Genomic DNA, 57,490 nt, shown 5'->3' with positions numbered 1-57,490 from the left:
CGGGCCGTCAGCTCATCCCGTACGAGCGCTTCGCCGGAGTGAGCGGTGTGCCCGGCGGAGTAGAGCAGGTGGATGACGCTCAGCACGGCGTCGACCCGCTGAGGCAGGTCCTCGGAGGACGGTGCGACGTACGGGATACGTGCGGTGGCGATCTTCTTCTTCGCTCTGGTGAGTCGTGCGGCCATCGTCGGCTCGGCGACCAGAAACGCGCGCGCGATGTCTGGCGTGGAGAGGCCGCACACGAGGCGCAGCGTCAACGCGATCCGGGCCTCTTCGGAAAGGGCCGGATGGCAGCAGATGAAGATGAGCCGCAGGCGGTCGTCTGGGATGGGGTCAGAAGGTGTGCTCTCAGGAGCTGCCTCCAGCAGCAACGGCAGCTTCGTCCGCAGCGTCTGGCCGCGGCGTAGCACGTTGAGCGCCTTGCGCCGGGCGACGGTGGTCAGCCAACCGCCCGGCTGGGCGGGAACGCCATCGCGCGCCCAGGTCCGCAGGGCCTCGACGTACGCGTCCTGAACCGCTTCTTCGGCGGTGTCCAGGTCGCGCGTGACGCGTACCGTCGCGGCGAGCACGTAGGCCCACTCGCGGCGGTATGCGTCCGCGACCGCGTCCTGCGCGACGCTCAGCTCGACCCCGAGAGGTCGAGTCCGACCAGCGGCCGGATCTCGACCCCGCCGTTGACGATCGGCGTCAGCTTCGCGAGCGCGATGGCGTGGTCGAGGTCGCGTGCCTCGAGCACGAAGACCCCAGCCAGCGCCTCCTTGGTCTCGATGAACGCCCCGTCGGTGACCAGGTCGCCGCGGACCGAGGTCGCCGTCGTGGTCGGTTCCAGCGCGAGCCCGCCGACGATGCGACCGCCATGCTCGGCGATCCGTGCTGGCAGCTTGCCGTGTGCCTCCATCACCTCTGGCGGGATGTCGGCCGCCCCACCGGGCAGTTCCTGCTCGAAGATGAGCACTGCGTACTGAGTCATGACGTCACCGTTTCTGTCGGGAAGGCGCACTCCAACCAGGCACTCCACATGCGTTCTCTGGTCGGCGGCTCGCTCTCCCACCACACCTCGAACTTCTTGCCCATATCCTCCGCCTCCGGTGGTCCGGCGCCGCTCTCGTACGGCCCCTATGCACTACCGACACACGGCTTCGGCGGAAATCGACACCATCCAGCGGGAAAGTTGCTCCATTGTCCGCAGCGTTCACGCGCCGGACGTGGCTGGGATGTGGGGCGACGGGCAGGTCCGAGCCACCGCCAGCCGAACACGGCCGAGCAACACCTACCTGGCCACCGACCTCAGACCGACCCCTGACCAGGGTTTACACCCGACCGCGATCGCTTTGCGGCTTGTTCGGTTCGCATCGTGGAAAACGGCCTCAGGTGAGAGCGAGGACGGCGTCGAGGCCGTGGACTTCGCCGACCGGAGAAGCCGGTAGCAGGAGGGCGCGGCAGCCGACGCTGACCGCGCCGCCGTCAGCGGGGTGGTCGCCGACCATCAGCGCGCGCTCCGGCTCGACGCCGAGACGGTCGCAGGCCAGCCGGAAGATCTTCGGGTTCGGCTTGTCCGCACCCACTTCGTACGACAGCACGACCTCGTCGAAGAGCTCCGCCAGGTCGGCGGCAGCGAGCATCGGCCGCAGGTCGAAACCGATGTTGCTGACCAGGGCGGTACGGATGACCCGGCGGCGAAGCTCGGTTAGTACGGGCGCCGCGTCCGGATACGGGGTCCAGGTGGCCGGGTCGAGCAGCCGCTCGTAGAGGGCCGTCGCCAGCTCTGCCGGCACACCGTCCACAGTGGACAACAGAGACGTGTACGCGGTGCGATGTTGTTCCATCGTCAGGTCGCGTTCGGCGAACGCGCGGGCCAGTTCGGCCGGGATCCGCACCGGTGCCGGTCCGCCGGCCCGGCCGGCCGCTATCAGCGTCGGCAGCAACCGGTCGAAATCGGCCTCGGGGAGGTCGATGCCGGCCGTACGCAGGCCGCCACGCAACCAGTCCTCGCCGGTTTCGACCTGCATGACAGTGCCGTGGTAGTCGAACAGGACGGCTTCGATGGCTGGTCGCACGCCCACACGGTAACCCGCTTGCGGCCGGCTCAGCTGGCCGGTGTGACGCGGCTAATCAGGATCGGCCGCAGACCTGGTCGATGACCTTTTCGATGACATTGGCCGGATCGGCCGCAGCACCTGCGCAACGCCAAGCGACCACGCCGTCCGGTCGTACGAGCATCGCACCGCTGTCTCCGATGCCAGCGGCGGCAACGAACGCCGGCGTTTGCACGTACGAGCGGAGTCCCAGATCGAGGTTCTCGGCCACTTTTTCGGCGGCAAGCCGCCACGACGGTCCGCCGAACAACACGAACTCGGGCCCTGCCAGCTCCACTGTGGACACTCGACGGCCGTCGATTTCCAGCCAGACATGCGGAACGCGGGTGCCCGGCGCGCCGTCCAGGTTCAGAAGCGGGTCGACGCCGTCCACGAGGCCAGTACAGGGTGGGTCGACGACCGCGCTGGAGACCTGCGGGAATCCCAGCTGGGCAACCGGGAACTCGGCGATTCCGACCGCGGCCCGCTCCGCCGCTTTGGTGCCGTCCCAATGGATTTCCATGTGCTGCGCCCGCAACAGCACCTGATCCTGGGTGAATTCGGCGAGCACTCGCCGCTCGGCCTCGTACGTGTCCAGCAGGCTTTCCCCAGCCACCCCGCGACCCACCAGTGCGAGCTTCCAGGCCAGGTTGTCGGCGTCCGGGATCCCAGTGTTCAGGCCGAAACCACCGGTCGGCGGCATCACGTGGGCGGCGTCGCCGACCAGGAAGACGCGGCCTTCGCGATACCGGTCGGCGAGCCACCTGCTTGATCGCCACGGCAGCGTGCTGAGGATTTCCACCGGCAGGTCGGGTACGCCGATCGCGGCCCGTACGAGCGTGGCACAACGCTCGGCCGGGTAGTCATCGACAGTCTCGATGCCGGCGTTCATGATGTGGAACGCCCAGCGATGCGGGTAATCGATCGGGATCAGGATTCCACCGACGTCGTCGTTGCGGATCCCGCACATGCCAAAGGCGTTGGCCGGGATCAGCTCGCTCAGGTCGGCGTCGAAGAGGGTGTTGATGACATAGCCGGCGGCCAGCTTGCCGGCGCCGGAGCGGGGGATGCCGGCCAAGTCGCGGGCCGCGCTGTTGGCTCCGTCCGCGGCCACCAGATAGTCGGCTTCGATCAGCCGCGGTCCGTCGCTCGTACGGACAGTCGCTCGTACGCCCCGCGCATCCTGGTCGAGACCTTCCAACTCGGCGTTGAAACGTACGGTCACACCCTCGGCGACGGCGGCTGTCAGCAGCACCAGATCGAGCCGGTCCTGGCTGAGACTGCCGGTGGTGGCCGGCGTGAACGTGTCGAAGGCTGTCTGCTCGCCCATGCTCAAGGGGCTGCGTCGGTTGGCGCCGCTGGCGAAGTCAGTACCGACCACCCGCTGCACGTCGATCCGGCCGATGGCGGCCCCGGTCGGCCGCTGGACCGCCGCGAGTTGTTCGGTCAGGCCGGCTGCCTGCAGCACCTCGGCGGCGCGCAACCCGAGCCCAAGCGCCCGGGGATGGATCGACACGCCGTCGCGCCGCTCGATTACTGTCGTTCGGATGCCCTGGCGGGCCAGGAGCAGGGCGGCCGTCAGGCCGACGCTGCTGCCGCCCACGACCAGGACCGAGGTGGTTTCGCCGTGCACACATCCTCCACTGGGTACGCCGTACTCTGTTGCGTACACCGTACCCAGTGGTGGCGGTGGCGGCTAGGCGATTTCCGAACTTCGCCGCGCACTGACCAGCGTCGCGAACACACCCAGTACGGCGGCTGTCAGCGCGCCGGTCCGGCGGTGCCGGCCGCGGTAGCCGCGGTGGGTAGTGACGTCGTCGAGAAGATCTGTGGCCATGGCGAACTCCAGGAACTTGGCCGAGAAAAGGCGCACTCTTGTACGCCGACGAACGAATGATGGCGTGCGTACGGCCCACTGAACCGGAAAACCGCTCTGACAATAGGTGAGGATTCAATAACCGAACGCTCGTACGGCCGGGACCTTCGGCCCTGCGGACAGCTTTCTGTAAAGCTAGTTACCGACCGGATAGTCTTTCGGGGTGAGTTCCGGGAACGCTTCGCCAGACATGATCGACGGCATCGTCGCGGCGTGGCGCACGGAGCTGCCCGAGGTGGCGAACCTGTCCCTGGAGCTGAGCAAGCGGATCGGCCGGCTGGCCGGGCTGGTGGACGCGGTTACCCTCGCTGAGCTGGACAAACTGGGTCTGACCAAGGCCGAGTACGAGGTGCTCGCGCGGCTGCGCAGCAGCGGCGCGCCATTCCGGGGCAAGCCCAACGAGCTGACCAAGTCGCTGTCGCTGTCGTCCGGCGGCACCACCAACGTGCTGCACCGGCTGACCGCGGCTGGGCTGGTGACCAGGGGAGCCGACCCGGACGACCGGCGCAGCTCGTGGGTGGAGTTGACAGCGCAAGGCGTACGAACCGCTGAGGCGGCGGTGTTGGCCGCGAACGCGGCGCAGTCCGCGCTTTTCGGTCGACTGCCGGCGCCGACCGGCCGGGCGCTGGCCGACCTGCTCCGCGAAGTGCAGGGCCAGCTCGACGTGCTGACCGTCGCGTACCGACGGTGATCCAGGCGGCGCGACCGGGGTCACCCGGCCGGTTGCCGTGGCGGCCGCGGTCACGCCGTAGCCTGGTGATATGAGCAGCCCAGCCGAGCGGTTCAGCCGCTCCCAGGAACGGGCCGCCTACCGGCAGGTCGCCGAGTTCGCCGCCGGTCTCGAGTTCGAGTTGGACGACTTCCAGCTGCGGGCCTGCAAAGCCGTCGAGGACGGATCTGGTGTGCTGGTCGCGGCACCCACCGGCGCCGGCAAGACGGTGGTCGGTGAGTTCGCTGTCCATTTGGCCCTCAATCAGGGTCGCAAGTGCTTTTACACGACTCCGATCAAGGCGCTGTCCAACCAGAAGTACGCCGATATGGTGGCCCGTCACGGTGCCGCCAACGTCGGCCTACTGACCGGCGACAACGCCATCAACTCGGGCGCACCGGTGCTGGTGATGACTACCGAGGTGCTGCGCAACATGCTGTATGTCGGATCGTCCACTTTGGACGGTCTGGGCTATGTCGTGATGGACGAGGTGCACTACCTGGCGGACCGTTTTCGGGGCGCTGTCTGGGAAGAAGTCATCATCCATCTGCCCGCGTCGGTGTCTCTGATTTCGCTGTCGGCGACGGTGAGCAACACCGAGGAGTTCGCCGACTGGCTGGTGACCGTGCGCGGGCAGACCGCCGTTGTCGTGGACGAGCACCGGCCGGTGCCGCTCTGGCAGCACATGCTGGTCGGCAACCGGATGTTCGACCTGTTCACCACCAAGTCCGGCGCGGTCACCAAGGACGTGGACGAGAACCTGCTGCGGCACACCCGTGACCTGCTCCGGCGCAGCTCGGAGGGCTCGTTCGCGCCGGGCCGGGGCCGCCGGCAGGGTGGACCGGCCTCCCGTCGTACGCACCGGGGTCTGGTGCCGTCGCGCTCGGACGTGGTCGAGCGGCTCGACCGCGAAGGGCTGTTGCCGGCGATCACGTTCATCTTCAGCCGGGCCGGCTGCGACGCCGCCGTCCAGCAGTGCCTGCGGGCCGGGCTGCGGCTGACCACCACCGACGAGCGGATGGAAATCCGCCGGATCGCGGACAAACACACGACCGATCTCGGCGCCGAGGACCTGCAGCTGCTCGGTTACTGGGAGTTCATGGAGGGCCTGGAGCGCGGCCTCGCCGCCCACCACGCCGGCATGCTGCCAACCTTCAAGGAGATCGTCGAGGACCTTTTCGTCCGCGGCCTGGTAAAAGCGGTGTTCGCGACCGAGACTTTGGCGCTGGGCATCAACATGCCGGCCCGTACGGTCGTGCTCGAGCGGCTGGTGAAGTACAACGGTGAGGCACATGTCGACATCACGCCAGGGGAGTACACGCAGCTCACCGGCCGGGCCGGCCGGCGCGGCATCGACATCGAGGGGCACGCCGTCGTGGTCTGGGCGCCCGGCACCGACCCACGGCATGTCGCCGGGCTGGCCTCCACTCGTACCTATCCGCTGAAGTCCTCGTTCCGGCCGTCGTACAACATGGCCGTCAACCTGGTCGGCTCGGTCGGCCGGGCCCGGGCCCGGGAGCTGCTGGAGTCCAGCTTCGCCCAGTTCCAAGCGGACCGGTCGGTGGTCGGGCTGGTCCGGCAGGTCCAGCACAACGTCGAGGCGCTGGCCGGCTACCAGAAGGCGTTGACGTGCCACCTCGGTGACTTCGAGGACTATTTCCGGCTGCGTACGACCATTGGCGACCGGGAGAAGGCGCTGTCTCGCAACCGCGGCGCGCAACGCCGCGCTGCCACCCTGAAAACGTTGGAGGCGCTCAAAAGTGGGGACGTGATCTACGTGCCCACCGGCCGCCGGTCTGGGCTGGCGGTGGTCCTGGACCCGGGCGTGTCCGGGCTGAACGAGCCGCGCCCGCTGGTGCTCACGGACCAGCGCTGGGCCGGCCGGCTGTCCCCGGCCGACTTCACTGGTGACGTGCGGCCGCTGGGTCGGGTGAAAGTGCCCAAGAGCTTCGACCACCGCTCGCCGCAGGCTCGCAAAGACCTGTCCTCGACGCTGCGCAACGCCGGGGTCGAGGTGCCGGTGTCCCGGCGCCGCCGGGCCGCTGGCGGCGACGACGACGAGCTGCTGGAACTACGCGAGTCGATGCGCCGGCATCCCTGCCATGGCTGCTCCGACCGTGAGGACCATGCCCGCTGGGCTGAGCGCTATCACCGGCTGAGCCGGGAAACCGAGACCCTCCGGCGGCGGGTGTCGAACCGTACGAACACGCTGGCCCGGACCTTCGACCGGGTCTGCGAACTGCTGGAGTCGCGAGGCTATCTGTTGCCGCACGAGAGCGAGACTGCGATCGACTCACCATCGACCGAGCTCGCCGGCACCGCGGACGAAGTCACCGCGATCGGTCGCCGACTGTCCCGGATCTGGTCGGAGTCGGACCTGCTGGTCGCCGAATGCCTGCGACAGGGCACCTGGGACAGCCTCAACCCGGCCGAGCTGGCCGCCGCGGTTGCCGCGATCGTGTACGAGGCACGCGGCCCAGGCGAAGAGCCCGGCGCCGTGCCACGAGGACCGCTCGCCGACGCCCTCGCCGCCACCGCTCGCGTCTGGGCCGAGGTGGAAGCGGACGAATCCGAACGCGGCCTGTCCCTCACCCGCCAACCTGAGCACGGCTTCGTCTGGCCGGTCTACAGATGGGCCCGCGGCGAGTCGTTGGAGCGCGTCCTGCGTTCCACCTCCGGCTCCGGCCCAGACGGCGAACTACCAGCCGGCGACTTCGTCCGCTGGTGCCGCCAAGTAGTCGACCTCCTGGACCAACTCACCGGAGCCGCCGCCGCCGGCTCACCACTCGCGGCCACCGCCAGGGAGGCCGTAGGCGCCGTCCGCCGCGGCGTCGTCGCCTGGTCCTCTCTGGGCTAACCCAAACCCCCGCGGGACCGTCACCTCCAAACCAAAGTTCGTCAACTTAGACGGGACCCAACCCCACTGACCTCACCCCGCGCAGCACCGTCACCTGTAAACCAAAGTTGGTCAACTTCGTACGGGACCCAGCCCCGCTGACCTCACCCCGCGCGGCACCGTCACCTCTAAACCAAGGTTGGTCAACTTTGTACGGGACCCAACCCCACTGACCTCACCCCGCGCGGCACCGTCACCTCTAAACCAAAGTTGGTCAACTTCGTACGGCACCCAACCCCACTGACCTCACCCCGCGCGGCACCGTCACCTCTAAACCAAAGTTGGTCAACTTCGTACGGCACCCAACCCCACGGTCCCCACCCCGAGCAGAACCGTCACCATTTCCATCAAGTTCGTCAACTTAGACGGCACCCAACCCCGTTCGGCGCCATCGGCCGCCAGGCCGATGTTGTCGCCCCTCCGGCAGGAGCGTCCGCCTTTGCAGGCCCGCGGTCTTTGCGGGCCTACAAAGGCGGACTCTCGTAGCCGTAGTCGACGGCGCCCCGCGCCGAAGGCGCCAGAAACACAGGGCGCATCGGCAGTAAGCACGAGAAAACCCCACCCCGACACCGCCCTTTGGTGTCGGGGTGGGGTTTTCTCGTGCCTGGTAGACGAGACGCCGCACCCTCACAGACACCGCCCTTAACCCAGGCGCCCATCCCCGCAGCGGACACCACTCCTAACCAGGCCACTCATCCCCCCAGCCCGCACCACTCCCAACCCGGGCACTCACCCCCGCAGCCCGCACCACTCCTAACCAGGCCACTCATCCCCCCAGCCCGCACCACTCCCAACCAGGCCACTCACCCCGCAGCAGACACCGCCCTCAACCCAGGCCACCTATGTCGAGACGCTGCCGAGGGCCACCCCGAGCCGGCCGATGGAGTTCGCTACGCCCCAGCGTTCGCCCAACGAGGCCAGGGCGGCTGGGTCGACTGGCGTGGCGGGAATGGCGTCGTCCAGTACGGGGAGGTCGATGTCGCGGACGACTCGCACTACTTTTTGGGCGGCGATCAGGTAGTCCCGGGCGGTGGTGAGTTTGGCTCGGTGCGTACGCCCCAAGGCTGTGTCGGTTTCGTCGTCGAGGGCGGCGATCAGATTGTCCAGCGACCCGTACTTCGCGATCAGGCCCGACGCGGTTTTGTCACCAACTCCCGGCACTCCGGGCAGGCCGTCGCTGGGATCTCCTCGCAGAGCGGCGAAATCCGCGTAGCCGGACGGCGGGACGCCGTACTTCGCCTGCACGGTCGCGTCGTCCATCACGACCATTTTCCTGATGCCGGCGCCGATGTAGAGCACCGCGATGCCGTCGGCATCGGAGGCGAGCTGGATCAGGTCGCGGTCGCCGGTGATGACCTCGACCGGCGACGGGCCGCGGGTGGCCAGAGTCCCAATGATGTCGTCGGCTTCGTAGTCCAGCGCACCGGCGGTGGCAATACCGAAGGCGGCCAGGATCTCCAGGATGACCGGGATCTGTGCCGCCAGTGGGTCCGGGGTGTCCTCGGCGCCGGGCGGGCCGCCGAGGTCCAGGCGGTGGGTCTTGTACGTGGGTAGTAGTTCGACTCGCCACGCCGGCCGCCAGGACAGGTCGAGGCACGCCACCAGTCGGGACGGCTGGCGCTGTTGGACGAGGGTCGAGAGCATGTCGCAGAAGCCCCGGACGGCGTTGACGGGGGTGCCGTCGGGCGCGGTGATCTTGTCGGGAATAGCGTAGAACGCCCGGAACCACAGCCCGGCCGAGTCCAGCAGCATCAAAGGTCCAGTCACGGCCCCATGATGCCCGATGCCGGCTGATAAACTACACAAGCTCCCCGCGCGCTTGCCGCACACGGAGGAGTCGGCGGTCGACAACGAGGACCGCAAGAGATCCGCAGACGGCGGATCGTCGTACCAACCGGTGCGACAGAGGGGCGGCTGTCCGTTTCGCTGCTCTTCTGAGAGGTTTGTCCCATGAAAATCGGACTTGGGCTACCGCCCGTCGCCGACCGCGCCACCCTGCTGGAGTGGGCCCGCCGCGCCGACGCCGGCCCGTTCTCCACCCTCGGGCTTCTCGACCGGCTCGTTTACGACAACCCCGAACCGCTGGTCACGCTCGCGATGTTGGCTGGTGCGACCGAGCGGATCCGGCTGCAGACCGAGGTGCTGCTGGCGCCGATCCGGGAAACACCGTTGCTCGCCAAGCAGGTGGCGACCCTCGATCGGCTGTCCGGCGGCCGGTTCACCCTCGGGCTCGGCATCGGTGGCCGCGACGACGATTACACGGTTTCCGGAGTGGACCTGAAGACCCGTGGCCAGCGGCTGGACGCTCAGATGGTCGAGCTGCGCGAGCTCTGGAAGGGCGACTCGGTTGGACCCGCTCCGCTGACGCCCGGCGGTCCGGAGATCCTCTTCGGGGCCTTCGCTCCGGCCGCTCTCGCGCGTGTCGCGAAATGGGGCCACGGCTTGCTCGCGGCCGGCCCGCCGCAGGGCTGGCCAAGATCCATCGACGCGGTGCGTGAGTCGTGGCGGCAGGCCGGCCGGGACGGCGAGCCGCGGATCGTCGTCCAGGTAAACGCCGCGCTCGGTACGCCGGCGGCGACCGAGGCGAGGGCCAACGCGCTCGCCTACTACGGCGAACCGTACGGCCATCATGTCGCGGCCAGCATGCTCGACCAGCCCGAGCAGATCCACGCGATCGTCGCGGACGCCGAGAAGCTGGACGCCGACGAGTTGATCCTCTACGTGTGGGCCTCTGATCCCGAGCAGGTCACCGCAATCGCGTCGGTAATCACGGCCTGACGCAACGTTTTGTGCGGTACCCGACGCCATCGGCGGCGATTATTTATGGCGTGCTTAAGCATTCCCGCTGCTGGCGTCGGGTACCGTCCCGGCCGTGGAAGACATCGACCGTACGATCGTCGCCGCGCTCGCCCAGGACGGCCGGTGCAGCTACACCGACCTCGCCGAGCGTGTCGGCCTGTCCGTGTCCGCCGTGCACCAGCGTGTCCGGCGGCTCGAGCAGCGGGGCGTGATCACCGGCTACTCGGCGAACGTCAACCTGGAGTCCGTGGGGCTGCCGCTGACGGCGTTCATCGCGATCAAACCGATCGACCCGGGAGCCCCGGACGACGCTCCGGAGCGGGTGAAGCACCTGCCCGAGATCGAGTCCTGCTACAGCGTCGCGGGCGACGAGTTCTACCTGCTGAAAGTGCGGGTGAAGTCGCCGAGCGACCTGGAGCGGCTGCTGCAGGACATCCGGATGTCGGCAGCCGTCTCGACCCGGACGACCGTCGTGCTGTCGACCCCGTTCGAGCGGCGCCCGCCGGCCCTGTGAGCCGATGACCACTCTCTACCGGAACGGCCGGGTGTACGGCCATCCGGCCACCGCGTTGCTGGTCAGCGACGGCCGGATCGGTTGGATCGGCGACGAAACCGGCGCCGCCGGGCTCGCCGCCGACCGTACGGTCGAGCTGGCCGGTGCGCTGGTGCTGCCGGCTTTCGTGGACGGGCACGTGCACGCGACCGCTACCGGGCTGGCACTGACCGGTTTGGATCTCACCGGCTTGCCGTCACATTCGGCCGTGTTGCTGGCCATTCGGGCGTACGCGGACACCCTGCCGGTGAGTGCGGTCCTGCTTGGCCACGGCTGGGACGAGAGTCGCTGGCCGGAGCGCCGAGCGCTGACCGCTGCGGATCTGGATGCGGCAGCCGGTGGACGGCAGGTCTATCTCTCCCGTACGGACGTGCACTCCGCGGCCGTGTCGACCGCGCTGCTCCGCGAGATCGACGCCGACTCCGCGGGTTTCTCGTCGACCGGCCATCTGAGCGTCGACGCGCATCACCAGGCTCGCGCGATCGCGTACGCATCTGTCACCGCGGCTCAACGTGCCGGTGCGCAGCGGGCCACCCGCCGGCACGCGGCCTCGCTGGGCATCGCAGCTCTGCACGAATGCGGCGGCCCGGCGATCGCCGGCGAGGACGACTTCACCGGGCTGCTCCGGCTCGCGGCCACCGAACCCGGCCCGCTGGTCACCGGCTACTGGGGTGAGTTGCGGGCCGCCCGGAAGGCTGTCGAACTCGGTGCTCACGGAGCCGGCGGTGACCTGTTCGCCGACGGCGCGCTCGGCTCGCACACCGCCGCGCTCGCGTCGCCGTATGTCGACAGCGCAACAAAAGGACACGCCTATCTGTCCGCTGTGGAGATCCGCGACCACGTACTCGGCTGCGTGGCGGCCGGCGTACCGGCCGGATTCCACGCGATCGGCGAGGCGGCTGTCGACACCGTGCTGGCTGGTTTCCATGCCGCCACCGGACAAGTTGGCGCCGCGGTGATCCGGGCCGGGCGGCACCGGATCGAGCACGCCGAGATGATGAGCCCGGCGGCGATCCGGTTGACGGCTGAGCTGGGCCTGACGGCGAGCGTCCAGCCGGCGTTCGACGCGGCCTGGGGAGGGCCGGACGGAATGTACGCCGAGCGGCTGGGCGCCGAGCGGGCCGCGACTCTGAACCCGTTCGCTGGCCTGCACAGCGCCGGCGTCCGGCTGGTGTTCGGCTCGGACTCGCCGGTGACGCCGATCGACCCGTGGGCCGGTGTACGGGCCGCCGCCGCACATCGTACGAGCGAGCACCGGCTCGACTGGCGGACCGCCCTGGACGCGCACACCAGGACCGGCTGGGAGTGCGTGGGGGAGCCGGGTGGTGTCCTCGCGGTTGGCGCTCCCGCGCATCTGGCGATGTTCGAGACGGACGACGATCCGCGAACATTGGTGGAGTTCGCTGCCAAGGCGCCGACGTGTCTGCGGACGTTGGTCCATGGCGCCGAAATCTTCGTCCGTGAAGGTCAAGTTGACCCTTTACCATGACTGGCCGGTGCGTCGGGAGCAACACGCCGAAGGTGGCCAGATTCGGTAGTGAAATGCTGTTGAACACGACATGGCGATGACCTGCGAAAAGGCGATAAACACCCAGGTCAGAGCGGTGTTGCGGGGCCTTGCGTAAATGCCTAATGTGCTCCACGTCGTACTCCAGGAACAGACCTGCCGGGACTCCTTTCCGCGGCACCCCCTGGGCAGCGCGCACAACGGCGTAACGCCAGGCTCAGTGGGGACGCAGGAGGGCAGACCCGCCCGTGGCGGTTCTTGGCGGTGCACAGCACTGGAGGCTTGGGGGGACCGTTAGACAACAAGCTCGCGCACTCGGCCAGGGTGCGCGCACTTGGACCGAAGGCCACTTCCACCACTGTGTGAGCCGTCGCCTGGGGTGACCTGGGGGCTGTGTCGTGTGGCGGCACCGCTCCTTCGCAAGGCACAGCGTGCTGCGAGCGCACTACCGCCACGTCGCCGGGCCGTCCCACACCATGGGGCGGCCCGCCGCCTTTCCCGTACGCGACAAAGGACCGCTCGGGCCGTCCTTATTACGTTTCTGAGAAGTTTGCCCGCCGCCCACCTGTGTAAGCGACCGGGTGGACTGACCGCGGGTAGCTTGCCGTTGCACAATGCATAGACGGTCATTCCAGCCGGGCCGGTTGCACCGGCCGGCGGACGGCCGTCCGCATTCAGCATCCTGGCCGGACGGAGTGACGCGTGGCGACAACGGTGGACAGCGACTCGGTGACCAGCCCGCCGGAGGAACCGGCGGCCGCTGCGACCGGCCGCTCCTTCCGGTATCCAGATCGGCTGCCGGCCTGGGCGGTCGCGCTCGGGTCGGTGCTGTCCGGTGCGCTGCTCTGGCTCGCGTTCCCGCCGGTCGGGCTGTGGTGGACCGCGCCGATCGCGCTCGGACTCTTCGCCCTCACCCTGCGCGGCAGTCGGCTGCGCCGAGGCGCCTGGGCCGGCTACCTGTTCGGGTTGGTCTTCTTCACCGCTGTGCTGCACTGGGCCGGTACGTACGTGGGCTCGGTGTGGCTGTTCCTGCCGGTGTCGCAGGCGGCCTTCACCGCACTGCTGGGTGCCCTCACGCCACTGACCTGGCGGCGGCCGGCGTTGCTACCGGCCCTGACAGGTGGTGCGTGGGTGCTGTCCGAAGCGCTCCGGTCGCGGATCCCGTTCGGCGGTTTCCCGTGGGCCCGGGTGGCTTTCTCGCAGGCCGACGCGCCGACGCTGAAGCTCGCTTCGCTGGCCGGCGCGCCGGGTGTCACCTTCGCGGTCGCGGCCACCGGCGGACTGCTCGCCCTCGCCCTGGTCTGGCTGCTCTCCGAGCGGCCACCGGCCGCCAACCAGCGCCAGCTGCTGAAAGTGGTCGGCGCCGCGGCCGGCGCGATCGCCCTGATGGCGATTGGCCTGGTCGTGCCGCTGCCCTCGCCGGGCGGTCCCACCGTGACGGTCGCGATCATCCAGGGCAACGTGCCGCGGCTTGGGCTGGACTTCAACGCCCAGCGCCGCGCGGTGCTGGACAACCACGTGAACGCCACCATGAAGCTGGCCAGCCAGATCGCCGCCGGCACCGCGAAACAGCCGGACTTCGTGATCTGGCCGGAGAACTCATCGGACATCGACCCGCTGGCGAACCCGGACGCGTACGCCGAGATCACCCAGGCCGCGCAGGCCATGAAGGTGCCGATTCTGATCGGCGGCATGATGAACGGCCCCGGCCCGACGCACGTCAGCAACACCTCGATCGTGTGGAGCCCGACAACCGGACCGGGCGAGCGTTATGTGAAACGGCACCCGGTCCCGTTCGCCGAGTACATCCCGCTGCGCTCGATCGCGCGGATGGTGTCGAACAAGGTCGACCTGGTGCCACGCGACTTCTACCCGGGTGACCGGGTCGGGGTGATGACGATGGGCAAGTACACGCTCGCCGACTCGATCTGCTTCGAGGTCGCGTACGACGGCCTGGTGCACGACGCGGTTGCGGCCGGCGGGCAGATGATCGCCGTGCAGACCAATAACGCCACCTTCGGCAAGACCGAGGAGAGCGCCCAGCAGCTCGCGATGGTCCGGTTCCGGGCAGCCGAGTACGGGCTGCCAGCGGTGATGGCGTCCACCACCGGCATCTCCGCGGTGGTGGAACACGACGGCACAGTGAGCCAGCACAGCGGCCTTTTCGAACAGGCCATCCTGGTCGAGCAGGTGCAGATCGCGGCCCCGGGCCACCAGATCGCCACGGTGGCGGCGGTGCTCGGCGAGTGGCCGGAGATCCTCGCCAGCCTCGCCACCGCGGTGGCGCTGGCCCTGCTGTGGTGGACTCGTCCGCAGCGCCGCCTCGGCCGCCGCCGGGAGAAGGCTGCGTGAGCCGTCCGCCGGCGGACTATCCCGGCCTCGGGCGCGTTCTCGTCGTCATCCCGACGTACGACGAAGCCGCCAACATCCGGCAGATCATCGGCCGGCTGCGCGTGGCGGTCCCGGAGGCCGAGCTGTTGGTCGCCGACGACTCGAGCCCGGACGGCACCGGTGAGATCGCCAACGAGCTCGCGGCCGCCAGCGGCGTTGACCCTGTTCGTACGTGGGCCTTTTGGCGGCCAACTGTGCGGGAGCTGAGGTTTCCTGTCGGCGGTGGCCGCAAGCGCCTAGCCTCGGTGGGAGAGTCAAGAAAAGAGGTGACGCCATGCGCTGGTTGGCGATCACGGTGGGCACCCTCGCGGTGACGGCGATCGCGGAGATCGCGCTGGTCGTGGTGTCACTGCACTACCTCGGGCTGCTCCCGACCCTGCTGTTGCTGCTGGCGGCGAGCGGTCTGGGCATCTGGCTGCTTGCCAGGGTGGGCCCGCGTTCCTGGCGCGAGGTCCGGGAGGCGATGGCCGAGCAGCGGCCACCAGCCGCTGAGGCGGTGGACGGCGTGCTCGGGCTGGCCGCCTGCCTGCTGATCGTCGTCCCCGGGTTCCTTACCGCCGTCGTTGGCCTGGTCGTGCTGCTGCCGCCCGTTCGCCGCGCGCTGCATCACCGGGCGTTGGCGCAACTCGCGCAACGACTGCCGGCCTCGATGATCGGGCCGATGCGCGTACGAGCGCGCCGGGGTCGCGCCGCCACTACACCCGGATCGATGCCGCCGGCCACCCCGATGGACGTACGCGTCATCGAGGGCGACATCCGTCGGTAGCGTCCGACTGCCATCGACTGTTAACGGCCGGATAGCTCTCAGGTAGCTTGTTGCTCCGCTGCGCGGCTGACACTCTCAAGGAAGCTGCGGCGAACCTGTCGAGAGCTTCGGCGGGTGGACGGTCCGGCTCGCAGCTTGGGTGCCGCCCCAGACCCGACGCATTCCCCTTGCGTACGTCTGGGATGGAGTCACTGATTTGACCTCTAGCGCGGACCCCGCGGCCACACTCGACCTCGCGACGCCCCGAACAGGCAGCGATTTCGCCGAGCTCTCCCGTCGGATCAAGTCCGCCGGCCTGTTGCGCCGCCGGCCGGTCTACTACACCCTCCGGATCGGTTCGAACCTGCTGGCGCTGTTCGCCTGCTGTGTCGCGTTCCTGGTGATCGGCGACTCGTGGTGGCAGCTGCTGGTCGCGGTCGTCTTCGCGCTGGTCTTCACCCAGCTCGCGTTCATCGGCCACGACGCCGGCCACAAGCAGATCTTCCGGACCAGACGGAGCAACGACGCCATTGGGTACGTGCACGCAGGCCTGGTCGGGCTGAGCTACGGCTGGTGGGTCGGCAAGCACAACCGGCACCACGCCAACCCGAACCACGAGGACGAGGATCCCGACATCGACATGGCGGTGCTGGCGTTCAGTGTCGAGCAGTCGATGGGAAAGCGCGGATTCCTGCGCTGGATGATCAAGCACCAGGCGTACTTCTTCTTCCCGTTGCTCCTGCTGGAGGGCATCAACCTGCGCCGGGTGAGCATCCAGGCCGTGTGGACGGACGCGGTCAAGAACCGTGGGCTGGAAGCTGTCCTGGTAGTCGTGCAGACCGTCGGCTACCTCGCCGCGGTGTTCCTGGTTCTGTCGCCGCTCAAAGCCGTCCTGTTCATCGCGGTGCACCAGGCGCTCTGGGGTCTTTACATGGGCATCTCGTTCGCGCCGAACCACAAGGGCATGCCAACTCTGTCCGCTGGGCACTCCTTGGACTTTCTCCGCAAACAGGTCCTGACCTCGCGCAACGTCACCGGTGGCCGGTGGGTCGACTTCGCGCTCGGCGGCCTGAACTACCAGATCGAACACCACCTCTTTCCCAACATGCCGCGGGCGAACCTGCGGCGGGCCCAGAAGATCGTCCACGAGTTCTGTCTCCGGCACGACATCGCATACAGTCAGTGCGGGCCGCTGCGGTCGTACGGCTATGTGCTGCAGCATCTGCACGCCGTCGGGGCGCCACTGCGCCGCGCGTCAAGCTCCACCTAAGCACCAAGAGGAGTCATCGTGAGCCGCAGTTACAGCGAACGCCGAGATCTGGTCGAAGGGGTTTTGAGCGCCCAGAAAGTCAGTCCCGGCAAGGGAAAGTCGCTCACCGACGTCGCGGTGAAAGTGCTCGAAGCGCTCGACAGCATTCGGGAGGACATCCGCTAGACGAAACAAAAACGGGCCCCTGGAGGGCCCGTTTTTGTTTTCTCAAAGAGAAAGATGCGGGTAGGCGGGGGATCGGTGCTGGAACGAGAGGATGTTCGGGTTGCGGATCACGCCGTCCCGGATCTCGATCGCCCGCTGGATCGTGGTGCTGGCCTCCCAGGCCCCCGGCCCGGCCAGCACGGTCCGCAGGTACGGCAGGATCGCCTCGCTGTTCTCCCAGGTGGCGGCATTCCACAGATGTGACGGGCTGTGGTCGACGCCGTAGTAGTGGATGTTGTCGCCGACCACGAAGGTCGGCTCGGCGAACGAGGTCGGCCGGGCCCAGCTGAAACCCATGCCCTCGTCGCACGACACGTCGACGATCAGGCTGCCGGGCCGGAAGGCGGCCAGGTCGTCCTCCACCAGGAAGGTCAGCGGCGCCTCGGTGTCCTGCAGAACGCAGTTGACGACGATGTCGTGCCCGGCGAGAAATCCCGGCAGCGGGACCGGACCCCGATCGGACAGGACGCGGCTGCGGCGCGGGTCCGCGTCGTCGTGGTCGATGTGCACCATCCGGGCTGAGTGGATGGGCGAGCTGACGGCCGCGACTCGACGGGCCGTGACGACGTGTACGTCGTGCACGCCGAGCGCGTTCAGAGCTGTCACGGCACCCCGCGCGGTCGCGCCGAAGCCGATCACCACCGCGGTCAACCGCCGGCCGTAGTCGCCGGTCGCGCCGGAGAGCTGCAGCCCGTGCAGCACCGAACAGTAGCCAGCCAGCTCGTTGTTCTTGTGGAAGACGTGCAGTCCGAACGAGCCGTCGCTGTTCCAGTGGTTCATCGCCTCGAAGGCGATCAGCGTCAGCTGCTTGTCGATCGCAACCTGAGTGAGTTTCTCGTCCTGTACGCAGTGCGGCCAGCCCCACAGGACCTGCCCGGAACGCATCTCGGCAAGGTCCTGTATCTGCGGCTTGGGCAGCAGGATGACATCGCAGGCCTCGATCAGCTCCTCGCGTGACCGCAGCCCGGCCACCGAGGTCGCGAGCTGCTCGTCGGTGACGCCGAAGCGCTCGCCGTAGCCGTACTCGAGGTAGATGTGGTCGCGCAGCTCGGCGTCGATGCGGTCGAGGTGCGACGGATGCAGCGGCAGCCGGTGCTCGTGTTCCTTGGCCGAGTGGCCGATAACGCCGAGGTCGAGCGGTCGCTGCTCAGGCACTGTAAGCAGCTGCCAGTTGGCGCTGGGTGCCGGTGCCGCAGCCCGGGCACCGGTGCGGCTCGACGGACCAGCCGGCGAGGACGGCCCGGTTGGCCAGCGTGTCGCGCTGGTAGCAGGAATCGTCGTAGCAACTGAAGGCGTCGCCGCAGGCGCCGCAGCTGATCACGTAATAAGGCAGGTCTCCGGTGATGTGGTACGTACGCATGGTCATCTGGTTACCTTCTCCGCGCTGTCCGGGGTCTCCGATTCGCGCGGGGCACTGTGGTAGGCGGCGGCGGGAGCGCCGACACCCGTTCTCTCGGTGACCCGGGCGGCACCGGACTCGGTGCGACGCGGCAGTGTGGCGACTGGCCGACCATCAACCCGCTCAGCGGTGCGGTCGAGAACAAAGGGTCGCCGTGGCCTCACTCTACCGTGACCGGGCGTGCCGGGCGGGCCGCTTGGCAGGCAACAAAAAGCCTTCTCCGGGTACGGAGAAGGCGGCGATGAGGAACAACGAGCCACCCGCCGGCGACGCTGGCGGCGGGTGAACCATCAAGCTGGCGATCCGATACCGACCGCCGGCTGGCTTAGGCGGACTTGCTCCGGCGGCCCCGGAGGACCTCCAGGCGCTCGGCCAGGACCTCTTCGAGATCCGCGACGCTGCGCCGCTCCAGCAGCATGTCCCAGTGCGTACGGGCCGGCTTGGCCTTCTTCGTCTCCGGCTCCGCGCCGTCGATGAGCCGTCCCACGTCGCCGTGCCGCTGACACTCCCACATCAGTGGGATCTCCGCATCCGCGGCGAACGGCACGGTGAAGTCGTGGCCGCGTGGACAGCGGTATGACCCCTCCTGCCGGGGCGCCAGTTCGGTGTTGCGGTCGGTCTCGTAGCTGACGGCACCGAGACGGCTTCCGCGCAATGTGCGCTCACCCATGGTGGCACCCCTCCCTGATTAACCAACGTTCGCTCTGAGTAACGACGAGCGGGACGAAAGGATTCCCATTTTTCGCATCCGGTACGCCATCGTCCCGGAGTCCGCCCACTCAAGGGAAGGACGTCGGACGTTTATCGGCATGACACTTCTCACGTTAATTGTGGTGGAGGTCACATCTCCTGCGTGATGCTCATGTGAGCGGTGGATGAATGCGGATGGTCGTCCTGTTTGTCCCAGCTTAGTGCCTTGTTCTTCGGCATTTACCCACCTGCCTGATCGAGCAGGGACCTTCTCAGTGAGTCCTCAGGAAGACGGGTGACCTGCGCCACTTCGGCCGGCGTCGAGGCGTACTGGACGTGGCCGCCGTCACGACCGCCGCTGGCGGGCGCCTCGCGAGCGGTCCGGCGGCGGCTTCGGTCGTACCGGAGAGCGACCCTCGGCCCCGGCCGCCGTGTGCGGAGAGTGAGCTTGAGGGACGCCGGAGAACGTTTTCCGAGGAACGTCCGAGGTGACGATTACTCCGAGCCGTCGAGGACCGCGAACTGCCGACTAGTCGGTGCCGGCCAGTACTGGCGCCGGCCGGTCCGCCGGCAGAGCGAAAGCCGGCGCCACCTGGTCGAGCGCCTCGCCGACGAAATCACGCAGCGGCCGCTCGTCCTCGCAATCCAGCCATCGGCTCAGCGCCACCCGGGTGGCCGCGATAGTGAGACCGGCGACCAGCCGGGGATACATGTCCCGTTCCGCGTCCGTGCCGGTCCGATCGGCGATCACCTCGGCGAGGGACCGCTCCATCGCGACGTACGAGCCCAACTGGTACGGCAGCAGGGACGGCGTCTGGTGCAGCATGCGGATCTCAGCGATCCAACGCTTGGTCTCTGGCGTGGCGTCGTGCACTAGTAGCAACATCACGGACCGCAGCGAATCGGCGATCGCCTCGTCATGCGGCCGGCTTCCCAGCTGCTTGATGAGCCGCTGACCACGCATCCGGCTCTCGTCGACAATCGCCTCTTCCTTGCAGGCGAAGTAGTTGAAGAACGTCCGAGGAGACACGTCCGCGTCGGCGGCGATGTCGTCGACCGTGACCCTTTCCACGCCGTCGCGCAGACACAGCCGTACCGCCGCTGCGGCCAGCGCCACTCTGGTGGCCTGCTTCTTGCGTTCACGCAGCCCATCGACCCTCTCGACCATGCCCGCTATTAAAGCATCCATTGCATTGCCTGAAAGCTTGCACGCTAGAGAACTTTGCATGATCTGCAATAAGAGTTAGAGTTTGGTCAAAAGGCACGTCCGGCTTCACCGAGGGAGATCTTTGATGACCCAGACGACCGCGCATCCGCTGCCCATGGAACGGAAGGACCCACTCGCCCCGCCCGTGGAGTACGACCGGCTTCGCACCGAGGCGCCGGTCAGCCGGCTGTCGTTCCCGGACGGCAGTGAGGGCTGGCTGGTCAGCAGGTTCGCGGACGTGACCTCTGCGCTGGTCAATCCGGTCTTCAGCTCCGAGCGTCGGTTCAACAGCAGCGCGGTGAACACCGTGACGCTCACCGAAGAGGAGCGCAAGAACAGTGGGTTCGCCGCTTCGTTCATCGGCATGGATCCGCCAGACCACACGCGCTACCGCCGGATGCTGACCGGCCAGTTCACCGTTCGCCGGATGAAGTCGCTGACCCCGCGGATCGAGCAGATCGTCGACGAGCACCTGGACGCGATGGAAGCGGCCGGCCCGCCGGCCGACCTGGTCCAGCAATTCGCGCTGCCGATCCCGTCGCTGGTCATCTGCGAGCTGCTGGGCGTCCCGTACGAGGACCGGGTCAGCTTCCAGGGGCGGACCTCCACGCTGCTGCGGTTGGACCGGTCCAAAGAGGAGCTGCTCGACGCCCTGAACGGCATGGCGACGTACATGCGTGGGCTCGTCGCCGACAAGCGCAGGAACCCCGACGACGCACTCATCAGCGACCTGATCACCGCGGTTCCCGAAGACGGTGTGCCGCTGACCGACGAGGAGCTGCTCGGGATCAGCAACCTGCTGCTGGTCGCCGGCCACGAGACCACCGCGAACATGATCGGCCTCGGCACCCTGGCCCTGCTGACGCACCCGGACCAGTGGGCGATGGTACGAGACAACCCGGACACCATCGAGCGAGCCGTCGAGGAGATGCTGCGCTACCTGTCGATCATCCAGTTCGGCCTGCCACGGATCGCCAAGGCCGACACAATGCTTGGGGACCAGCAGGTCAAGGCCGGTGAATCGGTGGTGCTCGCGCTCGCGTCGGCGAACCGGGACGCGGCGCACTTCGCGTCGCCGGAGATCCTGGACGTGACCCGGGACGCGATCCGACACGTGGGCTTCGGCTATGGCGTCCACCAGTGCCTTGGCCAGCAGTTGGCCCGGATGGAGATGCGGTCAGCGTTCGCGAAACTGACCCAGCGGTTCCCGAACCTGCGGCTGGCCGTACCAGCCGACGAGGTGCCCATGCGGTCGGATATGGCCATTTACGGCGTACACAAGCTGCCGGTCAGCTGGTAGCGGGATCGACCTCGCGCAGCCGGCACCGAAGCCGCCAGGTCTCGGTGCCGGCCAGCGCATCGGCTTTCTAGAGCAGGTCGGGTGGGATGTTGCCGGCCTGCTCGATGGCCTTGCGAATCGGCACGAACGCGAGCACGCAAGCGCCGACCACGAAGAAAATGATCAGCGAGATGATCGCCAGCCGGTAGCTGCCGAAGAACTGGAAGACCAGGCCGAACATCAGTGGCCCGAGCCAGCTGGTGCCCTTGTCGCTGATGACGTAGATGCCGAAGTACTCGGCTTCCTTGCCGGGCGGGATGAGCTGGCTGAACAGCGACCGGCTGAGCGCCTGGCTGCCGCCGAGCACCAGCCCGATGCCGACGCCGAGCCCGATGAACGGCAGGATCTGCCCGACTGGCAGGAAGAACGCGAGCACGATCAGCACGATCCAGGCGATCAGCGAGCCGATGACCGTCTTGACCGCGCCCACTCGCTTGGCGACCGCACCCAGGGTCAGCGCGCCGAAGAACGCCACGAACTGGATCAGCAGGATCGTCGGCACCAGCACCGCCTGGGCCAGTTTGAGTTCGTCGGTCGCGTACTGAGCCGCGAGCAGGATGACGGTCTGGATGCCGTCGTTGTAGATCAGGAAGCCGACCAGGAACAGGATCGTCAGCGGGAAAGCGCGCAGCTCGGCGAGCGTACGACCGAGCTGACGGAACCCGAAGATCAGCGGATTCCCTTGGGCGACGCCCTCCAGCGGCGGCCGGTTCCGGATCATCACCAGCGGGATGATCGTGAAACCGGCCCACCAGATGCCGGCCGACGCGAGCGCGTACCGGGCGATGGTGCCGGTCTCCCAGCCGAACTTCGGCCCGAGCAGCACGGCAGCCACCGCGAAGGCCAACAGCAGACCGCCGCCGATGTAGCCGTACGACCAGCCGATGGAGGACACCGAGTCGCGTTTGTCCGGCGGCGCCAACTGGGGGAGGAACGAGTAGTAGACGGCGATGCTGGCGCTGTAACAGATGTTCGCGATCAGGAACAGCGAGCCACCGAGCAGGTAGCGGTCACCCGTACAGAAGAGCAGCAGGACGGTGGCGGCGGCCCCGAGGTAAGCGCAGACCGCCATCAGCTCGCGTTTGCGCGGCGACCGGTCCGCGATCGCCCCAATCACTGGCAAGACGAAGACACTGAGCAGGACCGACAGGGACACGACGTACGAGAAGAAGGATCCGGCGGCGACGGGAATGCCCAGCGGATGCACGAGCCCGTGCGCATCCGCCGCCTTCTGGGTGACTGAGCTGAGGTACGGGCCGAGGAACACGGTCACGCAAACCGTGTAGAAGCCGTGGTTCGCCCACTCGTAGAAATACCAGCCGGTCCGCTCTCGTTTGTCGGCGTAGCCCGGCGTCTCAGCGACCGTCGCCGCGGTCACGCGCGATGTCCCGGTAGCGGGTTTGCGATCGGTCTTGGGGAAGCGTAGGTGCGCGGCACGGCAGCAGTATGCCGCCCCCAGCCCATCCCCACCGCCCCGATCCCCGATTCCCCCCAAGATCGCCCCCACCCCGCGCAGGACCGTCACCTTCAAACCACAGCCAGCCAACCCAATGACCTCACCCCGCGCGAACCGTCACCTCTAAACCAAAGTTGGTCAACTTAGACGGGACCCAGCCCCGCTGACCCCACCCCGTGCGGGACCGTCACCTTTAAAACCAAAGTTGGTCAACTTCTTCTACGGCACCCAACCCCGCTGACCCCACCCCGTGCGGGACCGTCACCTTTAAACCAAAGTTGGTCAACTTAGACGGGACCCAGCCCCGCTGACCCCACCCCGTGCGGGACCGTCACCTCTAAACCAAAGTTGGTCAACTTCCTACGGCACCCAACCCCGCTGACCTCACCCCGCGCGGGACCGTCACCTCTAAACCAAAGTTCGTCAACTTAGACGGGACCCAGCCCCGTTCGGCGCCATCGGCCGCCAGGCCGATGTTGTCGCCCCTCCGGCAGGAGCGTCGGTCTCTCAAGGCCCCGCGGTCTTTGCGGGGCCTTGAGAGACCGACGCTCGTAGCCGTAGTCGACGGCGCCCGCGCCGAAGGCGCCAGAAACACAGGGCGCATCGGCAGTAACCATCGGAAAATCCCGCCCCCACCACCGGTCTTTGGTGGCGGGGGCGGGATTTCCCGGTGGCTGGTAGACGAGACGCCGCACCCTCACAGACACCGCCCTTAACCAAGGCGCCCATCCCCACAGCCCACACCGCCCTTAACCCAGGGCACTCACCTCCACAGCCCACACAGCCCTTAACCCGGGCACTCACCTCCACAGCCACACCGCGCTTAACCCGGGCACTCACCTCCACAGCCACACACCGCCCTTACCCCAGGCGCCCATCCCCGCAGCGGACACCACTCACCTCACACGCTTCCGAGCTTGACCTCAATCAATATTGAGGTTCTATCGTACGGACAACAGCAGACAAGAGGGAGCAAATCCATGACAGCGCCAATCCTGGTGACAGGCGCCACCGGCAAGGTCGGCCGCCAGGTCGTCAGCCAGTTGCTCGACGCAGGACGGCCAGTACGCGCCGCGGTTCGCGATCCGGATCGGGCCGCCCTGCCGGCTGGCGTGCAGGTGGTTCAGGCCGACCTGGGCAATCCGGACAGCATCGCCGCGGCGGCCGACGGGGTCGAGGCAGCATTCCTGCTCTGGCCGTATTTGAGTGTGCCGGTGGACGCGGCGTCGACGGTGGTCGAGGCGGTCGCGAAGCGGGCTCAGCGGCTGGTGGCGTTGTCCTCGATGGGTGTGCATGACGAGCGGGCGAAACAGGCCGACGACAACTCCGAGTTCCACGCCACAATCGAGCGACTGGTCGAGCGCTCGGCGACCGAATGGGCGTTCGTACGGCCGGGTGGCTTCGCCGGGAACACGCTCGGATGGGCCGAGCAGATTCGGGCGACCGGCGTGGTCCGGCAGCCTTTCGGTGAGCTGGCGCGGCCGCTGATCCACGAGGCCGACATCGCCGCGGTCGCGGTGGCCGCGCTGACTGGCGACGGGCACATCGGCGCGAAGTACGCGGTGAGTGGTCCAGCCTTGGTAACCCAGCGGGAGCAGGTGGCGGCAATCGGGGCGGCAATCGGACGTGAGCTGCGGTTCGACGAGATCCCCGCCGAGCAGGCCCGTCCGCAGCTGGTCGAGGCCGGCTGGCCAGCCGCGATGGCCGATGAGGCGCTGCGGGTCTGGAGCGGGATGCTGGCCCACCCGGAGCCGATGACCCGTACCATCGAGGCCGTAACCGGCCACCCGGCCCGTACGTTCGCGCAGTGGGCCGTCGACCACGCCGACGACTTCCGGTAGGCGTCGCTTCGCTTCAGGATGGCCAGAGGCCGCGTTCCTGGTAGACAGACCGCAGGGTTTCCAGGTCGTCGGTCATGATGCCGTCTACGCCGAGGTCGAGCAGCCGGCGCATCTCGGCCGGGTCGTCCACGGTCCAGATGTGCACCTGCATACCCAGCGCGTGCGCGCGGCGGATGAGCCGGGCGTCACCGATGGGAATGCCGTTCTGTGCGGTCGGGATCTGCACGCACGGCACTCGCGGACTGCGTCCGTTGGCGCCTGGTGGCGGCAGCAGCCACGAACCGAACCGCAGGGCGGCCACCTCGCGCGGGCCGGTGGACGTACACAGCCGCGACCCGAGCGCGGCCCGGGCCATCCCCAGCCGGCGGCCGGAGAAGGAGCCGAGGCACACCCGGTCCAGCGCGTTCGTACGGCGGATGGCCTCGACCAGCGGCCCGACCGACGCGTCCGCCTTCGGGTCGATGTTGAAGCGCAGGTCCGGCCAGGCGCCGAGCAGGTCCTCCAGCAGCGGGATCGGTTCGGCGCCGCCGATTCGGGCCCGCTTCACCTGCGCCCACGGCAGCTCGGAAATCACCCCGGTGCGGTCGGTGACCCGGTCCAGGGTGCTGTCGTGGAAGGCGACCAGCACGCCGTCCGCGGTCAGGTGTACGTCGGTTTCGACGTACCGGTAGCCGAGGCCGACGGCGCGTTCGAAGGCCGCAGCGGTGTTCTCCCGCCCGGCGAGCGCGCCGCCGCGGTGAGCGAAGGCCAGCGGGAGCGGATGGTCCAGATAAGGGAACCGGTGTGCCACCGCAGCAGTATCGCCCGGCCCCGGCTGGTCCGGCACGCTGGATCGGATTGACCGGATAAGACTTGCTATGCCCCTTAATCGCGGGTGAACTCTGCGTACGGCTGGCTCGGCGCGGACAGACCGCTGGAGCCTGCGGTCGCACCCCATCGATAGGGTGTCGCCGAGGGGAGTGGTCAATGCGCGTGCTCGGGGTCGATTTCGGCACCTCCAATACAGTGGCGATGCTGCGGACCGCGGACGGCCGGGTGCGGCCGCTGTTGTTCGACGGGTCGCCGCTGTTGCCGTCGGCCGTCTATCTCGGCGTCGACGGCAAAATACTCGTCGGCCGGGACGCCGAACGAAATGCGCGAGTGGACCCGGGCCGGTTCGAGCCCAACCCCAAGCGGCGCGTCGACGATGTCACTGTGCTGCTCGGCGAGAGCGAGATCGAGGTGCCACGGCTCGCCGCCGCGGTGCTCGAGCAGATCGTCACCGAGGTCCGCCGGCAGATCGGCGGGATGCCTGACCAGGTCCGGATGACCCATCCGGCCCAGTGGGGCGAGCGCCGCCGCGGCATGCTCGTGCAGGCCGCCCAGCTGGCTGGCCTGCCGCGGCCACAACTCATCCCGGAGCCGGTCGCCGCCGCTTCGTATTTCACCGCCGTGCTCGGCACGTCGGTGCCGGCCGGCCGCGCGCTGGCGATCTACGACCTCGGCGGCGGCACTTTCGACGCCACTGTCGTACGACGGACCCAGCACGGGTTCGAGGTGCTCGCCGAGCAAGGTCTCGGGGACGTGGGCGGGCTCGACTTCGACTACGCCGTGGTCAGCCATCTGGGCAGCACTTATGCGGACTCTCACGCGGAGATGTGGAAGCACCTGATCGCCCCGGAGGACGGCGCCGACCGGCGGCATCGGCGGATGCTGCTGGAGGACGTGCGGGGCGCGAAGGAGATGCTGTCGCGTACGTCGACGGCCGATATCCACCTGCCCGCGCTCGAGGTCGACGCGCACGTCACCCGCGACGAGTTGGAACAGCTGATCAAGCCGTACCTGGAGCGGACTGTGCTGTGCCTGTCGCAGACCATCCAGCAGGCTCGGCTGGATCCGAAGGAACTGGTCGGCATCTTCCTGGTCGGTGGTTCCAGCCGGATCCCGATGGCCGCGCATTTGATCCACAGCTCCACCGGGGTCGCGCCGACCACCCTGGAGCAGCCTGAGACGGTGGTGGCCGAGGGCAGCCTGCGGGCCGGCGCCATTGAGGGTGACGCCGGCGCGACGCCAGTGTCCACCCCGCCGCAGATCTATCGACCGACCCAGCCGCCTCGGCCTCCGGGCCCGGGCGGGCCTGCTGGTCCCGGTCCTGGCCGGCCGTTGCCACCGCCGCCGGCCGGACTACGTCCGCCGCAGGGGTATCCGGCCCGGCCACCGCAGGGACCGGCCGGCCCACGCCAGGGGCAGTTTCCACCGCCCGGCCGCCCGCTCGGCCCGCCGCAGCCCGGCCCGGCTGGCATCCGGCCGGTCACCGGCGTCCCGGGTGTGCCGCCACGGCCACTGAACCAGCCGCCGGCCGGCCCGCCGCCGGCGCGTCCGCTGCCACCGCCGCCCCAGCCAGTTGCCCGGCCGGTTCCGCCGCCCCAGCCGATCCAGCCGCCGCCGATCCAGCAAGCGCCGCGGCCGCAGCAGATCGCGCCGACATCAGCGACGCCGGCCAGTGGCGGCAGCGGTTACCAGCCCGCACCGTCCAGTGGCGGCGGCTATCAGCCCGCGCCGCAGAGGCCGCCGATGCCGGCCCAACAGCTGCCGCCACCGCTGATGCCCTCCCTGCAGGACGAGGAGCTGCGCCCTTGGTACAAGGAGCGCATCGTGGTGATCTCGTCGATCGTCGCGGTCTGCTTCTTGATCATCTTCATCGTCGTGCTGGTCGTCTCGCAGCTGAACAACCACTAGTGGTCGCCGAGCCAATGGGCGATGGTCGAGGCCAGCCAGCGGGCGTGTGAGCGGTGGAGTTCGTGGCCGCCGCCTGGCACTTCTAGGAACTTGCCGCGCGGGATCGCGTCGGCCATCTCGCGGACCAGTGCCGGTGGGCAGAACGGGTCGTCGGTGCCCGCGATCAGGAGCGTGGGACAGGTGATCGACGATGCCTGTGACCGGCTGATATCGCCACCGGCGTCGATGATGGCGCTCATCGCCTCGGACCAGGATCTGGCCATGATCCGGGCCGGTTCCACGCCGTACGCCTCGACCAGGTAGGCAGCCAAGGTGAGAAGCGGCTCGATGGGTTTGTCAACTAGGCAGGTCAGCCCGTCCAGCAGTTCCCGCGACGCCACGATCCGCCCAGCCGCGCCCCAGGTCACCGTGGACAGCACCCGAGCCGGCCGCAGCGCCGCCATCAGCAACGCGTCCTCACCGCCGTCGCTGAATCCGACCAGGTGGGCCGCGCCCACACCGAGTTCGTCAAGGAGACCCAGCAGCGTCTGCGCATCCTGAAGGTAGTAGCCGGCCGTGTAGTGCCGCGGCTGCGGCTGAGACCTCCCGGACCCGGGCAGGTCGACGGCGACGATACGAAACCCATCCGCGAGCTCGCTCCGCAGCTGGTTGAGCTCGATGACGCTGCCACCCCACCCGGGCAGCAGGACGACCGTGTCACCGCGACCGTCGTCCTGGTAGTGAATCCGCTGCCCTTCCCGGCCATGCCAGGCCACCGCAAACCTCCGGTCGGTCAGGCCGCCGGGGCCCAGAGGGTGGCGAGGGAGTGGACGGCCAGGTCGTCGGACTGGGCCAGTTCGGTCCAGTTGGTGCCGTCGCCGGCCGCGTCCACGCTGGCAAGGTCCACGAGGCCGCCGGGCGGGCTGTCCGGGATCTCCGCGGCGTACGCGTGCGCACCAGAGGCGTCGTCGTCCACGTCCGAGCCGTCGCCGAGCAGGCTGAGATCCAGCCATGGCCCGCCGTCCGCCGGGGCGTCGATGCCCAGGTCGAGGGCCGGCGGGAAGCCTGAGGTGCCGTCGTCCAGATCGTACGGCATGTCGGTCAGCGCGCCGATCGGCGTGGCCGTGTCGTCGTCGTGGTAACCGACCAGGTCGTCATGTCCGTCGTCGCCGACAGTGACATCGGCGGGGGTGAACTCATCGTGGCCGGCGGGCGCATCGACATATGGGTCTGACCCGTCGTCGTACGACCCGTCGACCGGGACGTGGTCCTCGTACCCCGGGGTGAACTCGTCATGCCCGCCGTCCACCGGGTCGAGATGGTCGTCGGCAGGGCTCAGGTCCGCGGCGTACTCGTCGTGGTCCGCCATCTCGTCGTGCGAGTCGAAGCCCCCGTAGAGGCCATCGTCGTCGTGACCCATGTCCTCGTCCACCTCGTCACCCCCCGTCCGTGCCCTCGGCGCCAGCAACCGCGGTGGCCCGCCGGAGCTTGATCAGCGCGTCGTCCAGCGGGCCCAGCTTGGCGCGGATCTGGTCTCGCTCACCCTGGAACTCGGCCCGCTTGCGCTTGCGGGTCGCCGCGTCCTCGGCCAGCGCCCGATCGATGTCGCCGATCTGCTTGTCGAGTTCCTTGATCCGCCGGTCGATGGCCTCTTCCAGGGCCAGCGTCAGGTTGTGCTCCAGGTCCGTGAACTGGTACGACACCGCGTCGCCGAGAGACGCCCGGGCCTCACCCAGCACCTCCCGCAGCCAGACCTTGGCCTCCTGACGGTTCCCGGACACCCTTCGGCGGTAAAGCATGAACGCGGCGCTGGCGATGCCCAGGCCGATCGTCACCGGCCACGCGATGACGCCACCGACCAACGCCGTGGCGCCCAGGGCCGCGTACCTGCCAATGCCGACGCTCGACATGACGCTGGACTGGACCAGCAGCACGTTGTCCTGGCTGCCCTTCGACCTTTGCGGTTTGGTGCTGATCCGGGCCTGCAGTCGGGAATTGAGCCGGCTGAGCACCCGCTGGATCTCCTGCGGGGTGAACACCTGGCTGAGGATCCGGCCGCCGACCACCCGGAACCGGTGCTGCATGTCCGCGGTCATCCGCAGCGCCAGCGCGTGCAGCGAGCGGTCCACGTCGTACGGCAACTGCTTGATCTGGGCCGCGCCAGCCTTGTCGATCGCGTTCATCCAGTGGTCCTGCAGGCCGCTGACCTCGGTGCGGACTCGGGCTGTGATGTCCGTACGGGACCGCTTGATCTCGCTCGACATGCTGACCTGCCAGGACCGGGTGTCCGTGCGCTTCTTGGCGCCGACTCGGCCGCGCTCCTCCTTGAGCTCGGCCAGGGTGGCCGGGTCCGGGTCGGCGGTACGGATCTTGTCACCGGCGACCTGGTCGAGCCGGATCAGCTCGGAGCGCACGGTACGCAGCACGTTCGCCCGCTTGAGCAGCTCGCCGCGGGCGGCGACCCCGTCCGACAGCGCCTTGCGCAGGAGATCGATCCGGGATTCCTCCAACAGCGCGCCGGCGGCCTCCGGCGGCAGCGTCGCGGCCACTTCGGCCAGGGCCGAGGAAACCGGGAAGAAACCGGCCTGTCCGAACCGCGGCGCGTGTGCCTGCAGCAGCTTGATGTCGTCGTCCATCACGGTGCGCCAGCCGGGGTAGATGTCCGTCTTGGTGAGCGCGAACAACACCAGGTTGACTCGCTTGCTCGCGTCGGACAGGAAGTTCAGTTCCGGCTGGGAGAACGGCGCGGACGCGTCCACCACGAACAGCAGCGCGGTGGCGTGCTCGACCGCGTCGAGGGCGATCTCGGCGTGGGCGGAGTCCAGGCCGCCGACACCGGGAGTGTCGACGATGTCGACGAACTCCAGCATCGGCGCCGGGTAGGTGATCTCGATCCGCCGCGGCGGCCGGACACCGTCCGGGAGTTGGCCGAGGACCGTACCCCAGTCGCGCAGGCTGGCGATGTCCAACGGTACCGGCATCTCGTCACCGGGCACGTACGCGCGCGCTGACGGTGTCTGGCCGTGCTTGAACTCCAGATACGCGCTGGTGGCCACCGCAGCGTCGACGGGGGACAGGTTCGGTGCCCCGATCAGGGCGTTGACCAGCGAGGACTTGCCGCGCTTGGTCTCTCCGACGATGACCACCACCGGCCGGCCCTCGTCCCGCCGACGGACCGCGTCGATGTCGGACGCGGCGTCCGGGTCGACCCGGCGGATGTGCGCCAGCCCGTTGTCGACCGCGGCGCCGACCACCTTGATCAGCGCGGCCTCGGCCTGCTGGGGATCTGGCCGGCCGGCTGGTTTGCCGGTCTGGACGGCGGGCTGGCTCACGGTTTCCTCCGGTAAACGGTCACGACGGGCAGTCTCAGGATCCGGCCCCGGTCCAGGTAACCGGGGGTTTCGACGGCGGCGATCCGGCCGTCGAGCTGGCCATCGGCGGTCTCGGTGGAGCCGCCGGCCTCGTGCCGGGACGGGTCGAACTTCTCCCCGTCCGGGCGGATCTCGGTCACGCCGATGGCCTGCAGGTCTCGTACGATGCGGTCGCCCAGCGCGTTGCTGGTGGCCCGGTCCCGTACGTAGATCAACGTCTCAAGTAACTGTTCTCGATCGGCTGGCTTGCCCGCGGTGCGACTCGGCGGCGCCGACACCGGTGGCGAGCTACCACCCCGGGTGCCGGCAGCGGCGGCGACTGGGCCAACCACCGGCGTACGGCGGCGGGCCGCGGACATCACCAGTACGCAGGCGAAGCCGGTGACCAGGGTGCCCAGAAAGCCGATCACCGCGGCCGGTACGTAGAACACCGGACCGCAGGCCGCGGTCAGCGTGCCGGTTCCGGTGGTCCGGCCGGGGTCGTTGGTGAGGTTGCCGCTGGTGCCGGGCTGGTCAGTGGTGCCCTGGTCGGTGGTGCCGCCCTGACCGGTGGTGCCCTGGTCGGTGGTGCCCCCGGTGCCGTCACCGGGCTGAAGGGACTCGCCGCCGCCCGGTTGGCCGCCGCCGGGCTTCTGGACGCCGCTCTGGCTCGGCTGTGGGGTGTCGGAGCTGGCGCAGCCACTCGCGGCCAGTCCACTGATGCCACCGGCTACCCCGGTCAGCACCCCGACCAGGACGGCCATGATGAGCGTGATCGCGGCCGCCACGATCCGAAGATTGGTGGTCGACATCGGCTCAGTAACCCCCAGTTACGCGCGGGCGGCCAGCGGGATGCGGCCCGGTCGGCCGGTGCCGTACCCGCTGGGACAACAGGTGAAACCCGCGGTGCGCGACATGCGCCACCCGGGCTTGGGATGGGGTCGCGCCGGCCACCGCGAACCGCCGCCAGCGGGTAGCGGCCTCCAGAGCGGCCCGCTCGAGTTCGGCGGCGCCGGCGCCGGGCATCGCGAGGATGGACTGCGGGTCCTCCGAGAGCGCCAGCCGGGTCAGTTCCTGCTCCATCTGGTCCGGCAGCTCGACCGCGCCGGTGGTGACCTGCTGTACGACGTCGAGCAGTCGGAGCTGGTGATACTCCGGCTCGGCGAGCAGCCGCTCCACGGTGTCCCGGAGCAGCTCGCGATCCCGCAGGTTCTCCGCGCGAGAAGCGATCTGTTCCAGGCCGGTCAGTGCCCAGCCGGCCTTGATCGCGTCGCTGCGCCAGCGAAAGGCCCGATCCAGCACCTGCCGTACGCGTGGGAAGCCCGACGCCAGGAACAGTCGGCGGCTCAGCTCGTTGGTCGGCAGATCCGGCTCGGCCTCCAGCGCGGACAGCGAGAACCGGATGCCGTAGAGATCGAGCAGCACCAGCAGCCGCTCACGCTCTTGCTTGGATACGGGGCAGTCACGGTTGACGAAGAGGTCGACCGACGCGGTCAGTACCTGCCGGTCGATCGCGGACATGCCGGAGATCTGCCGGAGCGCCTCGCAGTCGGCCGCGGTCAGCCGGCCGGACTCGGTGGTCTCGGCGAGTAGGCCGACCAGCGGCACGACGTCGGAGACCTGCCGGCGCAGCACCTCGGCCTGGCTGGTGGCCAGCGGCCCAGCGACCGGCCACGGGTCGCCCGTACCCACCAGTTTGTCGACCTTGTTGAACAGTCCGAGCGAGTTGATCGGGTTGCTGGACAGCCGGGCGGACATTGTCCGGAAGGCCTCGAGCGCCTCCACGTCGTCCTGCCGTACGGACTGGGTGAAGACGTAGACGATGGCCTCGGCGCCGGTCAGCGCGCCGGCACTGTCCGCGTCGATGTCATCGGACAGCAGGCCTTGCGCTTCGTCGGACGAGCCGGTGTCGCCGAGCAGGAAGTCCTTGCTGCTCGCGGAGATCTGCTCGTTGGTGGAACTGAGGCCGGGCGTGTCCACCACGGTGAGGTCGCGTAGGCGCTCGCTGGACAGGGTCACGTCGATGTACGAGACCTCGGCGCGCGGCACGCCGATCTTCTGCGGGATCATCCCGTTCGAGTCCAGCGGCAGGCTGACCCGGTTGCCGTCCCGGCGGACCACGTCCACCCGGTCCGAGGTGCCGTACCGGAACTGGGTCACCAGCCGGGTGCACTCACCCACCTGGGTGGGCGCCACCCGCCGCCCGATCAGGGCGTTGACCAGCGTCGACTTGCCGGCCTTGAGGCGTCCGGCAATGGCCACCCGGAGTGGCTCGCCCAGCCGCTGGCGCAGGTCGACGACGGCAGAGCGGGACTGCGGTGTCAACCGGGGGGCGACCTCCGCGCAGAGCGCGGCCACCCGGGTGCTGAGAGGTCCGGTCGCCACGGCTAGTTCTGCGACGCCGGGACGCTGCCAGCGCGGGAGGCTCGGTCCGTACGAACCGAGCTGGTATCAACAACGTTGTACGGCATACCGCCAGAGCCTCTCGACGAAAGTGGATCTCACTGTGGTGCGGGTGGGATACGGATACGACCTTAGAACTATCCTTCTCGGGCACCATCCCATGTTCGTGCCACCCGGGGGGAGGTAGGTGACCGGCGTGCCGACCACACCACAGCCCGTAACCATGCCTACCGCTCCTGAGCAGCCCGGACTCGTCGTGGTGACGGGCGCTCCAGGCGTCGGACGGACGACCCTCTTGACCTCGCTGGCGTCCGCCGCCGCCGGGACGGTGTTCCGGGGCGGCGGGCTGGCCAGCCTACGGCATGTGCCGGGGGTCGCTCTGAGCCGCGCGATCCGGGCCCGGCTGCCGGAGTCCGACGTGGACCTGGCCGTGGAGGCCGTGAGAGCGCGGGTCAAGGACGGTCTGCTCGTGCTGGACGACCTCCAGTGGGCCGACGGCCTCACGCTGGCGGTGCTACCAAGGCTGACCGAGCACGTACGGGTGCTGGCCGCCTTGCGGACGCCGAACAACCTGCCCGCCGAAGTCTTCAGAGCGTTGCGGGCGGCCGCACGGGCGTGGGTGACCGTCCCGCCGCTCACCGACGAGGCGGCGTCGGGGTTGGCGGAGAAGACCGCGCCGGAGCTGTCGGCGGCCGCGATCGCCGCGGTGGTCGAGCGAGCCGGCGGGATGCCGCTGGCGGTCCAGGTGCTGGCCCGGCGGGCCGTACGGGCCGGCGGCAACCTCTCCCAAACCGAGCTCGGCCGGTCCGCGCCCTCCCGGGCCGACGACTTGGAGCGGGCCATCGCCGACGCGGTCGCCCAACTCCGCCGCCCGGCCCGTACCGCGATCGCGGCCCTGGGCCTGCTCGGCCGGCCGGAGCTGGCGAGCCGGCTGGGACCCGGCGTCGGCGAGCTCGTAGAGGCCGGCTTAGCCGTCCAGGAAGGCACGGTCACTCAAGAAGGCGCGGTCGCCCAGGACGGCATGATGGTAGCTCCGGTGGCGCCTTGCGTCGCCGAGATCGCCGCCGGTATCTTGCCCGCGGCGGACCGCGCTGCTCTGCACGCCCGGCTGGCGCAATTCTGTGCACCGGCCGAGTCGGCTCGGCACTACGCCGCTGCCGGTGCTGCTCAGAGCGCCTTCGACCAAGCGGTGGTGGCCGCCGGTCAGGCCACCACCGACGGGGAACGAGCGGCCAGTCTGCTGCTGGCGGCCGGGCTGACCGGTGTCGACGTGCCACCTCGGGTACGACTGGACGCGGTGGCTGCTGCGCTTGCTGTTGGGCGCTACCACGCGGCCGTACGAGCGCTGGAGAGCCTGCCCGAGACCAACCTGACGACTCCGGCGTTGCGCGCTGAACAAGGCGTCCTGAAGGCGGAGGCCTTTCTTCAGGCCGGCGACCCGGCGGCCGCGCTGGCCGCTACCGAGGTGTTCCGGAACGCCCTCGGAGAGACCGCCGGGCTGCCGGTCGACCTGCTCGCGGACCTGCACAGGGTCCGCATCCTCGCGGCCGTCGGGGTGGGCGATGCCGTCGCGGTCGGCACCGCCACCGCGGCCGCGCACGCCCATTTCGGCGATGCCACCGCCCATCCGCCGGCGGTGGCCGCCGCGCTGGCGATCGCCGCCGCGACTGGCCGGGAGGCCGGCTGGGCGGCGGCGCTGGACGCGGCCGCGAAGGCTTGCGAGGTGGCCGGGCGGACCGCGGATGAGCGGTGGTGCCGGTGGGTGCTGGCCGAGACGCTGGCCGCCGACGGCGACACCAGCGAGGCTGGCCCGGCCGCGAAAGCCGGCGCCCAGCGGTGTGCGGTTGACGGCGCGTACAGCTGGGAGTCCCGGTTCGTCGCGCTGGGGCTGTGGGTGTCGGCGTTGCGCGGCGAGGCGCTGGACGACGTGGTACGTCGGGCCACCGACCTGCTGGATCGTTCGCTGCCCGGGCGCGCGCGGGCGTACGCACTGGCCGCTGGATGTTTGGCGGCGGCGGACTCGGGCGCTCTCGGACTGGCCCGTGGCCGGCTGTCTGGCGGGTTGCCCGAAGGCATGGTGGTCAGCGGAGTGCCGGCGGAGGCGCTCGCGTGGGTGGGCCAGGAAGTCGCCTGGCTGGACGGAGTGGTGGAGCCCTCCGGCGACCAGGAGGCCGCCGCGATCCGGCAGTCCGCCCTGCTGCTGGGCCTCGCCGAGATCACCGAACACTGGACCGCGTACGAGCGAGCCGCCGGCGCGGTCGGTGCGCACGCCAAGGACACCGGCCGCCTCGCCACCGCGCTGCAGCCGCCGGCCGAGGCGGCCGCCGCGACCTTGCGGGCGTGGAACCGGGCGGCCGGCGGCTGGCCGTCGTCGTCGGAGTTCAACCAGGCTGCGAGCGCCTGGCACCAGCGGGTGGTCCGGGAGGAGATCCGGGCGCTGCTGGGGGTGATGGTCGCTCCCGACCCGCCGGACGCGGCCGTACCAGCCCTGCTGGCCGCCGAGATCGCGGCCGAGACGGCTGGCCTGGTGGTGTTGCTGGGGCGGGTCCGCAAGGCCCTTCGCCGCTATGTCGCGCATGGCCGGGTCGCACAGCGCAACCTGGACGAACGTCCCCGGCTCGGCCCGCGCAGCAGTCCGCTTTCGGCCCGCGAGACCGAGGTGCTGCAGCTGGTCGCTCAGGGCGAGTCGACCCGCCGGATCGCTACCCGGCTGGGACTGTCCCGGGAGACCGTGGAGACGCACGTACGGTCCGGCATGCGCAAGCTCGGCGCCCGTACCCGCACCGAGGCGGCCGCGCTGGTCGCCGCCGAACTGGGTGACGAGCGGCCATGACGCAACCGCTACACGTGGTGGAGACCCAGTCGGCCGCGGCCGGCGTGCTGCGCCGGCTCACCAAGCAGGGCTGGACAGTCGGTACGGGCTTCGTGATGCCGCCCGAGCCGTGGGACCTGACTCGCAAGAAGCTGGTCTTTTCCGGCCCGGTTGAGGACTCCGACGACGTCGGCGCGGTCGTACTGGCCGCCGCCCGGGGCGTTGGCGTGGTCGCCATCGTCGATCCGCGCAGTACCACCGGCCGGGCCCTGCTCGACGACCTGCGCCGGGTTGGCCCGGTCGGCGACGCGCCCACCGAGGACGACACGCCGTCCGTGCCCGGCCTCACCGTCGAGGAGTGCGCTCTGCTGGACCGCCTCGCCGACGGTGAGTCGATCGCCGCCGCCGCCGAGGCCGAGTTCCTGTCCCTGCGTACGGCCAACCGCCGGATCGCGCACACCCGCAAGGTCTTCAACGTGGCCAGCACCCGCGCCGCCGTCGTCGAATACGTCCGCCGCCGCGACTGAACACCCCTACTAACCGGACGTTTTAGCTGTCGACACGCGGCGAACCACAGCGAAAACGTCCGGTTCGCGATGGGGTGGGGCCGGGGACGGTGAGTAGCGATGGCAAGATTTCGGCGATGGGCTACCCGGACACGCAGACTGCTCTCCAACGCGCGGACGAGCTGGAAGCCGACGTGGTGTCGGCCTGGCCGCGGGCGTGGCGGGACCTGGACCTGGTACGGCTGGAGGACTCCGGTCACTGGCCGAAATGGTGCCTGCTGCCGATCGCTCGCGGGGCTGCCCGGGTGGTGGCGCAGCCAGCGGCCGACTTCGATGGCCGCAACGCCCCGCCGCCTCCGGTTGGCGCGGTAGCCGCGTACTACTCCTGGCGGTTCGCTCGCACGGTGTACACGCTGGAACCGCGGCTGGTCGACCAGCTCTGGACCTCGGCGCGGGCCGACCTGCCCACGCTCGACCGGTTCATGAACCTGCCCGAGTGGTGCGTGCACGTCACCGGCCTGCGTGAGCACCTCGGCGCTGACGCCGCGTACGCCCACCTCGAGTACAACTTCCGCAGTGACCGACCGGAGCTGCGGCTGCTGATCGACTTCGGCCAGGGCGGCCTGGAGCGGCTGCTCCCGGTGACCGTACGGCTGGACGAGGTGTCGCTGGCGTCCGCGCTCGCCGACTATGGCGAGGTCGCGAGTGCGGTGGGTACGGTGAGCCCCAGCTTCGAACGGACCATGTCCGGGCTGCTCTCGGTGATCGACTTCATCGCCTCGCCGGACGCCCGGCTGACCAACGGCGACCAGTCCGGCCGGCGGCCCGAGCGCACCGGCCGGCCGATCAGGCCCCGGACCACCTGGTATGTCTCGGAGGCCGGCAGCGTGCCACCGGTCAGTGCTGGGTACGTACCCCCGGCTCCATCGGTGTCAGCACCGAACAGCGATGCCGCTCCGGCGGCGGGGTGGCGGCTTTTCCGCGGACGAAAACAAGCGCGATAACCGCGCCGAGGGCGAACAGTGCGGCGCACACCATCATCGCCGTCCGGAAGCCGCCGTTGAGCGCTCCCGCGTTCTGGTAAGAGGCGCCGGACAACCCGACGACCAGCGGCAACGCGGCCACGGCCAACAACCCGCCGGCCCGCGAAACGGCGTTGTTGACCCCGCTGGCAACGCCCGAGTAGCGGTCCGCGACCACCGCCAGCACGGTCGAGGTCAGCGGTGGCACGACCGTGGTCATGCCCAAGCCCATCAGCGTCACGGCCGGCAGCACGTCCCAGACGTACGAGGCGCCGGGGCCGATCCGGAGCATCAGCAGCACCGCGGCGGCGCCCATCAGCGGCCCGGCGACCAGCGGGATCCGTGGTCCGATCTTCTGCGCGAGGGAGCCGGACAGGGACGAGAAAGCGAGCATCACCACGGTCATCGGCAACAGCGAGACGCCCGCTTGCAATGCGGAGAACCGGGCCACCACCTGCAACTGCAGGACCAGGAAGAAGAACACCCCGGACAGGCCGGCGTAGACGAACAGCGTGACCACGTTGATCGCGGAGAACTGCGCGGAGGCGAACACCTGCGGCGGCAGCATCGGATGGCGTTCGCGGTGTTCCACCCAGACGAAACCGGCGAGCGCCGCCACCCCCATGACGGCGGCCGCCCAGACGGCTACCGTTCCCGCTTGCCCCGGTGCCTCCACCAGCGCGTACGTGACGCCGCCCAGCCCAATCGCGCCGAGCAACGCGCCGCCGACGTCGAACCGGCCGCCAGCGCCTGGTTCGACCTCGTCGGCGCGGCTTTCCGGCACCCACCGAAGGGTCGCGAAGATGACCAACGCGGCGAGCGGCACGTTCAGGTAGAAGGCGAACCGCCACGACCAGGTGTCGACCAGGTAGCCGCCGATGAACGGCCCGATCGCGCCGGCGACCCCGCCCAGGCCCGCCCAGGCGCCGATCGCCTTGGCCCGCTCCTCCGGCACGAAGGACGACTGGATCAGCGAGAGCGAGCCGGGCGTGAGCAGGGCCGCGCCGATGCCCTGCAGGGCCCGTCCGGCGATCAGCAGGGGCACCGATGGGGCGATGCCGCACAGCATGGACGAGAGCGTGAACCAGACGACCCCGATCAGGAAGACTTTCCGTCGGCCATACCGGTCGCCCAACACCCCGCCGATCAGCACCAGGGCGGCCAGCGTCAGCGTGTACGCGTTGATCGTCCACTGGAGATCGGCCAGACTGGCGGTCAGGTCGTGGCCGATCCGGGGGAGTGCCACGTTGACGATCGTGCTGTCCAGGAAGGCCATGCCGGACGCGAGCACGGTGGCCAACAGCACACCGCGACCGGCGCGGTCAGACAGGCGCAGCGAGGTCATGGCGACAGCTTGGCAGGTGGGGTTGCGCGTACGCGCATGAACCCGTCACGCCGGAACATGACCTTGAGGATATATTTCCCCTAGAGTATATTTTGGTCGTGCCGACAACCTTCGACGTACTCGCCGAGCCCAGCCGGCGACGCATCCTGGATCTGCTGCTGGAGCGTCCGCGCTCGGTGAACGAGCTGGTGGACCAGCTGGGGCTGACCCAGCCGGGGACCTCCAAGCACCTGAAGGTGCTCCGCGACTCCGGGTTCGTACGGGTGCGGCAGGAGGCCCAACGCCGTTGGTACGAGCTTCGTCCGGAGCCGCTGCAGGAGATCGACGCGTGGCTGTCGCCGTACCGGCGGCTCTGGTCGGACCGCCTGGACGCCCTCGAGCAGCACCTTGACGCCATGCCCGACGGGGATGAGCCTGCTTAACGGCTCCAGGGACGGTCGGATTCCGGCACGTCGGCGGGACTCGCCGGGTGACCGCGCTCGGCGCTCCACCGGCGCGCTTGGGCCGCGGTGTCCTCGGTGGACAGGTCGTCAGTACGCCGACCGAAGGACCAGCGGTGTCCCAGTGGGTCGATGACCTGCGCGTACCGGTCGCCCCAGAAGGTGTCGAGCGGCTTCATCGCCGGCTCCGCGCCGGCCTCGACAGCCCGGTCGAAGGTGCCGTCCACGTCGGTGACGAAGATGTGCAGCATGACCGGGGTGCCGCCGATCGATTCCGGAGCCAGCATCCCCATGTCCGGGAACTCCTCAACCAACAGCAGTCGGCCGCCGGCCACCAACAGCTCGCAGTGCCAGATCCGGCCGTCCGGGCCGGACTGGCGCTGCAGCTCGTCCGCCCCGAAAGCGCGCTGGTAGAACGCGACCGCCTCGGCGACGCTGCGCACGACCAGGTGCGGGGTGACGCCGGGGAACTCCTCCGGCGCGAGGTCGGCGGCGGTCATCCGGCGTGCCTTTCGGTGTGGTCCGTACGGGTCTCCAACGCCCTGATGCCACGGGACTCGGCCGCCGCGACCAGCACGGACAGCCGGCCGGCTTCTTCGGCGGCGGCTTCCCGGCCGCGGTCCGTGAGTCGGTATGACCGGCGCCGCTCGCCGCGACGGTCGTACGAGTCGCCGTCGATATGCCCGGAGTCGTTGGTGTCCTCGATCTCCACGATCAGCCCGTCTACCCGCATCCGCTGCAGCGACCGGTAGAGCGTGCCCGGGCCCAGCCGGATCAGGCCGCCGGTCAAGGCCTCCACGTCCGACATCAGCGCGTACCCGTGCTGCTCGCCGCCAGCGAGGGCGAGCAGCAGGGCGAAGATCGCCGGCGTCATCCCCGGCCCACGTGGGTCAGTTGTTCTGTTGGGAGACCTCGCCGATGACGAAGTCGTTCCCGTCCGGGTCGGTGACCTTCACCCACGTGCTCCACGGCTCCTTGAACGGCCCTTCGACCGGCACCCCGGCGGCCTTGAGTTCGTCATACGTCTTCTGGGCATCGTCGCACAGCAGGGTGAAGGTGGAGCTCTTGCCGAGGAAGTGTTCGAAGCCGTCCTGGACCGGGAACAGGTTGATCCGGTCGCCGGCCGGGGTGGCCACCTCGATCCAGCGTCGGCCCGGGCTCATCTCCGCGTCGGTGTGCGGAGTGAAGCCGAGCTTGTCGACGAAGAAGTCGCGGGCGACCTCCTGGTCGGAGACGTAGTGGACATGCACGCCAATGCTCGTGATCATTTGTCGCTCCTAGAACCATCGTGGATACTATCGCATGCGGATACTATCCGAGATGGATAACACTTACCAGCGCTTCGTCGGGTCAGGGAAGGGTGAGGATGACCGGGCCGTCCTTGGTGATGGCGATGGAGTGCTCGAAGTGGGCCGCGCGGCTGCGGTCCGAGGTGTGTAGCGCCCAGCCGTCCGGGGCCATCGTGTAGTCGTCGACGCCACCGGCGATGAACATCGGCTCGATCGCGAAGGCCTGCCCGACCTGCAGACGCAGACCGCGGCCGACGCGGCCTTCGTTGGCGATGAACGGGTCCTCATGCATCTCCCGGCCGATCCCGTGACCGCCGAAGTTGGAGGGGATGCCGTAGCCGGCGGACCGGCCGACCTGCCCAATCGCGTGTGAGATGTCCCCGAGCCGGCCGCCGGCCACCGCGGCCTCGATGCCGGCCGCGAGGCCGCGCTCGGTGGTGGCCAGCAGTTCGGCGTCGCCGGGTCGGGGCGTACCGACCAGGAAGCTGATCGCGGCGTCACCGGTCCAGCCGTTGAGGGTCGCGCCGCAGTCGATGCTGACGAGGTCACCGTCGGCCAGCCGGTAGTGGCCGGGGATGCCGTGCACGATGGCGTCGTTGACAGACGCGCAGATGACCCCGGAGAAGGGCGTCGGCGCCCACTGCGGGTGGTAGTTCAGGAACGGCGAGGTGGCGCCGGCGTCCTTGATGACGGCATGGGCGACCTCGTCCAACTCCTTCAGGCTGACGCCGATGCTGGCCGCCTCCCGGGCCGCGGCCAGCGCGTTGGCCACCACCCGGCCGGCCTCGCGCATCGCCGCCAACTCAGCCTCGGTCTTCTGCTCGACCACGTCGCCGCACTCCTTCTACCCGTCACCACTGGACCCAATAACTATACCGGTATTAGTATCACGGTCATGGTTCGCGCACCCCTCACCCGGCTCGACTGGCAGCGCGGCGAGCGGTTGGGAGCGCTGCTCCGGCAAGCTCGCGGAGACCGCAGTATGCCGGAGGTCGCGGCGGCCGCCGGGCTGTCCGCCGAAACACTCCGCAAGATCGAGACCGGCCGGGTGCCGACACCGGCGTTCTTCACCGTGGCCGCGCTGGCGACCGCCCTGGACATCCCGCTGGACACCCTCGCCGAGCACTGCGCCGAGCCCGCACCCGTACGACAGGTTCCGGCCTAAAGTGAGGGCCAGGCGAGCAGGTCACGTACCACCTGACCGTCGCCCTCGACTTTTAGCCGATCCGCTGGAATCCTGAGATGCAGAGCCAAAAGCAGGTCGCTCGCCGAACCGCTGAGCGTCATCTTCGCGGACTCGTGATCGTCGGTGGTGATCGCTGAGCCCGTCGCGGTTAGGCCGACCTGCCAGGACGGGCCTTGCGTCGTACGAACAGCAACCCGCGTCGGCTCATGCGGCCATTCGCCGGCCGAGCCGTACGAGACCTCCAGGAACTCGGCCACCAGATCGACCGCGTCCGGGATCGGCTCCGGCTTGCCGATGGTCTCCTGGGCGTCGTACGCGTGCACCGCGGCTTCGACGACTTGATGGCGGGCTATCGCGCCGGCCGTCAACGGAGCGGCCTCGGCCGGCCACCAGGACCAGCAGGGCTGGTCCGGTTCGGCCGTACTGAGCGCCGCGACGAGCAGCTCGGTGGACTCTGCGGACCACTCGACGAGGTCGCCGTGAGGCTCACGGCGGTCCACCGCGTCCTCCGTGGGGCGCCTGTCGCTCGTACCCTGCTGGACCACCACAGCCCAGAATCGCTGCACTTGGCCCAGATGATCGACCAGGTTGCGCAGTGACCAGTCGGGACAGCCCGGCACTCTCGCCTGCAGGTCGGGTGCTGCCGCGACCGCCTGTCGCAGCGCTGTTGACCTGGCTCGAATCTCGGACAGATGCACGTGTTTAGCCTTCCTGGGACATCGCGGGGGCGAACCGGGGGACGGAGACCAGGGTGGCGAGTACGCCGCCGGCGACCGCCGCCCAGAGGCCAGCCGCGGCGCCCACGTGGTCGGCGAGATAACCGGCGACGGCCGAGCCGGTGGCGTAGCCGACCGAGAACGCCGTCACCACCCAGGCGAAGGCCTCGGTGACCGTACCCGGCGGCGCGAGCTGATCCACCAGGATGAATGCGCAGGCCAGTACCGGCGGCAGGAACAGGCCGCTGAGGACCGCCAGAGGCAGGCCGATCCAGACGTTCGGGGTCAGCGCCAGTGGCAGGAAGCCCAGCGCCAGGCAGCCAGCGAGGAGGCGCAACCGAGCGGACGGATCCCGGCCGGCCGGGACCGCCGTATAGACCAGGCCGCCGATCAGGGCGCCGAGGCCGTTCGCGGTGACCAGCCAACCGGCGGCCGGCCGTACGCCGGCCTGCTCGGCGAAGGCAGTGACCGCGACGGTGAAGGTGCCGACCGCGCCGCCGGCGAACACCAGCATGACCAGCAGCCGCGCGAGCCGGCCCGACCGGAGCGCGCCGGCCCAGTGCCGCTCGCCCGGCGCGCCTCGCCACCGCCGCGCCGGACCCGCGGTGGCGAACCAGGCCGCACCGACCAGGCCGACCGCGGCGGCGACCAGGATCCCCGCCGTACCACCGAAAACCGAGACCGAGGCGACCACGACCAGTGGGCCCCCGACGAACAGCAACTCCTGGGCGGCTGCGTCGAGTGAGTACGCGGCGTGCACGGCTCGCTGGTCCGGGAGCAGCAGCGACCAAAGGGCACGCAGGCACGGCTCCAGCGGCGGTGTCGCGGCCCCAGCGAGCACCACCAGCGCGATCGCGACGATGGGCTGGCCGGCGAGATCGATGAATGCCAACGCCCCGAACGCGATCGCCGCCACGAACGCGGCCCCGACCAGCACCGGCGGCTGCCGCGTACGGTCGACCAGCCGCGCCAGCACCGGACCACCGATCGCCTGTCCGACCGCGAAACCGCCAGCCAGCAGCCCGGCGAGGGTGTAGTCAGCGCCTCGGTAGCGGGCCAGCAGCACCAACGCGAGCGCGGCCATTCCGGTCGGCAGCCGCCCGATCAGGTCGGCCGCCAGCAGCCGCGGCACCCCGGCCGTACGCAGCACATCCCGGATGGGCCGGGTATTGCGTACAACCGCTGTCAGCACGTCGTACGGCCAGGCTCAACGAAATTCACAGAGGAAACCTAACAGTGCCGCCCAACGTCCCGGGTTGGCCGCGATGCCTCATCTCGGCCAACCCTCGGGCGAACGGGAAACCTACTTCTTGTTGGAGAAGTCGTACTGCTGGTAGAGCGTGGCCGCGTTGGCCGGCGTGACCGCCTCGATGGACAGGGTGGTCTTCTTCTCGACCTTCTTGCCGGTCATCAGCGCCTCGACGGTGTCAGCGGCTTCCTTGGCGCAGGTCGGGTAGATGAAGGTGCCGGACAGCTGGCCGAGCTGGACCGCGCGGATGCCGCCGTCCGGGATCGCGAGGCCGTCGGTGCCGATGAACTTGATGGACTTCTGCTTGCCGGCGGACGCGGCCGCCAGGTACGCGCCGAGCGCCATCGGGTCGTTCTGCCCGTACACCAGGTCGACCTTCAGGCCCTGGGCCAGCCACTGGTTGGTGATCGTGGTGGCGTTGTCCTTGAGCCACTTGGCTTCCCGGTTGGCGAGGATCTTGACCTTCGGGTTGCTCTTGATGCCGTCCCGGAAGCCGCGGTCGCGGTCGATCTGCGGCTGGTCGGACAGGATGCCCTGCAGCTCCACCACATTGCCGCCGTTGGGCAGCAGTTGCGCGGCCAGCTGACCGGCCTTCTGCCCGGCGGCGAAGTTGTCGCCGCCGATGAACGCGGAGTAGCAGTCGGAGTTGACCGAACGGTCCAGCACGATCACCGGGATCTTCGCCGCGCAGGCCTGCTGGACGGCCGCCGCGAGCGGGGCCGGCTCGTTCGGCGAGATGATCAGCGCGTTCACCTTCTGCTGGATGAACTGCTGCACCTGCGACACCTGCCGGCCGGAGTCTTGTGCCGCGTCCGCGATCGGCAGCAGCTTCAGGTTCGGATACTGCTTGATGTAGTGCTCCAGCTGCAGGTTCAGCTGGGCCCGGTACGGCTCGGCGTTGTTCGACTGGGAATAGCCGACGACGAACTGCTGCCCGGCGCCGTTGCTGGCGGGTGCGCCACTGCTGCCCGTGGTGGACGCACAACCGGCCACGAGCACGAGGGCGGTCGCCGCGACGGCGAGGCGACCGATGCTGATACGGATCACGACTTTCTCCCAGTGTTCTTGCCGCCCGACGGACCGGGCGCCGCTGTGGAAACCGCGGCGGTGGCTAGGTCCCCGCCACCGCGGCCGAATGTTCGCCGGATGAAGCCGGCGAAGCTGGTGATCAGGTCCGGCCGCTGCAGCACGACCGCGACGACCACGATCAGGCCCTTGATGATCAGCTGCAGGTTGTCGCTGACAGCGTTCAGGCCGAGCACGTTGTCCAGCAGGGTGAGGATCAGGACACCGACGAAGGTGCCGATGATGCTGCCCCGGCCACCGGCCAGCGCGGCGCCGCCGATCACCACCGCGGCGATCACGTCCAGCTCGTACCCGCCGCCGGCGAGCGGATCGGCCGACGCGCTGTACGCCGCGTCGATCGGGCCGGCGAAACCGGCGAGCAGGCCGCAGATGGTGAACACCGCGATCTTCACCCGGTTGACGTTGATGCCGGACAGCCTGGCCGCTGTCTCGTTCCCGCCGACCGCGTAAATATGCCGACCGAACGTGGTTTTGGAGAGGATCAACTGAAAAACCACGCAGGTGATGACGAAGGCCAGGACCGGATAGTAGACACCGGCGCCGAGTATACCGCTAAACAAATTGTGGCCGGGCGTACCGAACAGCTGGAACTGGTCGGAGTGCGCGGACAGTTTGCCAGTCGGCCCAACGATCTGGGTGCCCACACTGACGTTGTTGCTGATCTGCCGGTCCAGCCCACGAAAGACCGACAACGTCGCCAGTGTCATGACGAACGGCTGGATGCGCAGCCAGGTGGAACCGGCGCCGTTGCAGAAGCCCATCACCGCCCCGGCGACCACACACACCGGCAGGATCAGCACCGGCGGCAGATCCGCCTGTACGAGCAACATCGCCGCCACCATCGACGAAAGCCCCAACATCGACCCCACCGAAAGGTCGATGCCGGCGGCCAGGATCACCAGCGTCTCACCGACCGCGAGGATGCCCCGGGACGCGAAGGCGCCGACCGCGTTGGTGATGTTCGACTGGCTGAGAAAGATGCCGCCCTTGGTGCTGATGCCCAGGATCAGCACCAACGCCAGCCCCACGTAACCCTGCAGCGAGCCCAGGGTGGAGAGCACCCGTTTCCACCGCTCGGCTCCGACTGGTTTCTCGGCGACCGCGGTCGCGGTCGTCTGGGTGCCCGCCACGCTATGTTTCCTTTCCAGTGCTGGACATATCTTCGGCGAGGACGACCTGCCGGGCCATCGCCGCCGCCAGGATCCGCTCCTGGGTGGCCTCCGCCCGATCGAGCTCCGCGGTAACCCGACCCTCGCAGAGCACGATGATCCGGTCGCACGTGCCCAGCAGCTCCGGCAGCTCGGAAGAGGCCATCAGAATGCCGGTGCCGGCGGCCGCCAACTTGTTGACCAGCTCGGAAATCTCCGCCTTCGCGCCCACGTCGATGCCCCTGGTCGGCTCATCGAGCAACAGCACGGTCGGCTTGGTCAGCAGGCACTTGGCCAGTACGACCTTCTGCTGGTTCCCGCCGGACAGGTTCGCCACCATGCTCGCGAGGCTCGGCGTCTTCACCCGCAGGCTGGCGACCTGCTCCGCGACCGCCTTGCGCTCGGCTTTCGCGTCCACCCCGGACCAGCGGCGGAACCGCTTCAGCGAAGCCAGACTGGCGTTGAACCGTACGGTGTTCGACAGCACCAGACTTTGCGTCTTGCGGTCCTCGGCGACCAGCGCGACACCTCTGCGGATGGCTTCCTCCGGCGACCGCGGTGGATACGGTTTCCCGTCCAGCGCCAGCGACCCGCGGATCGCGCGCGTGCCGAAGACGCCGAAGATCGCCTCCAGCACCTCGGTACGACCGGCGCCCATCAGGCCGGCGAGCCCGACGATCTCGCCGGCCCGTACGGACAGCGAAACATCGTGCAGCGCCACCCGGCCGGCCCGCGGGTCGGCCGCCAGCGACAGGCCGGTCACTCGCAGCCGCTCGGCTCCGGCGGAGATTTTGGCGGAGTGCTGGAAAATCTCGCCGAGTGGCCGGCCGACCATCATCCGGATCAGCTCGGCGCGATCGGTCGCCGCCATCTCGCGAGTGCCGATGTAGCCGCCGTCGCGCAGCACCGTCACCCGGTCGGCGATCTCGTACAACTCCTCGAGCCGGTGCGAGATGTAGATGACCGCGACCCCGCGGGCGACCAGCCGGCGGATCACCGCGAACAGCAGTTTCACCTCAGCGTCGGCCAGTGCGGATGTCGGCTCGTCCATGATCAGTACGCGGACGTTCAGCGACAGCGCCTTGGCGACCTCGATCAGCTGCTGCTCGGCGATCTGGCACGTACGCACCGGCCGCCGCGGGTCCAGTCGCAGGCCCAGCTCGGCGAGCAGCCGGCGCGACTCGGCGTCCATCAGGGGCCGGTTGATCGTGCCCCACCGGGTCCGCGGCTCCCGGCCTAGGAAGATGTTGTCCGCGATCGACAGCTCTGGCACCAGGTTGAGCTCCTGGTGGATCATCCCGATGCCGAGCGACTGGGCGTCTTTGGGGTGGTGGATGTTCGCCCGCTCGCCAGCCAGCTCGATGCTGCCGGCGTATTCGGTGAAGACGCCGGACAGGATGTTGCACAGCGTCGACTTGCCGGCACCGTTCTCGCCGAGCAGGGCGTGCACCTCACCGGCGCGTACGTCCATGGACACGCCGGTCAGGGCCCGTACGCCCGGGAAGGACTTGGCGATGTCACGCATCGCCAGGATCGGGGAGTTGCTCTCGGGCATCGGGTCAGGTCGCCTGCGTCAGGTCGAGGTAGTCCAGGCCAGCGAAGTAGCCCGCCGCCGACGCGTTCTTGCCGGTGACCGTCATCGTCAGCGTGTGGGTACCGGCGCTGAGCTGGTGCTGTCCATAGGACAGGGGTGGCGTGATCACCACGGCCCCCGCGTTGTAGCCGTCAACAGGTTCGCCCATCGTCGTACCGTCCAGAGCGAAGGTCACGATGCCGTAATCGACCGCCTTTGTCAGCACCATCGACAGGTCGTACGTGCCAGCCGTCGAGACACTGAACTGCAGGACCGCGTTTTGCGGCGCCGACTTCGCGGTGAACCACAGCTGCGAACCGTTCGACCAATGGACGTTGCAGCAGTCGCCCTGTGGGCCGATCGGGGCGGTGGCCGAGACGACCGGCATCGACTCCGCCTCGACCCGGAGCTTGTTGCCGGTGACCGCGCTGACCAGTGCCGACAGCGGGCCGGCGTGACCGGCCGCGTCCACCGCCCGGACCCGGTAATACCAGGTCTGTTTGGTGCCGAGATCGCCGTGGGCGTACGAAAGCAACGGCGTGGTAGTCAGCAGAGTGGAGCCGGCGGCGGTGAAGTTCGGGGTGGTGGAGCCGTACACCTGGTACTGCGGCGCGTACGTGTCGTCAGTGGCGGGCAGCCAGGTGACGTTGATGCTGTTGGTGTCCGTACCGGCCGCGTGCAGCCCGAGAGTGGCGCTGGGTGCCCGGCTGTCCACAGTGGCTGGTACGTCCGAGACCGCCGCGTAGGAGGCCGCGGTCCAGGCGGCGGAGCCGGCCGCCGGCGTCAGTGTCACGGTGATCGATGAGCGGCCGGCGGTCAGCGCGGCGGGCAGCTCGAAGCTGTCGTCCAGCCAGCGCAAACCCTGGTTGCTCAGGGGCTGCGTCCAGGTCCCGGCCGCGATGCCGTTCACACTCACAGTCGCGCTTTGGTAGCCCTGGTTCTGGTCGGACGTACGGCGAAGTTCGACGCCCCGGTTGTCCCGCGCGACCGCCAGCTGGAAGCTGACCGGCCCGGCGGTGGCCCGGATGCCGCGAGTGACAGCCGGCTGGGTGCGGTCGTAACCCTCGTAGCCGCTGGACACCGCGGTCACCGCGCCGGGGTTGGTCGACTTGTACTGATGGGCGCTCTCGCTGCCAGTGTCGCCGACGGTGAGCGAGTCGGTCTGGCGCATCACATTCTTGTCCTGGGCGTAGTAGTACGTCGTGGAGCCATAGATCGCCGGATCCGTGTCGTACGCGCCGTGCTCGATGCCGAACCGGACGGACGAGCCGTACTGCGCGCCTTCGGTGAGCATCAGCCGGTACGCGCCAGTGCAGTCGTACACGCAGCCGAGGCCGCGGTTCTCGTGCGCGGGATCGCCGTTGAACGGGTTCGTGTCGGTGCCTCGATTGAAATACCAGCCGGACTCGTAGAAGTCCTCGGTGCCGGTGCCGGACATCTGCGGGCTCACCGAGCCGTCCACGAACAGCCGCTCGTCGCCCTCGAGGTAGCCGCGGCCGGCGTCCTGGGCGAGGCCTTCCATGGTCTCGGTGACCCCGACCACCCGGCCGTGCCCGATGGTGTCCACGAAGGTGTGGTCCTGGCCGGGCGTCTCGATGGTCCGGTCACTGGCGGCGTGGAAGTAGCCGGTGGAGCCGTCCGCGCCGAGCTGCGCGGACGCGGGGCTGGCCGCGGTGGTGACAGACAGTTGGGCGCCGTTGATCGCGACCAGCGAGTCGTTGACCAACGTGACCGTGGCGCTCGACCGGTAGGGCATCTGCCACCAGGCGGACAACGTCTTGGTGGCCGGGTCGGCGCCGAACATCATCGCTCGTACGGGATAGAGCCCCAGGCCGGTGCCGAAGAACTCGCCGAGCGGCGCGTCCACGGTCTGCCGGCCGTCGAAGCTGATCCGCAGCCGGGTGTCACGCATGATCGAGTCGGAGGTGGCGATCTCGCTGGTGCCCGAGCCGGGGGCGGCGAGCTGCGGGATCTTCACGGTCAGCGCGGTGATCGCGCCGGAGCCGCTGCCGGCGGTCACGGTCTTACTCGCGCCGCGGGGCAGCGCCAGCGCGGTCGTACGGGTACGAGCCCCCGGCTGTGCGGGTTTCGGGTCGGCCGTGCCGGATGCTTTCAGCTTCGCGATCACGTCGGTGGCCTGGTCGGCCGGATCGAAGGTCGGGATTCCCCGTGGATCGGCGAAAGTGCGGTAGGTGACGTGGTAGTAGACGGGCTTGTTCTGGACCGTGATCAGCATCGACTTGCTGAACGTCATCGGCACCTTGAGGTAGACACCGCCGGATGACTGGTCGGCGTTGGCGACAAGTGGGTAGACGAAAGGCGCGCCCTTGGCGCCGTTCACGATGTCCTGAAGCGAACCGGAAAGCACTGTCTTGCCGTCTAGCTGGACGGTGATCGTGCCGGTGGCTGTCACGTTGCCGTCGTCGCGGGTGAACCAGATCGAGTCCACCTCCCCGGCGCCGGCCCGCTCCGCGATGACGCAGCCGGCCGAGGTCGTCCGCAGGCACCACGAGTTGCCGTCATCGTTGCCGCCGGCCCGGTCGAAGCTGGAGGACTGGAAGGTCCGGCTGTCGCCGGAGATGTCGGCAAGCCGCTCCGGGTGCCGGTAGGTGTCCCAGCCGATCGGCCCGTGGGAGGCCGGTGGAGGGGCCGCCGTGGCGGGCTGGCTAGCCGGCACGAACGCGGTGGCCACCGCCAATGCCACCACTGCGGACAGAGCGGTCAAACGACGTACGCCCCGCGCCATGGAACCCTCCGGGATGCGCTAGAAATCGATTTCCCGGAGGTTAGTGACCCAGATTACGCCGTGTCAAGGGGCTCTCGTACGAGCAAGCCGTGGAGGGCAGTGGCGGCAATCGCCAGAATTCACCGCGAAAGACGCATGCCCACCCGCGCGCGTGCCGCCCCGTTTCCTGGTCAGCCGGGGTCTGTATCGAGCACTAAGGAGTGCCGCTACCGACTCATGGCGCACCGAGAAGGTCCTACCAAGGAGGTCAGCGTTGTGCGGAAGGTGATCGAGTACGTCCTGGTTTCGGCGGACGGCGTCTTCGAAGACCCGGTAGGGATGGGCGTCGGCGAGTATCAGGACGAGGCGTACCTGCGCGACGGTTTGGGCTTGCTGAACGCATGCGACGCGATGCTGTTCGGCCGCCGCACCTACCAGGCGTTCGCGGGGCTCTACGGCGGCGGTGGGGCGCACAAACCGATGTGGGCCGACCGGCTCACCGCCATCCCGAAGTATGTCTTCAGCTCGTCGTTGGTGACGGCCGGCTGGGGTAACCCCACCATCATCGGCGGCGATGCCGTCGCCGAGGTTGCCCGACTCAAGCAACAGGAAGGGGGAAACCTGCTGCTCATGGGCCACGGCCTGCTGGGAGAGACGCTACTGAGGGAATGGCTGATCGATGTCATCGACCTCGCCATCTACCCCTTTATGGCAGGTAGCGGGAAGCAGCTCTTTCGAGAGGGTCAAGACGCCAAGCTGAGACTCGCCGCCGTCAAGACCTTCTCGAAGATCGTGAAGCTGACCTACGAGACGGATGTCAGGACATTAGACCGTCGAGCGTGACGAAACGGCGCGCTGGACAGCCAGCGCGCCGTTTCGTGACCTCCCGAAGCGGTCTAGCGGCCGTTCTGGGTCGCGGTAGTTGGAGTTGTCTGGGCAGGGGGAGCAGCCTGGGTCGGGGCAGTGGGGGCTGGACGGGACGCAGCGGGCCGGGCCGGCGCGGCGGGGGTAACCGGAGTCGCTGGCTTGTTGGCCGCGGCGGCCGCGTTCTTGTCGAGTACGTCGGTGGGCTCGTCTCCGAGCGCGTCCGGGACGGTCTGCAGGATCTCCCGTACGGACCCGAACTGGCCGACGAGCGTCGCTCGTACGTTCATCAACTGCTCGACGACCGATTTGGCGTGCGCGATGATCCGGTCCGACTCGGCCTTCGCGGTGGCCCGCAGCTGGTCGGCCTGCTTCTGGGTGTCGGCCAGCAGTTTCGCGGCCTCCGCCTTGGCCTTCTCGACCCGCTGGGTGCCCTCGGTGACGGACGCCTTCTCGCGGTCCTCGTGGACCTTCTGCGCCTCATCGCGGCGGCGTGCCATCGAGGTGTCGAACTGCTGCTGCAGGTCCTGGTGTGCCTTGCGGGCGGCGGCCAGCTTCTCGGCGGCCGCGGTGTCGGCGGCGGCGATCTTGTCCGCGGCGCTCTTCTCGGCCGCGGCGGTCTTCTCCCGGGCCGCCTTGTCCACCGCGGTCGTCGTCTCGGCGACGTACTTGTCGACGGTGCTGCGCTTCTCGGTGGCGTATTTGTCGGCGGCGGCCGTCTTGGCGGCGGCGGACTTCTCCGCGTCGCCGATCAGCTTGGTCGCGCGCTGGTCGGCGGCGGCGGTGATGGCGTCGGCCTTGTCGCGGGCGATCTTGTCGCGGGAGTCGGCCTGGATGCCGACCTCCTTGGCCTTGCGCAGGATCTCCTTGGCCTCGTCATCGGCGATGCCGAGGATCTGGCCGACCCGGGCACCGAGCGACTCGTACGTCGGGGCCTTCGCGGTCTTGAGCTTCTCGTGCAGTTCCTCATTCTCGGTCTGGGCGTCCCGCAGCTGCTGGCGGGCGTCCTCGAGCCGACCGAGCGCGCCGTCCCGGTCCGCGGCCGTGGATCGGTACTGCGTCTCGATCCGCTGGAATGCCGTGGTCACCTGATTACGGTCGAAACCTCGCAGCACCACATCGAAGGTGCCCGGTTTTTCCTGCATCGGGATCAGTTCAGTCCGGTGCTCGGACATGCATACCCTCCAGGGCAGTCGCTTCACTGGCGCCGCTCCGACGCCACTGTCGTGTGCAGGTCACCACCACAGCCAACCGGGGCGTTCACGCTTACGGCGTAATCGATCGGTTGCTGACGGCATTGGCCAGATCGGTTGATCGTACCGAGAGCCGAAGTCGGACTATCTATATGTAGATTTCGCTCTCTGGAGCAGAATTCCGACATTTTGCCATCACATTTACGCGTGGCCATTCTGTGACATCCCCGTCACGCATGCGTTAAATACATGGGAAAAATGTCGTAGCCGCATTTTTCCACCGACATAACGGCTTGCGGGTTTTCGAGCAGTGTCCCGGGTCGACATGGCGATCGCCAGCGGGCGTCCCTAGGGTTGGTTCCGTTCATCGCCCGTACGAATGGTGGGACCGCATGCGATACGGCTTGAAGGTCAATCCCGGCACCTGGCCGGAGGCTACGCAGTGGGCCGGCATCGCCGAGGACGCCGGATTCCACAGCCTGTGGACCGGCGACAACCTGCGCAATTCCCGAGACGCCGCCATCGCGGTGCATGACGGTCCGACACTGCTCGCCGCGTGGGCGGCGACCACCGTCGACATCCAGATCGGCCTGTTGATCGCGAACCTCGCGTACCGACAGCCGGCCCCGTTGGCGAAGCAGGCGGTGACCCTCGACCACATCAGCGGTGGCCGGTTCGAGCTCGGCATCGGCTCCGGGCTGTGGCCGGCCGACCACGCGATGGCCGGCGTGCCGTACTGGCCGGGCCCCGAGCGCGCCGACCGCTTGGCCGAGTTCGTGGGCAGCGTCGACCGACTGTTGGGTGGCGATACCAGCGACCACTCCGGGGCGTACTACAGCTACCGCGACGCGGCGATGAGCCCTGGCCCGGTGCAGGACCGCATCCCGCTGCTCGTGGCCGCCAACGGGCCGCGCGCCCTCGCGGTGGCCGCCACCTATGGCGACGCCTGGGTGACCTTCACCGGCGCGGCTACCGAGGAAGAGTTCTACCAAGCCTCTGTCGAGCGCGCCGACAAGCTGGACCAGTTGTGTACGGACGCCAACCGCGACCCCGCCTCGGTCCGCCGCATCCTGCTCGCGTACGGCTCGGTCAATCCCTGGGCCAGCCCGGACGCACTGGCCCAGATCACCGAGCGCTACCAGGCGATCGGGTTCACCGAGATCGTCTGCTACGCCCCGAAACCCGCCGAGCGCCCGATCTTCGACAAGGCCGTCGGCACCCTCTTCCCCTGACCGTCGATGCGAACGTCAGGGTGGGTACGGAAGGCACCAGCGGGCGACGGCGGCATGGAGGCCATCGAGGTCACGTTCGTCGCCGGCCCACGCGACATAGCCATCTGGACGGACCAGCAGGGCGGCCGTTGGGCGGGCGTCGTACGGGCGAATGACCACTTCGACGGGCCAACCGTCGGCGATGGCCCGTACGGCTGGCCGGTCCGCGAGGTCGAGGAGAATCGGCTTTCCGTTCCGCAGGAAGGATTTCAGGGGCAGGGCGGGGACGAATCGGCCGGTGAGCGGGTGTCCGCCGGGGATCGTGTCGAACCGGCGATCTGAGCCGTCCATAAGTGCGACGAGGTGGCGCAGCGGCCCCGCGTACGTGAGAAGTTCGCCCAGCAACTCCCGCAGCGCCACGCCGTTGTCGCCAGCCGCCTGGGTGAGCGCGGCCTGCGCGCGGGTCTGCAGCAGTGCGCGTTTGGCGATGGGACGGCGTTCGGCCTCGTACGTGTCGAGCAGGTCGGCTCTGTCGATCAGCGCGGCCGCGAGTTTCCAGCCGAGGTTGACCGCGTCCGGCAGCCCGACGGTGAGCGCGCCGCCGGCTGGGAACAGGTGCGCCGCGTCTCCGGCGAGGAAGACCCGGCCGTCCCGGTACCGCTGCGCGAGGCGGCCCTGGACGACCACCTGGGACAGCCAGATCGGCTCGCCCAGCGGTAGCTCGCCACCCAGCACGCGGCGGGCACTGGCCTGCAGCTCAGGCAACGTCAACGAGGCCTTGTCCCGCGGCGCTTCACCGGGCTCGCGTACGCCGGCGATCACCACTCCAGGCTGTAGGGACATCGCCAGCACCGCTCCTCGGGGCGTCCGGTTCCAGCCGCGTTGGAGTCTCCCGAAGCCCGGCACGTCGAGGCCCGCATTCGTATACAGCCCGGCGGCCTCGGGCGCCCGGAAGTGGCCCATCCGGAGCACCTCCGGGTCCGCCGAGCCGGGAAACGCGATGCCAGCCTGTTGGCGTACGACACTGTGCCCGCCGTCGCATCCGACCAGATAGCGCGGGCTCAGCTCGTACGAGTCATCGTCCTGTCGGACTTGCACCGTCACCCGGTCGGCGCTCTGCGAGAAAGCCGTTACCTCGTGGCCGCGCCGGATGGTCGCTCCGAGCTCGACGGCCCGATCGGCCAGCAGCCTCTCTAGCTCCGGCTGCGGGATCAGCAATGCCGGCAGCCGGACGTCTGGAATAAGGGAGAGGTCCATCAGCACATCGCCGAACGGATACGACGGCACTGGACCGGCATATCTGCCGGCGCTGAAACCGGCTAGCAGACCTCGCAGCTCGAGCAGTCGTACGGGTTGACCAACTATCCCGTTGGCCCGTGGCACGACACTGTTCTCCAGCCGTTTTTCCAACACCACTACCGATATGTCGGCCAGCGCCAACTCGCAACTGAGCATCAGGCCGACCGGCCCGGCGCCACAAACCACCACGTCCATTGCCGTCACCAACCTGTCAGTTTGGATTGACATCACTTGTCAGTTTGGGTTGACAGATGGCCGCTGTCACCCCAAACTGACGGACATGGACAGTGACCTCGCCGAGCGCATCCGTTCGACCGACCCGGCCGTGGCCCTTCGCGCCGTCGGCGCGTTGCACCGGCTCGCCGAGCAGGTGGAGGCCGCCGCGGTGACCCGCGCCCGCGAACAGGGGTGGTCGTGGGAGCAGATCGGAGACGCCCTCGGCGTGTCCCGCCAGTCCGTCCACACCAAACACGGGAAGTGAGTGACATGGCCGATCAGTCCACCGCAAGACATCCGTTCAGCGTCGTCGTGAAGGCGGCCCTGGACGAGGCACGCCGGCGAGGGGATCGCCGGACGGGCACCGAACACCTGGTCCTCGGTCTGCTGAGCGCCCCGGACACCCCGCCAGCGCGGGCGCTCAACGTGGACCTGGCGACCGCTCGCGCAGCGTTGCAGTCACTGGACAAGGCCGCATTAGGATCGATCGGCATCGACGTGGCGGACTTCCCCCCGGTGAGCGTCAAGCCGCTGGGCAAGCGCCCGCCGCTCACCTCCGCCGCCCGGGCTGCCCTCGCCGCGGCTGTCGGCGCGACCACGATGAGAACGCGTCGACTCGCCCCGAGACAGCTGTTGCTCACTCTGCTGGAAAGCCGCTCGCCCGACCCGGCCGCGGACCTGCTGGCAGCGCTCGGTGTCGACGGCGTGGTCGTACGGGACCGCCTGGGGTGATCCTTTCGACATCCCGGAGACACAGTTAGGATTCTGTTGATTCCGGCCTGGAGAGGACCATCCGCGTGATCATCGACGTACACAGCCACTTCTTCCGTGATCACAGCCATTTCAGCGAGTCCTTCGTGGCCCAGTCGTCTCGGTCCCGCACCGAGCCGGTGGACCTGCGGGTGCGCTGGGAGGACTACCTGGCCACCGCGCCGGTGGACACTCGGACCATCGTTTTCGGTGCCAAGGCACGGCTTTCCGGCCAGTGGGTGCCGGACGAGATGGTCGCCGAGTACATCGCGGACCAGCCCGACCGGTTGATCGGTTTCATGGCGCTGGACCCCACCCAGCCAGGCTGGCAGGACGAGATGCGGGTAGCGCACCGGTCGCTGGGCCTGCGCGGGATCAAGCTGATGCCGATGTACGCCGGTTTCGACCCGGGCGACGAGTTCTGCGACCCCCTGTGGGCGTACGCGCAGGAGAACCAGCTGCCCGTCTTGCTGCACACCGGTACGACTTTCGTCTCGCAGGCCCCGATCGCCTACGCCAGGCCGGCTCTGCTCGACCCGGTCGCGACCCGGTTCCCGGAGCTGCGGATGATCCTCGCGCACCTCGGGCACCCGTACGAAGGGGAGTGCATCGCCGTCATCCGCAAGCACCCACATGTGTACGCGGACGTGTCGGCGCTGGTCTATCGGCCGTTCCAGCTGTGGCGCGCGTTGATGTTGGTGCAGGAGTACGGCGTGTGGGACAAGCTGCTCTTCGGCACCGACTACCCGTTCACCACGGTCAACGAGACCGTCGAAGGCCTGCGCTCCGTCGCCCAGGTCGAAAGCCCCAAGGGCCTGCACGGACTCGACGCCTCGGCTGTCGAGTCCCTCATTCACCGCGACGCCCTGCCGCTGCTGGGCCTTACCTGACGGCGGTGTGTGCGAGGATCGCCTCGATCGCCACATCCCAGCAGGGGCGCGGAAGTTCATGGCCGGCGCCCTCCAGCGGCACCAACCGCGCGGCGCGGATCTCGCGGGCCAGCGCGACACCGTGTCCGTAGGGGAAAAGTGGGTCCTCGGTGCCGTGCATGACCAGCGTTGGCAACGAAATCTCCGCGAGCCGGTGCCGCTGACTGGCGCCGCCTTCGAGCATCCAGTGGTTCTGACCGGCCGCCATGTTCTTCGTACGATCGAAAACCTGGACGGCGAGGGCTCGCGCGGCCGGTTCGTCGAAGGGCAGCGATTGGCCGGCCACCAGCTGCTGGTCCCGTACAACGGACTCAATGACGGCCGAGCGGTCGGTCCAGTCCGGCGGCGCGGCGGCCTCGGCGAAGCTCGCCTTCAGCTCGGGCGACATCGGCGGAAGGTCGGCGTCGCCAGGACCGGCCGTCGTCGACATGAACGTCACCGAGGTCAGCCGGTCGGCGTGATCGAGCGCGAGCTGCTGGGCGATCGCGCCGCCCATGGAGAACCCGACGACGTGCGCTTTGGCT

General features: G+C 68.8%; 54 protein-coding genes (2 of these 54 only partly in view). 23 read left to right on the top strand and 31 right to left on the bottom strand.

Going from position 1 to position 57,490, the window contains the following annotated elements; genetic code table 11:
• From ABD301_RS24895 to ABD301_RS24875, 5 genes are all read right to left on the bottom strand, one after another.
• Positions 1–569, bottom strand: the 5' portion of a protein-coding gene (locus tag ABD301_RS24895) for an RNA polymerase sigma factor (protein ID WP_344312894.1). 604 nt of this gene lie to the left of the window's left edge; only the first 569 of its 1,173 coding nucleotides appear in the window; its start codon is at positions 567–569; its stop codon lies beyond the left edge, outside the window.
• Between the two features lie 50 nt (positions 570–619).
• Complete coding sequence (locus ABD301_RS24890; protein WP_344312892.1) at positions 620–970, bottom strand: YciI family protein; 351 nt, start codon at positions 968–970, stop codon at positions 620–622.
• 397 nt (positions 971–1,367) lie between these two features.
• The gene (locus ABD301_RS24885; protein WP_344312890.1) at positions 1,368–2,057 is read right to left on the bottom strand and encodes an HAD-IA family hydrolase; all 690 of its coding nucleotides are present in this window, start codon (positions 2,055–2,057) and stop codon (positions 1,368–1,370) included.
• Positions 2,058–2,112: 55 nt separating this feature from the next.
• Complete coding sequence (locus tag ABD301_RS24880; RefSeq protein WP_344312889.1) at positions 2,113–3,708, bottom strand: FAD-dependent monooxygenase; 1,596 nt, start codon at positions 3,706–3,708, stop codon at positions 2,113–2,115.
• Positions 3,709–3,771: 63 nt separating this feature from the next.
• Positions 3,772–3,912 (bottom strand): hypothetical protein, encoded by a 141-nt coding sequence (locus tag ABD301_RS24875; protein ID WP_344312888.1) that lies wholly within the window; start codon positions 3,910–3,912, stop codon positions 3,772–3,774.
• 202 nt (positions 3,913–4,114) lie between these two features.
• Here ABD301_RS24875 and ABD301_RS24870 point away from each other — a divergent pair, with 202 nt between their 5' ends.
• The gene (locus ABD301_RS24870; protein WP_344312887.1) at positions 4,115–4,642 is read left to right on the top strand and encodes a MarR family winged helix-turn-helix transcriptional regulator; all 528 of its coding nucleotides are present in this window, start codon (positions 4,115–4,117) and stop codon (positions 4,640–4,642) included.
• Between the two features lie 70 nt (positions 4,643–4,712).
• The gene (locus tag ABD301_RS24865) at positions 4,713–7,517 is read left to right on the top strand and encodes a DEAD/DEAH box helicase (RefSeq protein ID WP_344312885.1); all 2,805 of its coding nucleotides are present in this window, start codon (positions 4,713–4,715) and stop codon (positions 7,515–7,517) included.
• 879 nt (positions 7,518–8,396) lie between these two features.
• Here the strand turns inward: ABD301_RS24865 and ABD301_RS24860 are convergent.
• Positions 8,397–9,323, bottom strand: a complete 927-nt coding sequence (locus tag ABD301_RS24860; RefSeq protein WP_279583019.1) for a 5'-3' exonuclease — start codon at positions 9,321–9,323, stop codon at positions 8,397–8,399.
• A gap of 183 nt (positions 9,324–9,506) precedes the next feature.
• On the opposite strand from ABD301_RS24860, the gene ABD301_RS24855 reads away from it, so the two are divergent.
• The 8 genes from ABD301_RS24855 (at position 9,507) to ABD301_RS24820 (ending at position 16,986) form a co-directional block, all read left to right on the top strand.
• Positions 9,507–10,334: an LLM class flavin-dependent oxidoreductase gene (locus tag ABD301_RS24855; RefSeq protein WP_344312884.1), complete on the top strand. Its 828-nt coding sequence runs from the start codon at positions 9,507–9,509 to the stop codon at positions 10,332–10,334.
• 94 nt (positions 10,335–10,428) lie between these two features.
• On the top strand, positions 10,429–10,869 hold the full coding sequence (locus ABD301_RS24850) for an Lrp/AsnC family transcriptional regulator (RefSeq protein WP_163573269.1): 441 nt from the start codon (positions 10,429–10,431) through the stop codon (positions 10,867–10,869).
• Between the two features lie 4 nt (positions 10,870–10,873).
• The gene (locus tag ABD301_RS24845) at positions 10,874–12,397 is read left to right on the top strand and encodes an amidohydrolase (RefSeq protein ID WP_344312883.1); all 1,524 of its coding nucleotides are present in this window, start codon (positions 10,874–10,876) and stop codon (positions 12,395–12,397) included.
• 720 nt (positions 12,398–13,117) lie between these two features.
• Positions 13,118–14,767 carry an apolipoprotein N-acyltransferase gene (gene lnt / locus ABD301_RS24840; RefSeq protein ID WP_344312882.1) on the top strand — a complete coding sequence of 550 codons (1,650 nt, stop codon included), beginning with the start codon at positions 13,118–13,120 and terminating at the stop codon, positions 14,765–14,767.
• A complete protein-coding gene (locus tag ABD301_RS24835) occupies positions 14,764–15,120 on the top strand; it encodes a glycosyltransferase (protein WP_344312881.1) in 357 nt (118 codons plus the stop codon). The genes lnt and ABD301_RS24835 overlap by 4 nt, the downstream gene beginning before the upstream one ends.
• Positions 15,081–15,572 carry an FxsA family protein gene (locus tag ABD301_RS24830; protein ID WP_163573267.1) on the top strand — a complete coding sequence of 164 codons (492 nt, stop codon included), beginning with the start codon at positions 15,081–15,083 and terminating at the stop codon, positions 15,570–15,572. Before ABD301_RS24835 ends, ABD301_RS24830 begins: the two co-directional genes overlap by 40 nt.
• Positions 15,573–15,768: 196 nt before the next feature.
• A complete protein-coding gene (locus ABD301_RS24825) occupies positions 15,769–16,821 on the top strand; it encodes a fatty acid desaturase family protein (protein WP_344312880.1) in 1,053 nt (350 codons plus the stop codon).
• An 18-nt stretch (positions 16,822–16,839) separates the two neighbouring features.
• Positions 16,840–16,986, top strand: a complete 147-nt coding sequence (locus ABD301_RS24820) for a DUF6307 family protein (RefSeq protein ID WP_163573266.1) — start codon at positions 16,840–16,842, stop codon at positions 16,984–16,986.
• Between the two features lie 42 nt (positions 16,987–17,028).
• Here ABD301_RS24820 and ABD301_RS24815 read toward each other — a convergent pair whose 3' ends face one another.
• The 4 genes from ABD301_RS24815 to ABD301_RS24800 form a co-directional block, all read right to left on the bottom strand.
• Positions 17,029–18,180, bottom strand: coding sequence for a N(5)-(carboxyethyl)ornithine synthase (locus ABD301_RS24815; RefSeq protein ID WP_163573265.1), 1,152 nt, complete (start codon positions 18,178–18,180; stop codon positions 17,029–17,031).
• The gene (locus ABD301_RS24810) at positions 18,173–18,391 is read right to left on the bottom strand and encodes a hypothetical protein (RefSeq protein WP_344312878.1); all 219 of its coding nucleotides are present in this window, start codon (positions 18,389–18,391) and stop codon (positions 18,173–18,175) included. The genes ABD301_RS24815 and ABD301_RS24810 overlap by 8 nt, the downstream gene beginning before the upstream one ends.
• Before the next feature lie 358 nt (positions 18,392–18,749).
• Positions 18,750–19,094, bottom strand: a complete 345-nt coding sequence (locus ABD301_RS24805; RefSeq protein WP_163573264.1) for an RNA polymerase-binding protein RbpA — start codon at positions 19,092–19,094, stop codon at positions 18,750–18,752.
• A 549-nt stretch (positions 19,095–19,643) separates the two neighbouring features.
• Complete coding sequence (locus ABD301_RS24800; RefSeq protein WP_344312876.1) at positions 19,644–20,282, bottom strand: acyl-CoA-like ligand-binding transcription factor; 639 nt, start codon at positions 20,280–20,282, stop codon at positions 19,644–19,646.
• 124 nt (positions 20,283–20,406) lie between these two features.
• Between ABD301_RS24800 and ABD301_RS24795 the strand changes: the two genes are divergently transcribed.
• Positions 20,407–21,621 (top strand): cytochrome P450, encoded by a 1,215-nt coding sequence (locus ABD301_RS24795; protein WP_344312874.1) that lies wholly within the window; start codon positions 20,407–20,409, stop codon positions 21,619–21,621.
• Positions 21,622–21,688: 67 nt separating this feature from the next.
• On the opposite strand, the gene ABD301_RS24790 is transcribed toward ABD301_RS24795, so the two are convergent.
• Entirely contained in the window at positions 21,689–23,038 is a 1,350-nt protein-coding gene (locus tag ABD301_RS24790) for an MFS transporter (RefSeq protein WP_344312873.1), read from the bottom strand.
• A 1,058-nt stretch (positions 23,039–24,096) separates the two neighbouring features.
• On the opposite strand from ABD301_RS24790, the gene ABD301_RS24785 reads away from it, so the two are divergent.
• Positions 24,097–24,957, top strand: coding sequence for an SDR family oxidoreductase (locus ABD301_RS24785; protein ID WP_163573261.1), 861 nt, complete (start codon positions 24,097–24,099; stop codon positions 24,955–24,957).
• A 13-nt stretch (positions 24,958–24,970) separates the two neighbouring features.
• Here the strand turns inward: ABD301_RS24785 and ABD301_RS24780 are convergent, their stop codons facing one another.
• Complete coding sequence (locus tag ABD301_RS24780) at positions 24,971–25,747, bottom strand: glycerophosphodiester phosphodiesterase family protein (RefSeq protein ID WP_344312872.1); 777 nt, start codon at positions 25,745–25,747, stop codon at positions 24,971–24,973.
• Positions 25,748–25,923: 176 nt separating this feature from the next.
• On the opposite strand from ABD301_RS24780, the gene ABD301_RS24775 reads away from it, so the two are divergent.
• Positions 25,924–27,675, top strand: a complete 1,752-nt coding sequence (locus tag ABD301_RS24775; protein ID WP_344312871.1) for an Hsp70 family protein — start codon at positions 25,924–25,926, stop codon at positions 27,673–27,675.
• Here the strand turns inward: ABD301_RS24775 and ABD301_RS24770 are convergent.
• From ABD301_RS24770 to ABD301_RS24750, 5 genes are read right to left on the bottom strand one after another with little or no spacing between them, the layout of a single operon-like run.
• The gene (locus tag ABD301_RS24770; protein WP_279583012.1) at positions 27,672–28,430 is read right to left on the bottom strand and encodes an alpha/beta fold hydrolase; all 759 of its coding nucleotides are present in this window, start codon (positions 28,428–28,430) and stop codon (positions 27,672–27,674) included. The two genes, ABD301_RS24775 and ABD301_RS24770, sit on opposite strands and share 4 nt — an antisense overlap.
• Positions 28,431–28,447: 17 nt before the next feature.
• Entirely contained in the window at positions 28,448–29,086 is a 639-nt protein-coding gene (locus tag ABD301_RS24765) for a hypothetical protein (RefSeq protein ID WP_163573258.1), read from the bottom strand.
• A gap of 4 nt (positions 29,087–29,090) precedes the next feature.
• The gene (locus ABD301_RS24760; RefSeq protein WP_344312869.1) at positions 29,091–30,986 is read right to left on the bottom strand and encodes a dynamin family protein; all 1,896 of its coding nucleotides are present in this window, start codon (positions 30,984–30,986) and stop codon (positions 29,091–29,093) included.
• Positions 30,983–31,816, bottom strand: a complete 834-nt coding sequence (locus ABD301_RS24755; RefSeq protein WP_344312868.1) for a nucleotide exchange factor GrpE — start codon at positions 31,814–31,816, stop codon at positions 30,983–30,985. The genes ABD301_RS24760 and ABD301_RS24755 overlap by 4 nt, the downstream gene beginning before the upstream one ends.
• Before the next feature lie 4 nt (positions 31,817–31,820).
• Positions 31,821–33,389, bottom strand: coding sequence for a dynamin family protein (locus tag ABD301_RS24750; protein WP_344312867.1), 1,569 nt, complete (start codon positions 33,387–33,389; stop codon positions 31,821–31,823).
• A gap of 241 nt (positions 33,390–33,630) precedes the next feature.
• Here ABD301_RS24750 and ABD301_RS24745 point away from each other — a divergent pair, with 241 nt between their 5' ends.
• From ABD301_RS24745 to ABD301_RS24735, 3 genes are all read left to right on the top strand, one after another.
• Positions 33,631–36,240 carry a LuxR C-terminal-related transcriptional regulator gene (locus ABD301_RS24745; protein ID WP_344312866.1) on the top strand — a complete coding sequence of 870 codons (2,610 nt, stop codon included), beginning with the start codon at positions 33,631–33,633 and terminating at the stop codon, positions 36,238–36,240.
• Complete coding sequence (locus tag ABD301_RS24740) at positions 36,237–36,746, top strand: hypothetical protein (protein ID WP_344312865.1); 510 nt, start codon at positions 36,237–36,239, stop codon at positions 36,744–36,746. The genes ABD301_RS24745 and ABD301_RS24740 overlap by 4 nt, the downstream gene beginning before the upstream one ends.
• A gap of 89 nt (positions 36,747–36,835) precedes the next feature.
• On the top strand, positions 36,836–37,729 hold the full coding sequence (locus ABD301_RS24735; protein ID WP_344312863.1) for a hypothetical protein: 894 nt from the start codon (positions 36,836–36,838) through the stop codon (positions 37,727–37,729).
• On the opposite strand, the gene ABD301_RS24730 is transcribed toward ABD301_RS24735, so the two are convergent.
• Positions 37,623–39,092, bottom strand: a complete 1,470-nt coding sequence (locus tag ABD301_RS24730; protein WP_344312862.1) for an MFS transporter — start codon at positions 39,090–39,092, stop codon at positions 37,623–37,625. The genes ABD301_RS24735 and ABD301_RS24730 overlap by 107 nt on opposite strands.
• 98 nt (positions 39,093–39,190) lie before the next feature.
• On the opposite strand from ABD301_RS24730, the gene ABD301_RS24725 reads away from it, so the two are divergent.
• Positions 39,191–39,514, top strand: a complete 324-nt coding sequence (locus ABD301_RS24725; protein ID WP_344312859.1) for an ArsR/SmtB family transcription factor — start codon at positions 39,191–39,193, stop codon at positions 39,512–39,514.
• Here ABD301_RS24725 and ABD301_RS24720 read toward each other — a convergent pair.
• The 4 genes from ABD301_RS24720 to map form a co-directional block, all read right to left on the bottom strand.
• Positions 39,511–40,032 (bottom strand): VOC family protein, encoded by a 522-nt coding sequence (locus ABD301_RS24720; protein ID WP_344312858.1) that lies wholly within the window; start codon positions 40,030–40,032, stop codon positions 39,511–39,513. The genes ABD301_RS24725 and ABD301_RS24720 overlap by 4 nt on opposite strands.
• Entirely contained in the window at positions 40,029–40,406 is a 378-nt protein-coding gene (locus tag ABD301_RS24715) for a PadR family transcriptional regulator (protein WP_344312857.1), read from the bottom strand. The genes ABD301_RS24720 and ABD301_RS24715 overlap by 4 nt, the downstream gene beginning before the upstream one ends.
• Positions 40,407–40,422: 16 nt before the next feature.
• Positions 40,423–40,800 carry a VOC family protein gene (locus ABD301_RS24710; RefSeq protein ID WP_163573247.1) on the bottom strand — a complete coding sequence of 126 codons (378 nt, stop codon included), beginning with the start codon at positions 40,798–40,800 and terminating at the stop codon, positions 40,423–40,425.
• Between the two features lie 82 nt (positions 40,801–40,882).
• Positions 40,883–41,650 carry a type I methionyl aminopeptidase gene (gene map, locus ABD301_RS24705; RefSeq protein ID WP_344312856.1) on the bottom strand — a complete coding sequence of 256 codons (768 nt, stop codon included), beginning with the start codon at positions 41,648–41,650 and terminating at the stop codon, positions 40,883–40,885.
• A 66-nt stretch (positions 41,651–41,716) separates the two neighbouring features.
• Here map and ABD301_RS24700 point away from each other — a divergent pair, with 66 nt between their 5' ends.
• Positions 41,717–41,986, top strand: a complete 270-nt coding sequence (locus tag ABD301_RS24700; protein ID WP_163573246.1) for a helix-turn-helix domain-containing protein — start codon at positions 41,717–41,719, stop codon at positions 41,984–41,986.
• On the opposite strand, the gene ABD301_RS24695 is transcribed toward ABD301_RS24700, so the two are convergent.
• The 6 genes from ABD301_RS24695 to ABD301_RS24670 form a co-directional block, all read right to left on the bottom strand.
• Entirely contained in the window at positions 41,983–42,705 is a 723-nt protein-coding gene (locus ABD301_RS24695) for a maleylpyruvate isomerase family mycothiol-dependent enzyme (protein WP_344312855.1), read from the bottom strand. The genes ABD301_RS24700 and ABD301_RS24695 overlap by 4 nt on opposite strands.
• A gap of 4 nt (positions 42,706–42,709) precedes the next feature.
• Positions 42,710–43,915 carry an MFS transporter gene (locus ABD301_RS24690; RefSeq protein WP_344312854.1) on the bottom strand — a complete coding sequence of 402 codons (1,206 nt, stop codon included), beginning with the start codon at positions 43,913–43,915 and terminating at the stop codon, positions 42,710–42,712.
• Between the two features lie 111 nt (positions 43,916–44,026).
• Positions 44,027–45,019, bottom strand: coding sequence for a substrate-binding domain-containing protein (locus ABD301_RS24685; protein ID WP_163573271.1), 993 nt, complete (start codon positions 45,017–45,019; stop codon positions 44,027–44,029).
• Positions 45,016–46,188 (bottom strand): ABC transporter permease, encoded by a 1,173-nt coding sequence (locus ABD301_RS24680; RefSeq protein WP_344312853.1) that lies wholly within the window; start codon positions 46,186–46,188, stop codon positions 45,016–45,018. The genes ABD301_RS24685 and ABD301_RS24680 overlap by 4 nt, the downstream gene beginning before the upstream one ends.
• Position 46,189: 1 nt before the next feature.
• The gene (locus ABD301_RS24675) at positions 46,190–47,761 is read right to left on the bottom strand and encodes a sugar ABC transporter ATP-binding protein (protein ID WP_344312852.1); all 1,572 of its coding nucleotides are present in this window, start codon (positions 47,759–47,761) and stop codon (positions 46,190–46,192) included.
• A 4-nt stretch (positions 47,762–47,765) separates the two neighbouring features.
• Positions 47,766–50,504 (bottom strand): DUF2961 domain-containing protein, encoded by a 2,739-nt coding sequence (locus ABD301_RS24670; protein WP_344312851.1) that lies wholly within the window; start codon positions 50,502–50,504, stop codon positions 47,766–47,768.
• Between the two features lie 276 nt (positions 50,505–50,780).
• Here ABD301_RS24670 and ABD301_RS24665 point away from each other — a divergent pair, with 276 nt between their 5' ends.
• A complete protein-coding gene (locus tag ABD301_RS24665) occupies positions 50,781–51,347 on the top strand; it encodes a dihydrofolate reductase family protein (RefSeq protein ID WP_163573825.1) in 567 nt (188 codons plus the stop codon).
• 53 nt (positions 51,348–51,400) lie between these two features.
• On the opposite strand, the gene ABD301_RS24660 is transcribed toward ABD301_RS24665, so the two are convergent.
• Complete coding sequence (locus ABD301_RS24660) at positions 51,401–52,543, bottom strand: coiled-coil domain-containing protein (RefSeq protein ID WP_344312849.1); 1,143 nt, start codon at positions 52,541–52,543, stop codon at positions 51,401–51,403.
• 410 nt (positions 52,544–52,953) lie between these two features.
• Here ABD301_RS24660 and ABD301_RS24655 point away from each other — a divergent pair, with 410 nt between their 5' ends.
• The gene (locus ABD301_RS24655; RefSeq protein ID WP_163573822.1) at positions 52,954–53,793 is read left to right on the top strand and encodes an LLM class flavin-dependent oxidoreductase; all 840 of its coding nucleotides are present in this window, start codon (positions 52,954–52,956) and stop codon (positions 53,791–53,793) included.
• 15 nt (positions 53,794–53,808) lie between these two features.
• Here ABD301_RS24655 and ABD301_RS24650 read toward each other — a convergent pair whose 3' ends face one another.
• On the bottom strand, positions 53,809–55,299 hold the full coding sequence (locus ABD301_RS24650) for an FAD-dependent monooxygenase (RefSeq protein WP_344312848.1): 1,491 nt from the start codon (positions 55,297–55,299) through the stop codon (positions 53,809–53,811).
• Between the two features lie 52 nt (positions 55,300–55,351).
• Between ABD301_RS24650 and ABD301_RS24645 the strand changes: the two genes are divergently transcribed.
• From ABD301_RS24645 to ABD301_RS24635, 3 genes are all read left to right on the top strand, one after another.
• Positions 55,352–55,552 carry a helix-turn-helix domain-containing protein gene (locus tag ABD301_RS24645; RefSeq protein ID WP_425551976.1) on the top strand — a complete coding sequence of 67 codons (201 nt, stop codon included), beginning with the start codon at positions 55,352–55,354 and terminating at the stop codon, positions 55,550–55,552.
• Between the two features lie 5 nt (positions 55,553–55,557).
• Entirely contained in the window at positions 55,558–56,019 is a 462-nt protein-coding gene (locus ABD301_RS24640) for a Clp protease N-terminal domain-containing protein (RefSeq protein ID WP_163573828.1), read from the top strand.
• Positions 56,020–56,084: 65 nt separating this feature from the next.
• Positions 56,085–56,927: an amidohydrolase family protein gene (locus ABD301_RS24635; RefSeq protein ID WP_344312846.1), complete on the top strand. Its 843-nt coding sequence runs from the start codon at positions 56,085–56,087 to the stop codon at positions 56,925–56,927.
• On the opposite strand, the gene ABD301_RS24630 is transcribed toward ABD301_RS24635, so the two are convergent.
• Positions 56,920–57,490, bottom strand: partial view of an alpha/beta fold hydrolase gene (locus ABD301_RS24630; RefSeq protein ID WP_344312845.1) — the 3' portion only. Its footprint extends 278 nt past the window's final position; only the last 571 of its 849 coding nucleotides appear in the window; the start codon falls outside the window, past its right edge; its stop codon occupies positions 56,920–56,922. The two genes, ABD301_RS24635 and ABD301_RS24630, sit on opposite strands and share 8 nt — an antisense overlap.

It is taken from the genome of Fodinicola feengrottensis, assembly GCF_039530045.1.
Lineage (GTDB): Bacteria > Actinomycetota > Actinomycetes > Mycobacteriales > HKI-0501 > Fodinicola > Fodinicola feengrottensis.
This window is presented reverse-complemented; position numbering and strand designations above follow the sequence as displayed.

Excerpts from the sequence above, each read along its gene's own strand:
- ABD301_RS24795 (WP_344312874.1), top strand. The coding sequence starts at position 20,407 with ATGACCCAGACGACCGCGCATCCGCTGCCCATGGAACGGAAGGACCCA.
- ABD301_RS24810 (WP_344312878.1), bottom strand. The coding sequence starts at position 18,391 with ATGACCATGCGTACGTACCACATCACCGGAGACCTGCCTTATTACGTG.
- ABD301_RS24855 (WP_344312884.1), top strand. The coding sequence starts at position 9,507 with ATGAAAATCGGACTTGGGCTACCGCCCGTCGCCGACCGCGCCACCCTG.
- ABD301_RS24865 (WP_344312885.1), top strand. The coding sequence starts at position 4,713 with ATGAGCAGCCCAGCCGAGCGGTTCAGCCGCTCCCAGGAACGGGCCGCC.
- ABD301_RS24845 (WP_344312883.1), top strand. The coding sequence starts at position 10,874 with ATGACCACTCTCTACCGGAACGGCCGGGTGTACGGCCATCCGGCCACC.
- ABD301_RS24710 (WP_163573247.1), bottom strand. The coding sequence starts at position 40,800 with ATGATCACGAGCATTGGCGTGCATGTCCACTACGTCTCCGACCAGGAG.
- ABD301_RS24745 (WP_344312866.1), top strand. The coding sequence starts at position 33,631 with ATGCCTACCGCTCCTGAGCAGCCCGGACTCGTCGTGGTGACGGGCGCT.
- ABD301_RS24730 (WP_344312862.1), bottom strand. The coding sequence starts at position 39,092 with ATGACCTCGCTGCGCCTGTCTGACCGCGCCGGTCGCGGTGTGCTGTTG.
- ABD301_RS24740 (WP_344312865.1), top strand. The coding sequence starts at position 36,237 with ATGACGCAACCGCTACACGTGGTGGAGACCCAGTCGGCCGCGGCCGGC.
- ABD301_RS24645 (WP_425551976.1), top strand. The coding sequence starts at position 55,352 with ATGGACAGTGACCTCGCCGAGCGCATCCGTTCGACCGACCCGGCCGTG.
- ABD301_RS24775 (WP_344312871.1), top strand. The coding sequence starts at position 25,924 with ATGCGCGTGCTCGGGGTCGATTTCGGCACCTCCAATACAGTGGCGATG.
- ABD301_RS24805 (WP_163573264.1), bottom strand. The coding sequence starts at position 19,094 with ATGGGTGAGCGCACATTGCGCGGAAGCCGTCTCGGTGCCGTCAGCTAC.
- ABD301_RS24660 (WP_344312849.1), bottom strand. The coding sequence starts at position 52,543 with ATGTCCGAGCACCGGACTGAACTGATCCCGATGCAGGAAAAACCGGGC.
- ABD301_RS24715 (WP_344312857.1), bottom strand. The coding sequence starts at position 40,406 with ATGACGCCGGCGATCTTCGCCCTGCTGCTCGCCCTCGCTGGCGGCGAG.
- ABD301_RS24755 (WP_344312868.1), bottom strand. The coding sequence starts at position 31,816 with ATGTCGACCACCAATCTTCGGATCGTGGCGGCCGCGATCACGCTCATC.
- ABD301_RS24650 (WP_344312848.1), bottom strand. The coding sequence starts at position 55,299 with ATGTCAATCCAAACTGACAGGTTGGTGACGGCAATGGACGTGGTGGTT.
- ABD301_RS24655 (WP_163573822.1), top strand. The coding sequence starts at position 52,954 with ATGCGATACGGCTTGAAGGTCAATCCCGGCACCTGGCCGGAGGCTACG.
- ABD301_RS24785 (WP_163573261.1), top strand. The coding sequence starts at position 24,097 with ATGACAGCGCCAATCCTGGTGACAGGCGCCACCGGCAAGGTCGGCCGC.
- ABD301_RS24675 (WP_344312852.1), bottom strand. The coding sequence starts at position 47,761 with ATGCCCGAGAGCAACTCCCCGATCCTGGCGATGCGTGACATCGCCAAG.
- ABD301_RS24700 (WP_163573246.1), top strand. The coding sequence starts at position 41,717 with ATGGTTCGCGCACCCCTCACCCGGCTCGACTGGCAGCGCGGCGAGCGG.
- ABD301_RS24720 (WP_344312858.1), bottom strand. The coding sequence starts at position 40,032 with ATGACCGCCGCCGACCTCGCGCCGGAGGAGTTCCCCGGCGTCACCCCG.
- ABD301_RS24640 (WP_163573828.1), top strand. The coding sequence starts at position 55,558 with ATGGCCGATCAGTCCACCGCAAGACATCCGTTCAGCGTCGTCGTGAAG.
- ABD301_RS24875 (WP_344312888.1), bottom strand. The coding sequence starts at position 3,912 with ATGGCCACAGATCTTCTCGACGACGTCACTACCCACCGCGGCTACCGC.
- ABD301_RS24890 (WP_344312892.1), bottom strand. The coding sequence starts at position 970 with ATGACTCAGTACGCAGTGCTCATCTTCGAGCAGGAACTGCCCGGTGGG.
- ABD301_RS24800 (WP_344312876.1), bottom strand. The coding sequence starts at position 20,282 with ATGGTCGAGAGGGTCGATGGGCTGCGTGAACGCAAGAAGCAGGCCACC.
- ABD301_RS24830 (WP_163573267.1), top strand. The coding sequence starts at position 15,081 with ATGCGCTGGTTGGCGATCACGGTGGGCACCCTCGCGGTGACGGCGATC.